49 protein-coding genes, 1 pseudogene and 1 riboswitch (1 of these 51 only partly in view) are annotated in these 57,671 nt (G+C 71.7%); of the genes and pseudogenes, 23 read left to right on the top strand and 27 right to left on the bottom strand.

The window, feature by feature from the left end; all coding sequences use genetic code 11:
* Positions 1-521: 521 nt before the first annotated feature.
* Positions 522-1,676, bottom strand: a complete 1,155-nt coding sequence (locus OG349_RS26545) for a glycosyltransferase family 4 protein (protein WP_327236979.1) — start codon at positions 1,674-1,676, stop codon at positions 522-524.
* Between the two features lie 75 nt (positions 1,677-1,751).
* Between OG349_RS26545 and OG349_RS26540 the strand changes: the two genes are divergently transcribed.
* The gene (locus OG349_RS26540) at positions 1,752-3,050 is read left to right on the top strand and encodes a glycosyltransferase 87 family protein (protein WP_442806317.1); all 1,299 of its coding nucleotides are present in this window, start codon (positions 1,752-1,754) and stop codon (positions 3,048-3,050) included.
* Here OG349_RS26540 and OG349_RS26535 read toward each other — a convergent pair.
* The 5 genes from OG349_RS26535 to OG349_RS26515 all read right to left on the bottom strand — a co-directional run bounded on the left by OG349_RS26535 (position 3,007) and on the right by OG349_RS26515 (position 8,619).
* Complete coding sequence (locus tag OG349_RS26535) at positions 3,007-4,257, bottom strand: hypothetical protein (RefSeq protein ID WP_442806316.1); 1,251 nt, start codon at positions 4,255-4,257, stop codon at positions 3,007-3,009. The genes OG349_RS26540 and OG349_RS26535 overlap by 44 nt on opposite strands.
* A 60-nt stretch (positions 4,258-4,317) precedes the next feature.
* Positions 4,318-5,358, bottom strand: coding sequence for a C40 family peptidase (locus OG349_RS26530; protein ID WP_327236977.1), 1,041 nt, complete (start codon positions 5,356-5,358; stop codon positions 4,318-4,320).
* A gap of 274 nt (positions 5,359-5,632) precedes the next feature.
* Positions 5,633-6,661, bottom strand: coding sequence for a C40 family peptidase (locus tag OG349_RS26525; RefSeq protein ID WP_327236976.1), 1,029 nt, complete (start codon positions 6,659-6,661; stop codon positions 5,633-5,635).
* A gap of 317 nt (positions 6,662-6,978) precedes the next feature.
* On the bottom strand, positions 6,979-8,343 hold the full coding sequence (locus tag OG349_RS26520; protein ID WP_327236975.1) for an NYN domain-containing protein: 1,365 nt from the start codon (positions 8,341-8,343) through the stop codon (positions 6,979-6,981).
* Positions 8,344-8,376: 33 nt separating this feature from the next.
* On the bottom strand, positions 8,377-8,619 hold the full coding sequence (locus OG349_RS26515) for a hypothetical protein (RefSeq protein ID WP_161307677.1): 243 nt from the start codon (positions 8,617-8,619) through the stop codon (positions 8,377-8,379).
* 181 nt (positions 8,620-8,800) lie between these two features.
* Between OG349_RS26515 and OG349_RS26510 the strand changes: the two genes are divergently transcribed.
* Both OG349_RS26510 and OG349_RS26505 read left to right on the top strand, forming a co-directional pair.
* A complete protein-coding gene (locus tag OG349_RS26510) occupies positions 8,801-9,478 on the top strand; it encodes a rhomboid family intramembrane serine protease (RefSeq protein ID WP_327238734.1) in 678 nt (225 codons plus the stop codon).
* On the top strand, positions 9,475-9,756 hold the full coding sequence (locus OG349_RS26505; protein WP_161307678.1) for an Lrp/AsnC family transcriptional regulator: 282 nt from the start codon (positions 9,475-9,477) through the stop codon (positions 9,754-9,756). The genes OG349_RS26510 and OG349_RS26505 overlap by 4 nt, the downstream gene beginning before the upstream one ends.
* A 42-nt stretch (positions 9,757-9,798) precedes the next feature.
* Here OG349_RS26505 and OG349_RS26500 read toward each other — a convergent pair whose 3' ends face one another.
* From OG349_RS26500 to ctaE, 6 genes are all read right to left on the bottom strand, one after another.
* Complete coding sequence (locus tag OG349_RS26500; RefSeq protein ID WP_327238733.1) at positions 9,799-11,127, bottom strand: aminotransferase class V-fold PLP-dependent enzyme; 1,329 nt, start codon at positions 11,125-11,127, stop codon at positions 9,799-9,801.
* 134 nt (positions 11,128-11,261) lie between these two features.
* Positions 11,262-11,379: riboswitch (SAM riboswitch) on the bottom strand.
* Between the two features lie 129 nt (positions 11,380-11,508).
* Positions 11,509-12,573 (bottom strand): anthranilate phosphoribosyltransferase, encoded by a 1,065-nt coding sequence (gene trpD / locus OG349_RS26495; protein WP_327236974.1) that lies wholly within the window; start codon positions 12,571-12,573, stop codon positions 11,509-11,511.
* A 230-nt stretch (positions 12,574-12,803) separates the two neighbouring features.
* The gene (gene qcrB / locus OG349_RS26490; RefSeq protein ID WP_327236973.1) at positions 12,804-14,435 is read right to left on the bottom strand and encodes a cytochrome bc1 complex cytochrome b subunit; all 1,632 of its coding nucleotides are present in this window, start codon (positions 14,433-14,435) and stop codon (positions 12,804-12,806) included.
* Positions 14,432-15,490, bottom strand: a complete 1,059-nt coding sequence (qcrA, locus tag OG349_RS26485; protein ID WP_327236972.1) for a cytochrome bc1 complex Rieske iron-sulfur subunit — start codon at positions 15,488-15,490, stop codon at positions 14,432-14,434. The genes qcrB and qcrA overlap by 4 nt, the downstream gene beginning before the upstream one ends.
* The gene (gene qcrC / locus OG349_RS26480) at positions 15,487-16,296 is read right to left on the bottom strand and encodes a cytochrome bc1 complex diheme cytochrome c subunit (RefSeq protein WP_327236971.1); all 810 of its coding nucleotides are present in this window, start codon (positions 16,294-16,296) and stop codon (positions 15,487-15,489) included. Before qcrC ends, qcrA begins: the two co-directional genes overlap by 4 nt.
* A gap of 76 nt (positions 16,297-16,372) precedes the next feature.
* Positions 16,373-16,993: an aa3-type cytochrome oxidase subunit III gene (gene ctaE / locus OG349_RS26475; protein ID WP_327236970.1), complete on the bottom strand. Its 621-nt coding sequence runs from the start codon at positions 16,991-16,993 to the stop codon at positions 16,373-16,375.
* 193 nt (positions 16,994-17,186) lie between these two features.
* On the opposite strand from ctaE, the gene OG349_RS26470 reads away from it, so the two are divergent.
* Positions 17,187-17,588: a hypothetical protein gene (locus OG349_RS26470; protein WP_161307684.1), complete on the top strand. Its 402-nt coding sequence runs from the start codon at positions 17,187-17,189 to the stop codon at positions 17,586-17,588.
* Between the two features lie 88 nt (positions 17,589-17,676).
* Here the strand turns inward: OG349_RS26470 and OG349_RS26465 are convergent, their stop codons facing one another.
* The 4 genes from OG349_RS26465 to ctaC all read right to left on the bottom strand — a co-directional run bounded on the left by OG349_RS26465 (position 17,677) and on the right by ctaC (position 22,140).
* Positions 17,677-18,933, bottom strand: coding sequence for a L,D-transpeptidase (locus OG349_RS26465; RefSeq protein WP_327236969.1), 1,257 nt, complete (start codon positions 18,931-18,933; stop codon positions 17,677-17,679).
* Positions 18,934-19,043: 110 nt separating this feature from the next.
* Complete coding sequence (locus OG349_RS26460; RefSeq protein ID WP_161307686.1) at positions 19,044-19,442, bottom strand: cytochrome c oxidase subunit 4; 399 nt, start codon at positions 19,440-19,442, stop codon at positions 19,044-19,046.
* Positions 19,439-21,181 (bottom strand): aa3-type cytochrome oxidase subunit I, encoded by a 1,743-nt coding sequence (gene ctaD, locus OG349_RS26455; protein WP_327236968.1) that lies wholly within the window; start codon positions 21,179-21,181, stop codon positions 19,439-19,441. Before ctaD ends, OG349_RS26460 begins: the two co-directional genes overlap by 4 nt.
* On the bottom strand, positions 21,178-22,140 hold the full coding sequence (ctaC, locus tag OG349_RS26450) for an aa3-type cytochrome oxidase subunit II (RefSeq protein ID WP_161307688.1): 963 nt from the start codon (positions 22,138-22,140) through the stop codon (positions 21,178-21,180). The genes ctaD and ctaC overlap by 4 nt, the downstream gene beginning before the upstream one ends.
* 259 nt (positions 22,141-22,399) lie before the next feature.
* Here ctaC and OG349_RS26445 point away from each other — a divergent pair, with 259 nt between their 5' ends.
* Positions 22,400-23,782 carry a cysteine desulfurase/sulfurtransferase TusA family protein gene (locus OG349_RS26445; RefSeq protein WP_327236967.1) on the top strand — a complete coding sequence of 461 codons (1,383 nt, stop codon included), beginning with the start codon at positions 22,400-22,402 and terminating at the stop codon, positions 23,780-23,782.
* A 59-nt stretch (positions 23,783-23,841) separates the two neighbouring features.
* Here the strand turns inward: OG349_RS26445 and OG349_RS26440 are convergent, their stop codons facing one another.
* The gene (locus OG349_RS26440) at positions 23,842-24,816 is read right to left on the bottom strand and encodes a carbohydrate kinase family protein (protein ID WP_327236966.1); all 975 of its coding nucleotides are present in this window, start codon (positions 24,814-24,816) and stop codon (positions 23,842-23,844) included.
* A 155-nt stretch (positions 24,817-24,971) separates the two neighbouring features.
* On the opposite strand from OG349_RS26440, the gene OG349_RS26435 reads away from it, so the two are divergent.
* Together OG349_RS26435 and OG349_RS26430 are read left to right on the top strand one after the other, a co-directional pair.
* A complete protein-coding gene (locus OG349_RS26435; RefSeq protein ID WP_327238732.1) occupies positions 24,972-25,202 on the top strand; it encodes a hypothetical protein in 231 nt (76 codons plus the stop codon).
* Between the two features lie 139 nt (positions 25,203-25,341).
* Complete coding sequence (locus tag OG349_RS26430) at positions 25,342-26,802, top strand: hypothetical protein (protein WP_327236965.1); 1,461 nt, start codon at positions 25,342-25,344, stop codon at positions 26,800-26,802.
* 111 nt (positions 26,803-26,913) lie between these two features.
* Here OG349_RS26430 and OG349_RS26425 read toward each other — a convergent pair whose 3' ends face one another.
* A complete protein-coding gene (locus tag OG349_RS26425; protein ID WP_161310179.1) occupies positions 26,914-27,270 on the bottom strand; it encodes a HesB/IscA family protein in 357 nt (118 codons plus the stop codon).
* Between the two features lie 270 nt (positions 27,271-27,540).
* Here OG349_RS26425 and nadA point away from each other — a divergent pair, with 270 nt between their 5' ends.
* Complete coding sequence (gene nadA, locus OG349_RS26420; protein WP_327236964.1) at positions 27,541-28,737, top strand: quinolinate synthase NadA; 1,197 nt, start codon at positions 27,541-27,543, stop codon at positions 28,735-28,737.
* Positions 28,738-28,811: 74 nt separating this feature from the next.
* Here nadA and OG349_RS26415 read toward each other — a convergent pair whose 3' ends face one another.
* From OG349_RS26415 to OG349_RS26395, 5 genes are all read right to left on the bottom strand, one after another.
* A complete protein-coding gene (locus OG349_RS26415) occupies positions 28,812-31,964 on the bottom strand; it encodes an efflux RND transporter permease subunit (RefSeq protein WP_327236963.1) in 3,153 nt (1,050 codons plus the stop codon).
* 199 nt (positions 31,965-32,163) lie between these two features.
* Positions 32,164-32,850 carry a response regulator transcription factor gene (locus OG349_RS26410; RefSeq protein WP_327236962.1) on the bottom strand — a complete coding sequence of 229 codons (687 nt, stop codon included), beginning with the start codon at positions 32,848-32,850 and terminating at the stop codon, positions 32,164-32,166.
* Positions 32,847-34,229, bottom strand: coding sequence for a sensor histidine kinase (locus tag OG349_RS26405; protein WP_442806315.1), 1,383 nt, complete (start codon positions 34,227-34,229; stop codon positions 32,847-32,849). The genes OG349_RS26410 and OG349_RS26405 overlap by 4 nt, the downstream gene beginning before the upstream one ends.
* A gap of 61 nt (positions 34,230-34,290) precedes the next feature.
* Positions 34,291-34,572: a PspA-associated protein PspAA gene (pspAA, locus tag OG349_RS26400; RefSeq protein WP_327236960.1), complete on the bottom strand. Its 282-nt coding sequence runs from the start codon at positions 34,570-34,572 to the stop codon at positions 34,291-34,293.
* A 9-nt stretch (positions 34,573-34,581) separates the two neighbouring features.
* On the bottom strand, positions 34,582-35,367 hold the full coding sequence (locus OG349_RS26395) for a PspA/IM30 family protein (RefSeq protein WP_327236959.1): 786 nt from the start codon (positions 35,365-35,367) through the stop codon (positions 34,582-34,584).
* Positions 35,368-35,669: 302 nt separating this feature from the next.
* Here OG349_RS26395 and OG349_RS26390 point away from each other — a divergent pair, with 302 nt between their 5' ends.
* From OG349_RS26390 to OG349_RS26375, 4 genes are all read left to right on the top strand, one after another.
* Positions 35,670-36,260, top strand: a complete 591-nt coding sequence (locus OG349_RS26390; protein ID WP_161310187.1) for a DUF3043 domain-containing protein — start codon at positions 35,670-35,672, stop codon at positions 36,258-36,260.
* A gap of 86 nt (positions 36,261-36,346) precedes the next feature.
* Positions 36,347-37,054 (top strand): class I SAM-dependent methyltransferase, encoded by a 708-nt coding sequence (locus OG349_RS26385; protein WP_327236958.1) that lies wholly within the window; start codon positions 36,347-36,349, stop codon positions 37,052-37,054.
* A 53-nt stretch (positions 37,055-37,107) separates the two neighbouring features.
* Positions 37,108-38,892 (top strand): ABC transporter ATP-binding protein, encoded by a 1,785-nt coding sequence (locus OG349_RS26380; protein WP_327236957.1) that lies wholly within the window; start codon positions 37,108-37,110, stop codon positions 38,890-38,892.
* A 102-nt stretch (positions 38,893-38,994) separates the two neighbouring features.
* The gene (locus OG349_RS26375; protein ID WP_327236956.1) at positions 38,995-40,098 is read left to right on the top strand and encodes a S1C family serine protease; all 1,104 of its coding nucleotides are present in this window, start codon (positions 38,995-38,997) and stop codon (positions 40,096-40,098) included.
* A gap of 212 nt (positions 40,099-40,310) precedes the next feature.
* On the opposite strand, the pseudogene OG349_RS26370 reads toward OG349_RS26375, so the two are convergent.
* A pseudogene (locus tag OG349_RS26370) lies at positions 40,311-40,517 on the bottom strand (hypothetical protein); the annotation flags it as partial.
* Between the two features lie 93 nt (positions 40,518-40,610).
* Here OG349_RS26370 and OG349_RS26365 point away from each other — a divergent pair.
* Both OG349_RS26365 and cobT read left to right on the top strand, forming a co-directional pair.
* On the top strand, positions 40,611-41,825 hold the full coding sequence (locus OG349_RS26365) for a bifunctional adenosylcobinamide kinase/adenosylcobinamide-phosphate guanylyltransferase (RefSeq protein WP_327236955.1): 1,215 nt from the start codon (positions 40,611-40,613) through the stop codon (positions 41,823-41,825).
* An 87-nt stretch (positions 41,826-41,912) separates the two neighbouring features.
* The gene (cobT, locus tag OG349_RS26360) at positions 41,913-43,025 is read left to right on the top strand and encodes a nicotinate-nucleotide--dimethylbenzimidazole phosphoribosyltransferase (protein WP_327236954.1); all 1,113 of its coding nucleotides are present in this window, start codon (positions 41,913-41,915) and stop codon (positions 43,023-43,025) included.
* A 48-nt stretch (positions 43,026-43,073) separates the two neighbouring features.
* Here cobT and OG349_RS26355 read toward each other — a convergent pair whose 3' ends face one another.
* Positions 43,074-43,832 carry a hypothetical protein gene (locus tag OG349_RS26355; protein WP_327236953.1) on the bottom strand — a complete coding sequence of 253 codons (759 nt, stop codon included), beginning with the start codon at positions 43,830-43,832 and terminating at the stop codon, positions 43,074-43,076.
* 130 nt (positions 43,833-43,962) lie between these two features.
* Between OG349_RS26355 and OG349_RS26350 the strand changes: the two genes are divergently transcribed.
* The 7 genes from OG349_RS26350 to OG349_RS26320 all read left to right on the top strand — a co-directional run bounded on the left by OG349_RS26350 (position 43,963) and on the right by OG349_RS26320 (position 54,881).
* Positions 43,963-44,799 (top strand): adenosylcobinamide-GDP ribazoletransferase, encoded by an 837-nt coding sequence (locus tag OG349_RS26350; RefSeq protein ID WP_327236952.1) that lies wholly within the window; start codon positions 43,963-43,965, stop codon positions 44,797-44,799.
* A gap of 191 nt (positions 44,800-44,990) precedes the next feature.
* Entirely contained in the window at positions 44,991-46,523 is a 1,533-nt protein-coding gene (locus OG349_RS26345; protein WP_327236951.1) for a leucyl aminopeptidase, read from the top strand.
* Positions 46,524-46,820: 297 nt separating this feature from the next.
* A complete protein-coding gene (gene lpdA, locus OG349_RS26340) occupies positions 46,821-48,209 on the top strand; it encodes a dihydrolipoyl dehydrogenase (RefSeq protein WP_327236950.1) in 1,389 nt (462 codons plus the stop codon).
* 53 nt (positions 48,210-48,262) lie between these two features.
* A complete protein-coding gene (gene sucB, locus OG349_RS26335; protein WP_327236949.1) occupies positions 48,263-50,152 on the top strand; it encodes a 2-oxoglutarate dehydrogenase, E2 component, dihydrolipoamide succinyltransferase in 1,890 nt (629 codons plus the stop codon).
* A 109-nt stretch (positions 50,153-50,261) separates the two neighbouring features.
* Entirely contained in the window at positions 50,262-50,885 is a 624-nt protein-coding gene (locus tag OG349_RS26330) for a GntR family transcriptional regulator (RefSeq protein ID WP_327236948.1), read from the top strand.
* 217 nt (positions 50,886-51,102) lie between these two features.
* The gene (aceE, locus tag OG349_RS26325; RefSeq protein WP_327236947.1) at positions 51,103-53,787 is read left to right on the top strand and encodes a pyruvate dehydrogenase (acetyl-transferring), homodimeric type; all 2,685 of its coding nucleotides are present in this window, start codon (positions 51,103-51,105) and stop codon (positions 53,785-53,787) included.
* Positions 53,788-53,915: 128 nt separating this feature from the next.
* Entirely contained in the window at positions 53,916-54,881 is a 966-nt protein-coding gene (locus tag OG349_RS26320; RefSeq protein ID WP_327236946.1) for a helix-turn-helix transcriptional regulator, read from the top strand.
* A gap of 55 nt (positions 54,882-54,936) precedes the next feature.
* Here the strand turns inward: OG349_RS26320 and OG349_RS26315 are convergent, their stop codons facing one another.
* On the bottom strand, positions 54,937-55,854 hold the full coding sequence (locus OG349_RS26315) for an SDR family oxidoreductase (RefSeq protein ID WP_327236945.1): 918 nt from the start codon (positions 55,852-55,854) through the stop codon (positions 54,937-54,939).
* A 172-nt stretch (positions 55,855-56,026) separates the two neighbouring features.
* On the opposite strand from OG349_RS26315, the gene OG349_RS26310 reads away from it, so the two are divergent.
* Positions 56,027-56,548 (top strand): DUF4240 domain-containing protein, encoded by a 522-nt coding sequence (locus OG349_RS26310; RefSeq protein WP_161308383.1) that lies wholly within the window; start codon positions 56,027-56,029, stop codon positions 56,546-56,548.
* 50 nt (positions 56,549-56,598) lie between these two features.
* Here OG349_RS26310 and OG349_RS26305 read toward each other — a convergent pair whose 3' ends face one another.
* Complete coding sequence (locus OG349_RS26305; protein ID WP_327236944.1) at positions 56,599-57,093, bottom strand: GNAT family N-acetyltransferase; 495 nt, start codon at positions 57,091-57,093, stop codon at positions 56,599-56,601.
* A 43-nt stretch (positions 57,094-57,136) separates the two neighbouring features.
* On the opposite strand from OG349_RS26305, the gene OG349_RS26300 reads away from it, so the two are divergent.
* On the top strand, positions 57,137-57,671 hold the 5' portion of the coding sequence (locus OG349_RS26300; protein WP_327236943.1) for a TIGR01777 family oxidoreductase. It continues 356 nt past the right edge of the window; the window shows 535 of its 891 coding nt (coding positions 1-535); the start codon lies at positions 57,137-57,139; its stop codon lies off the right edge, out of view.

Genomic DNA, 57,671 nt, shown 5'->3' with positions numbered 1-57,671 from the left:
CACGCCGAGGGTGAGCCGAACGACCCCGCCGGCCCGGGGAGCCTCGCCTCTGCCCGGTGGACAGTGCCGCTTACCAACGTCCTCAATCGCCGGACGGGCTTGATTTTGGCCTCTGCCCGGTGCTCGGGCGCGGCTTACTGATGTCCTCAATCGCCGGACGGGCTGGAAGTGGCCCCGGTGGTCTCCAAGGCCGGACGGGCCGGGGGTTGTCTTGAACGCGGGCGTGGAAGGGGGACGGGCAGGGGTCGTGTCCGGAACGTAGAGCGTGTTTTGTGTCGCGTGGCGAACCCGAACCAAACAAGGTCCCGAACGCGACGTAAAACATGCAGTGCAGGACACGACCCCTGCCCGGCCCCCGGCAACAACCCGCGGACAAAGCCCCGGCCCGCAGCGGGCACAACCAAGCCCGTCCGGCGATTGAGGACAACACGAACCGCAACCCGGTCACCCAGACCCGCGGCCCACCGGCCCCAAAACGCCCGTCCGGCGACTGAGGACATCAGTAAGCGCAACGGACACCGCTACAGCAGCGCCTCCAGGCGGGACGCCAAAAGATCCCAGCGCCAGCGGTCGTTGACCCAGGCCCGGCCCCGCTCGCCCAGAGCGTGCCGCAGGGACGGATCCAGGAGCAGCGTCACAACCCGGTCCGCCGTCGCCGTCGACGCGAGAGACGCCGGAGCGCCCGGGACCACCCACCCCGTCTCGCCCGACAGCACCGCATCCGGCGCCCCGCCCGAATCCCCTGCGATCACCGGCAGCCCCGTCGCCGACGCCTCCAGGTACACGATGCCTAGGCCCTCCACGTCCAGGCCGCCCCGCCGCGTGCGGCACGGCATCGCGAAGACGTCGCCCGCGCCGAAGTGGGCCGGCAGCTCCGACCACGGCACCGCGCCGGTGAAGCGTACGGACTCCGAGACCCCCGACGACCGCGCCAGCCGCCGCAGCGCGGACTCGTAGGGGCCGCCCCCCACGATGAGCAGCACCGCGTCCGGCACGGCGGAAAGAATCTCGGGCATCGCCCGGATCAGCGTGTCCTGCCCCTTGCGCGGCACCAGGCGCGAGACGCAGACCACGACCGGACGGTCCGTCAGGCCCAGACGGGAGCGGACCTCGGCGCCCCCCGACCCCGGGTGGAACGTCTTCTCGTCGACGCCCGGCGGCAGTTGGACCATCCGCCCGGCCGCCGCGGGCGACAACGCGGGGGCGATCCGCGAGCGCGTGTACTCGCCGAGGTACGTGATCGTGTCCGTACCCTCCCCGATCCGCCGCAACAGCTGCCGGGACGCAGGCAACTGCGCCCAGCCCGCCTCGTGCCCGTGCGTCGTCGCGACCAGGCGCCGCGCGCCCGCCCGCCGCAGCGCGGGCCCCATCAGCCCGAGCGGGGCCGCCGCGCCGAACCACACGGACTCGCAGCCGTGCGCGCGCAGCAGCTCCGACGCCCGCCGGGTGACGCGGGGGGTCGGCAGGAGCATCGTCGTGGCGTCGCGTACGACCGTGAAGGGCTGCTCCGCGTCGAACGCGGCGGTCGCCTCCGCGCCTTCGCGGCCGCGCTTCCAGGTGGAGGCGTAGACGACGACCTTCCCGGGGTCCAGCCGCAGCGCGATGTTGTGCAGGAACGCCTGGATCCCGCCGGGCCTGGGCGGGAAGTCATTGGTCACGATCAGGGTCTTGTGCATCGCCCCGAACAGTATCGCCGCGGACCGTGCCCGACGGCCCTGCCTCCCCGCTCCCGCCCTCTCCCGCCCGGCATCATGACAACCATGACCAGGTGGGTGGGCCGGGCGGCAACCAACAGACGGGCGGCGGTGCCGGCGGGCGCGGTGGGGACGGGCGCGGTGTGGGCCGTCACCAGGGCCGCCCTGCTGCTCTGCGTCTTCAAGGTCGTCACCCTGCCGGGCCCCGACGTCACCGGCGACGTCTCGGTGATCTACCGGGGCTGGTTCGAGGTGCTCAGGACCGGCACCTATCCGCTGGACGACGTGACGTGGCAGTACCCGCCCGCCGCCGCGCTCGCGATCGCCTCCCCGGCGGCGCTGCCCTTCCTCGGGTACGCCACCGCGTTCTTCGTCCTGGCGTGCGCCTGCGACGCGGTGGTGTTCGCCCTGCTGCTGCGGGCGAGCCGCCGCCCCGGCGGGTCGGCGCGCGGGGTCCGGGTGTGGGTGGCGGGGGTGCCGCTGCTGGGGCCGACGTCGTACGCGCGGTACGACCTGATGGTGACGGCCGTCGCCGTGGCGGCGCTGGTCACCGGGGCGCGCCGCCCGGCGGTGAAGGGCGCGCTCGCCGGGTTCGGCGCGCTGTTGAAGATGTGGCCGGCGCTGCTGCTGGTGGGCACCCCGCGCGGGCGGCCCACCCGCCGGACGTGGGCTGCGGCGGCCGGCACCGCGCTCGCGCTGACCGTGGTGTGCTGGGCGGCGATGCCCGGCGCGCTCGCGTTCCTGGCGTTCCAGCGCGACCGGGGTACGGAGATCGAGTCGCTGGGCGCGCTCGTCCTCCACGGCGCGCGGCACTTCGGCTGGGAGGGGGAGGTGCTGCTGAACTACGGCTCGGTGGAATTCCTCGGCCCGTACGTCCCGCTGGTGAGCGGCGCCGCGCTGGCCCTGTCCGTGGTGGCGCTCGGCTGGCTGGTGGTGTGGCGGCTGCGGGCGCGCGAGTTCGCCGCGAGCACGCCGTACGACGCGGCCTTCGTGGCGGTGCTGCTGTTCACCACGACGAGCCGGGTGATCAGCCCGCAGTACCTGCTGTGGCTGGTCGGCCTGGCCGCCGCGTGCCTCGTGGTGCGCACGAGCGGGATGGTGCTGCCCGCGCGCCTGGTGCTGGTGGCCACGGGGGTGACGCTGCTGGAGTTCCCGCTGCTGTTCTCGCACGTCGTCGCGAGCGACCCGCTGGGCGTGCTGCTGCTGACCGTACGGAACGGTCTGCTGGTCGCGGCGGCCCTGATCGCCTGCCGGCGGCTGTGGGTACGGACGGTGGCGGCGCCCCGGCGGCGGGCGGCGCGGCTCGACCTGGTCAGCCCAGGCGTTTCCGTACGTACGCGCGCCACCGCACGGTGAAGTCCTCCGGCGTGGTCGACAGGACGTCGTTCATGGCCTTCTCGACGGCCCCGTCGGGCTGCCGGCCGGCGCCGACCGCCCGGTAGAAGGCGAGCAGCCGCTTCTCGCCCCAGTGTCCGGCGATCAGTTCGCAGGCGAGCCAGCCGCTCTCGTAGGCGCGGGCGAGGGCGTCGGCGTCCCCGCCGAAGGAGAACGCGTCGTTGTCGGGGAGCGCGGCGGGCACCTCGCCGCGCTCGACGGCTCGCTGGAGTTCGGGGGCGATCTGCGCGGCGGTCCGGCCGGTCGAGCGGTACGCGACCCAGTCCGCGAAGCCCTCGGAGAGCCAGGTGGGGGTGGCGGAGGAGGTGGCCGTGCGGGTGGCGACGTGGGTGGTCTCGTGGGTGAGGACGACCCGCTGCCCGAAGTCGCCGAGGGCGCCGTACGCGGCGGGGTTCACGATGACCCGGTCGGCGGGTGAGGCGCCGGAGCCGCCGGTCTCCCCCGTGGTGACGGCCGCGATGCCCCGGTAACCGTCCTCGGGTGCCCCCAGGAGGGCCGCCATGGCGGAGAGGGAGGCCGGAACCAGCAGGACGACGCGGTGGGCCCAGGCGCCCGTCCAGGCGTCGTCCACGGCGGGTACGGCGAGGTCGGCGGTGGCCGCGACCGCGCGCAGCCGGGTGGTGGTCTGCCCGACGCCGAGGACGAGGCTGTGCGTGCCGCGTACGACTCGTACCCTGCCCTGCTGCCAGAGCTGCTGGGCGCCGCCCTCCGCGGGGCGGTCGCCGGTCACGTACCAGCGGCCGGTGTGCTCGGTCAGGCTCAGTTCGCGGGGGGTCGACACGGGGGCGCTGTCGTAGCCGGCGATCCGGTAGCGCAGCTCTACCTGCGCGGTGGCGCGGCTGCCGGACCGTTCCACCCCGGTGACCCGGTACGCCCAGGAGCTGAGCGGTACGTCGGCGAGGTTCGCGAACTCCGCGCGGGCGGAGGCGCGCAGACTCGTTGCCGCAGGATCGAGGGCGGCGAGGTAGGCGCTCTCGTCCCGGTCCAGGACACCGGCGGCCCGGCCGTCCAGCGTCCGCCGGATCGCCGCCGTGGCGGGGTCGGGCGCGGGCGGCGCCCCGGAGCACCCGGACACGAGCAGCAGCCCGGAGAGCCCCAGCCCGAGGACCCTCCGCCGGGTCGGGTGTCCTCTCTCATGCTCCGCGGCGATACGCCGCTGACCTGCCACGTCACGATCGTACGGGGGCCACCCCCGCCCCCGGCACAGGCCCGCCACGCCCCGTGGAGCTCAGATGCGGGTCACCGAGGAGACCGGCATCATCCCCACCGGGTCGTACCGCACCGCCGCGCCCGGGTACGGGGCGTGGATCACCTGGCCGTTGCCCACGTACATCCCGATGTGGCTCGCGTCGTCGCGGTACGCCACCAGGTCGCCGGGGAGCGCCTGGGACAGCGGGACCTGCCGGCCCGCGTACCGCTGGGCCTGCGAGGTGCGGGGCAGGCCCACCCCCGCCTGGGCGTACGACCACTGCGTCAGCCCCGAACAGTCGAAGCCGGTGGGCCCGTTGGCGCCCCACACGTACGGGCGGCCCACCGCGCGCTCCGCGGCCTGGACCGCCGCCCCCGCGCGGCCGGAGGCCGGTGCCGCGCCGGAGGGGCCGAACATGCCGTCCCGGTCCGAGGAGCGCGACGCGCGGTCGAAGGACGCGCGGTCGGCGTCCGGCAGGGCGTTCACGAGCCGTCGCGCCTCGACGAGTTTGCGCTCGACGGTCCGCTTGTGGCGGGCGACGGCCGCCCGGCTGCGTTCCAGCTCGGCCAGGTCACGGGCGGATTCGAGCCGCTCCTGCGCCAGTCCGCGCTGTGCCTGCCGGAGTTCCAGCAGCGTGCCGGACTGGTGCTCGGCGACCCGGTCCAGGACGGACGCCTTCTCCAGGTACTCGTCCGGGTGCGAGGAGAGCAGCAGCGCCAGCCCCGGGTCGATGCCGCCCGAGCGGTACTGGGCGCCCGCGAGTGAACCGAGCGCGCCGCGCATGCGGTTGATACGTTCCTGGCCGCGCGCGGCCCGGTCCTGTGCCTGGTCCACCAGCGCCCGCAGCTCGTCGGCGCGTTCGCCGGCCTTGTTGTACAGCTCGGTGGCCTTCTCGGCCTGTTCGAACAGCCGGTCCACCCGGGCGCGGGTCGCGTCCGGCGTCAGATGGGGGTCCGCGCTCGCCGGGACGGCGCCGAGGGCGGCCGCCGCCGTGGCCGCCGCGACGGACACGGCCGTCACGGCGCCGCCGCGGACACCGAATCCCTGACCGGGCTGTGAGGGGCGACGATGGGACACCACAGAGCCGCGCTCCCTTCCGCTGTACGCACACGCGCAGCCCCTGCCGCCCGACGGGCGGACCGATGGCCGGGGTTGCGCGTGGCAGACAGTAGCCGGGCGGACACGGAGCGGCCAACGACCGGCTCGCGCACACACAGTGACGCCCCGCCGTCGACCACAGGTCACCGGCGGGGCGTGGTGCCGACACGGGAGCGGGGAAGTTCGCCCGAATGGGCGGTCCCCGTCGTGTCGTGCCGTGCTGGAGGGGTGTTGCTCGGATCTGGAGGGGTGCCGCTCAGATGCGGACGCCGAACTGGTAGCTGCCGGCCCACTCCATGGCCTCGTACCGCACCACGGCGCCGGGCTTGGGGGCGTGGATGACCTGGCCGTTGCCGACGTACAGGGCCACGTGGCTCAGACCGCTGAAGAACACCAGGTCGCCGGGGGCCAGTTCGCTGCGGGCGATGCGGGTGCCCTCGTTGGCCTGGGTGTAGGTGGTACGGGTGAGCTGGACGCCGGCCTGGGCGTACGACCACTGGACCAGTCCCGAGCAGTCGTAGGCGTTGGGGCCCTCGGCGCCGGATATGTAGGGCTTGCCGAGCTGGGTCTTGGCGGCGGCCAGGGCGGCGGCGGCGCGGCCCGAGGCGGGCGCCGGGGTGTCGCCGAGGTCCACGCGGTCGTTGCCGCGGCTGGCGCGCTCCGCGTCGGCGGCCACGAGGGCGGCGCGCTCCTTCGCGGTCAGGGTGTTGAGCACCTGCTGCGCGGCGGCGAGCTTCTTCTGGACTTCCTTCTTGTTGTCCGCGAGCTGCTTGCGGGCGTCGGCGAGGTCCTTGACCTTGTCCTGCGCCTCGGTGCGCTGCTGGGCGAGGGACCGCTGCTTCGCCTGGATCTGCTGGAGCGTCTCGGCCTGCTTGGCACTGACCTGGTCCAGCGTGGAGGCCTTCTCCAGGTAGGTGTCGGGGTCCGAGGAGAGGAAGAGCTGGATGGACGGGTCGATGCCACCGGTGCGGTACTGGGCGCTGGCGATCGAACCGAGCTCGTCCCGGAGGTCGTTGAGGTCGTCCTGGCCGTTGGCGACCTTGTCCTGGAGGGTGCCGACCTGCTTCTCCAGCTTGTCCTGCGCGTCTTCGGCGGCGTGCAGCTTCTCGTTGGCCACCTCGGCCTCGTGGTAGAGCTTGTCGACCTGCTCCTTGACCTCGGCCTTGGAGGGCTTGGGGGCCGCGTTGGCGGCCTGGGAGGTCAGCGCCACGGCAGCGGCCGCGGTCACGGTGAGAACGGTCACCCGGGCGCGGTTGGGCTGCTTGGGACGACGGTGGGACGCCACGAAGGCGAGCTCCTTCTTCCTCAGCCGCCTACCGGGCAGGGGACGAATGTCCCGGCTCCGCGCCTTCAGCTCCCCCGGGAACCGGGCTGAACGGCGTGGACTCGGCGGTTCCTTCGCTGCCACCCCGAATGGGTGATCGACCGCGCGAAGGTTCGAGGCCTGACCCTAGTGACCTTCTTGTGATCAGTTCAAATCCTCACGGGAAAAATCTCGGCCGCGAGGGGCATAATTTACCGACACCACACAGGCAGTAATGGGCATTTGACGCTGCGGTGGCCACAAGAGACGCTAATTCGGTCATTGGCCGCACGAGTTGACTAGCTACGCGAAAGCCGCTTCAGCAACAAGGCGGACGCGACGGGCCGGGCGCCGGCCTTCGCCACTCCGTCCGCGACCTCACGGTCGGTGGAGACCACCACGACGGGCCGCCCGGGCGGCTCCGCGCGGACGAGCTGGCGGATCAGTTCGTCCGCCGTGATCCCGGGCTTCGAGAACAGCACCCGTACCCCGCGCGGCGGGGCGAGCAGCACCGGGGCCGCCAGCTCGGCGCCGTCGAAGACACACGTCATCTCGGCGCCCGACTGGGCCGCCAGCATGGCGAGCCCGCCCAGCAGCCGCAGCCGCTGCTTCTCCAGCGGCATCGTCGGATAGCCGGTCTTGGTGACGTTGTAGCCGTCCACGATCAGATGCGACTGGGGCAGCGCCAGCAACTGGTCGAGCAGCGCCGGGTCCAGGTCGGACAGCGCCCGCGCCGCCACGTCCTTCGGCGACATCCGGCCCGGCTCGACGGCGTCGACCGTGTCGGCGGGCCGGGTGTTGGCCGGCGGCAGGGCCAGCTCGCGGCGCAGCCCCTGCGCCGACTCCAGGACCGTGTCCAGCAGCAGCCGCAGCCGCATGTCCTCTATCGACCGGCCCTCGCGCGCGGCCCTGCGGCTCGCCTCGACCGTGGACTCGGCCTCGGTCAGCCGCGCCCTGATCCGCCGCGTCTCGCTCTCGGCGGCCGACACCTGCGCGGCGGCCTCGGCCTTGAGCGCCTCGGACTCGGCGGTCGTACGGCGCAGGGCGGCCTCGCCCCGCTTGACGTCGCTCTGGGCGCTGCGCAGCTTGCGGTGGAGCGACTCGGCCTCCTTGCGGGCCGCCTCCAGCTCCGTACGCAACCGCTCGTTCTCGGTCTTCGTCAGCGCCCTGGCGACGGCCAGCTCCTCGCGCAGCCGCTCCAGTTCGCGCCGGGCCTCCTCGCCCGCGCGCTCGGCGTCGGCCCGCTGGGCCTCCTCGCCGGCGGCCGCCACCAACTTCACCCATCCGGGGGGCCGCAGCACGTACGCGGCGGCGGCCACATCGACGGGATCGGCCGCGGCGGGCGGCGATCCGGACTCCAGGGCGGCGGACAGCTCGGGCTGCGACTGGGTGATCCGCTCCCCGATCCGCTGGCGGAAGAGGGGGTCGCTCTCCAGTGCGGCGGCCATCGCGTTGCCCGCGAACTTGGCACGCCTGTTCGGGGTGAAGCGGGCGTACTGGCGCAGCTGCGCCGGGAGTTCGGTGACGGTCAGCCCGCCGAAGGCGTCGGAGACCAGCGCGACGACCCGGCGTCTCACCCCGTCCGGGAGCGGACGGTCGAGCGCCTCGGCGGCGTCACCGCCGGCCGCACCGGCCGGCTCGGCACCGCTGTCCGGCTGCTCCACGCTCCGTCACCCCACTACCCTCGGGCGGTTCCCTCAGGAACCGGCGCCCGGCCTGTCGACCAGCTCGATCTGGTCCACCGCGTTGCACCAACGGCAGCGCACGGACTCGATGGTCTCACTGACCACCTCACGCTCCTCCACCTTCGGCTCCCCCGCCAGGTCCAGATGGACGTACTCGACGACCCTCGACGACCGGGTCACGTCGAAGCGCGTGAGATTGCCGCAGAGCGTGCAGCGCCACCGGGTGGCGGCCGTCGGCCGGGGAACCGTCGTCATCGTGCCGTCCTTGAGTGTCGGGGTGGGGCCGGCGGTGCGCCGTCGAACGTGTGGATGTCCGCCCGTAACCCTACGGCCTCGCGGGTACCCCATTGTCCGGCGAGGCATTCCCGCCCGATGACTCCCGGTACGCCATGCTCTGTCCGTGATCAATTGGCGCACGGCGAACGACGGCCCCGTGGTGACGTACGGACTGATCGCGCTCTGCGTGCTGACGTTCCTGGTCAGCCCCCTGTCGGGCTTCACCATGGCGTACGGGAGGGGCGAGGCGCTCCTCGGGGCGCAGAGCGCGTACTTCGAACGCTGGGGCGTCATCCCCGACCAGCTGACGCACGACCCCACCCCGCGCGCCCTGCTGACCCCTCTCACCGCGCTCTTCGTCCACGGCAGCTGGCTGCACCTGCTGGGGAACATGCTCTTCCTCTACGTCTTCGGGGCGATGACGGAGGAGCGGATGGGGCGACTGCACTTCGCCCTGTTCTACCTGGCGGCCGGCTACGCCGCCCTGTTCGTGTACGCGATGGCCAACGCGGGCTCGGAGCAGACCCTGGTGGGGGCGTCGGGCGCGATCTCGGCGGTGCTGGGCGCGTTCCTGCGGCTCTTCCCCCGGGCGCGGGTCACCAGCCTCTTCCCGTTCCTCCTCTTCCTGCCGCTGCGCTTCCCCGCCTGGATCGTGCTGATCTTCTGGTTCGTCCTCCAGTGGGTGGCGGCCCGGAACGCCGGATCGGGGCCCGGGGTCGCCTACCTCGCCCATCTGGTGGGCTTCGCCGTGGGCTTCTGCTACGCCTGGGGGCGTTACCGGCGGAGCGATAGGGTGGAAGCCAAAGCCGTGACCACCGAGGGAGAACGTCAACCGTGATCACCGCGATCGTGCTCATCAAGACCAGCGTCGGCCGGATCCCCGAGATCGCCGAGTCGATCGCCGCGCTGGACAGCGTCAGCGAGGTCTTCTCGGTCACCGGCACGTACGACCTGATCGCCATGGTGCGCGTGGCCAGGCACGACGACCTGGCGGACATCATCCCCGGGTCGATCAGCAAGATCGAAGGCGTCGAGGCGACGGACACGCACGTCGCGTTCCGTACGTACTCCCAGCACGACCTGGAGGCGGCCTTCGCGATCGGACTCGACGCGTAGACCGCCTCCTGAGGTGCCGGGGCGTATCCGGACGGGCGTACGTCAGACGGTCTCGCCGTCCCGGTCCGGGACGCAGCGGCCTTCCTCGGTGCGGTAGCTCCAGCGGGCGCCCTCGCGCACCAGTTCCTTCACCGCGCCGACGAACCGGTCCACGTGCTCGTCGGGCGTTCCCGCGCCGAAGCTCACCCGGATGGCGTTGAGCGAGCGCTCGCCCGGCTCCGCCTCCGGGGCACCGCACTCCCCCGGGTCCTGCGGGTCGCTGCCCAGCAGCGTCCGTACCAGCGGGTGGGCGCAGAACAGGCCGTCCCGCACCCCGATGCCGTACTCGGCGGAAAGCGCCGCGGCGAAGTGTGAGCTGTTCCAGCCCTCCACCACGAACGAGAGCACGCCGACACGCGGGGCGTCGTCCCCGAACAGCGACAGCACCCGGACCTCGGGCACCGCGGCCAGTCCGTCCCGCACCCGGCGGACGAGCCGCTGCTCCCGGGCGACGAGCGTGTCGAACCCGGCCTCTTCGAGCGCCTTGCACGCCGAGGCGATGGCGTACACGCCGATGACGTTGGGCGAGCCGGCCTCGTGCCGGGCGGCCGTGGTGTGCCAGTCGACGTCCACCCCGCCGTCCGCGCGCCGGGCGACCTTGCGGCTGGCGCCGCCGCCCGCGAGGTACGGCTCCGCCTCCCGCAGCCAGTCGGCGCGGCCCGCGAGGACACCGGAGCCGAAGGGCGCGTAGAGCTTGTGCCCGGAGAAGGCGACCCAGTCGACGTCCAGTCCGGCGATGTCGACGGGGTGGTGCGGGGCGAGCTGCGCCGCGTCGAGGACGATCCGGGCGCCGTGCCGGTGGGCGGCGGCGGCCAGCTCCCGTACGGGCCAGATCTCCCCGGTCACGTTGGACGCGCCGGTGACACAGACCAGGGCGGGGCCCTCCTCCCGCCCGGCGAGCGCGCGGTCGAGCGTGGCGACGGCCTCGTCGGGGGTACGGGGCGCGTTCAGGTACGTCACCCGGGCGTCGCGCCAGGGCAGGAGCGAGGCGTGGTGCTCCGTCTCGAACACGAAGACCTGGGTGCCGGCGGGGACCACGGCGGCCAGCAGGTTGAGCGAGTCGGTCGTCGAACGGGTGAAGACGACCTGGTCGCCGGGGCGGCAGCCGAGGAACTCCGCGACGGTGCGGCGGCTGTTCTCGAACAGGTCCGTCGACAGCTGGGAGAGGTAGCCGGCGCCCCGGTGCACGCTGCCGTAGTACGGCGCGTAGGCGGCGACGTCGTCCCAGACCCGCTGGAGCGCGGGGGCGCTCGCGGCGTAGTCGAGAGCCGCGTAGGTGACCTCGCCCCCGGTGACGAGCGGGACCGTCACGTCACGCCCGAGCACGGGCAGCGGCGCCGCACAGGCGGGGTCCTCGGTGGTGGTGGTGCTGGCGCCGGAGGTGGCCGACGACCTGGCGGCGGCGTTCGGGTATGCGGACGTCACGAGACTGCTCCCTCGAGGACCTGGACCCCAAGAAAGCCAGGGGTCCGCGCTTGCCGTAGACCTCGCTGCCTACGGCCTGGTCTTCACCCGGGGCACCCCGCCACGGACGGAGGGTTGCCGGACAGCGAGCCGGGGCCTAAATCGCTGTCACTCATGACCTTGTGCACGAGCTTGACACAGACGGGCAGCGGCCTCAAGTCCGCGTCCGGGATGTGGAACAGAGCAGGTGGGGGGGGAACGGAAGAGGCGGGGCGCGGCCGGTGGCCGTGCCCCGCCCGCCCGCTCCCGCTACCGGTGCGACGCCTCGACCCAGCGCGCGAGGGCCCGCCCCGCCGCGCCCGAGTCCACCGACTCCGCCGCGCGCGCGATGCCCGCCGCCAGCTGGAGTTCCAGCGCGTCGTCCGTCGGGTCCAGCGCCACCAGCGCCGCCGCCGCGTTCAGGAGCACCGCGTCCCGTACGGGGCCGGTCTCACCCGCCAGCAACCGCCGGGCCACGTCCGCGTTGTACGACGCGTCCGCGCCCCGCAGCGCCTCGACCGGCACCAGCGGCAGACCCACCTCACGCGGGTCGAACGGCACCTCGCCGACCTTCCCGTCCCGCACGACCCACACCCGCGAGGTCGCGGTCGTCGTCAGCTCGTCCAGCCCGTCGTCGCCCCGGAAGACCAGCGCCGAACTGCCGCGCTCGGCCAGCACCCCCGCGACGATGGGCGCCATCCGCAGGTCCGCCACACCCACGGCCTGGGACCGTACCCGGGCCGGGTTGGTCAGCGGCCCGAGGATGTTGAACGTGGTCTGCGCGCCCAACTCCCGGCGCGCCTTGGCCGCGTACCGCAGCGCGGGGTGGAACTTCACCGCGAAGCAGAAGGTGATCCCCGCCTCCTCCGCGACCTCCGCGACCCGCTGCGGGGTCAGTTCCAGGTTGACGCCGAGCTTCTCCAGGACGTCGGAGGCGCCGCTCGCGGACGACGCGGCGCGGTTGCCGTGCTTGACGACCTTCGCGCCGGTGCCCGCGACCACGATCGCCGCCATCGTGGAGATGTTGACCGTCTTCGCGAGGTCGCCGCCGGTCCCCACGATGTCGACCGTACGGCCGGGCACCTCGATGGTGTTGGCGTGGGCGTACATCGCGCGGACGAGGCCGGAGACCTCCTCGACGGTCTCGCCCTTCGCCCGCAGCGCCACGGCGAAGCCCGCGATCTGCGCGTCGGTGGCCTCGCCGTCCATGATCTGGTTCATCGCCCAGGCGGTGTCGTCCGTGGACAGGTTCTCGCCGCGCAGCAGGGGGTTGAGGACGCCCGGCCAGGTCCGGGCCGCCACGGTGTCGCCTCCGACGGGGGTAACAGCGCTCATGCTCGCTCCTGGGTGTCAGCAGAACGGGCCCCGGCCTGCCGCCGGACCCGCCGCCCAGCCTATCGGCGGACACCGCCCCGGCGGGCCGCGTGCCCGTACTGCGGACCGGCCGGTGTCGAGGGCGACACAACCGCAGCGGCCTCCGGACCGACGCCGAGGGCCCCGGCCCGGTCTCCGAGAAGGAGACCGGGCCGGGGCCCTCGGTGGTGGCGACCCTGGGGCCGGTGGGATCAGTGGTGGCCGTGGCCGCTCGTGATCTCCCTGTACTCCTCGGCGGTGGGCTTGGGGATCTGGGTGTTCTCCCCGTAGAAGCCCTTGCTGAGCTTCACCCGTGCCTTCTCGACCGGCGAGACCTTCCGCTCGACACCGTTCTCGTCGACCGCCGGGCCGAGTTCGGCCGGCTTCTGCTGGTCGTGCGCGGTGAGCTTGTAGAGGTCGCCCTGCTCCAGCGGCGTGTGGACCTCGACGAACTCGCCGTGCGGCAGCCGCTTGATGAGCCCGGACTCGCGTCCGTGCAGCACCTTCTCGGCGTCCCGGCGCTGGAGGCCGAGGCAGAACCGCTTGGTGACGATGAAGGTGAGGACCGGGACGACGAAGAACCCGACCCGGACGAACCAGGTGATGGTGTTGATCGACAGGTGGAAGTGGGTGGCCCAGATGTCGTTCCCACCGCCGACCAGGAGCACGAAGTACCACGACAGCCAGGCGACACCGAAGGCCGTACGGGTCGGCGCGTTGCGCGGCCGGTCCGCGATGTGGTGCTCGCGGTCGTCCTTGGTGACCCACGCCTCGATGAACGGGTAGACCGCGATCGCGACGAGCACCAGCGGGAAGATGATCAGCGGGATGAACACACCCAGGACCAGCGTGTGGCCCCAGAAGTTGATCTCCCAGCCGGGCATGAACCGGATGAGCCCCTCGGAGAAGCCCATGTACCAGTCGGGCTGCGCGCCGGTGGAGACCTGGTCGGGCCGGTAGGGGCCGATGGCCCAGATCGGGTTGATCGTGGCGATCGCCGAGACGATCGAGATCACACCGAAGACCAGGAAGAAGAACCCGCCGGCCTTCGCCATGTAGATCGGCAGCAGGGGCATGCCGACGACGTTCTTCTCCGTACGCCCGGGGCCCGCGAACTGCGTGTGCTTGTGCACGAACACCAGGATCAGGTGCCCCGCCACCAGGCCCAGCATCAGTCCGGGCAGCAGCAGGATGTGGACCGAGTAGAACCGGCTCACGAAGTCGCCGCCGGGGAACTCCCCGCCGAACAGGAACATCGAGATGTACGTACCGACGATCGGCACGGACAGGATCGCGCCCTGCACGAAGCGGACACCGGTGCCGGACAGCAGGTCGTCGGGGAGCGAGTAACCGGTGAACCCGGTGAACATGCCGAGGACGAACAGCAGGAAGCCGAACAGCCAGTTGACCTCACGGGGCTTGCGGAACGCGCCCGTGAAGAACACGCGCATCATGTGCACGAGCATCGCCGCGAGGAAGATCAGCGCGGCCCAGTGGTGGATCTGGCGGATCAGCAGACCACCGCGGACGTCGAAGCTGATGTCCAGCGTCGAGGAGAACGCCTCCGACATCCGTACGCCCTGGAGCGGGACGTAACTGCCGTGGTAGACGACCTCGTTCATCGACGGGTGGAAGAACAGCGTCAGATAGACACCCGTGAGGATGATGATGATGAAGCTGTAGAGGCTGACCTCGCCCAGCATGAAGGACCAGTGGTCCGGGAAGATCTTCCGCATGTTGGCCTTGGCCAGGCCGTAGATGCCCAGCCGGCCGTCCGCCCAGTCGGCGACCCGTTCTCCGGCGGGCGCCTTGCGGTTCGTCGTCTCGTCCGTGCTGTTACTCATCCGCGCTCCCAGAAGGCAGGGCCGACGGGCTCTTCGAAGTCGCCGAGCGCCTCGAGATTGCCCTCACCGTTCACTCCGATCCGCAGCTGCGGAAGGGCGTGACCGGCCGGGCCGAAGAGGACGCGGGCGCCGTCGGCGAGGTCGAAGGTGGACTGGTGGCACGGGCAGAGCACGTGATGCGTCTGCTGCTCGTACAGGCTGATCGGGCAGCCGACGTGGGTGCAGATCTTCGAGTAGGCCACGATCCCCTCGTGGGACCACTCGAGTTCGCGCTTGTCCTTGATGTCGTCCGGCTGGATACGGACGATCATCAGGGCGGCCTTGGCGATCTCCTGCTGGAACTCCTCGCTGTCCTCCTCCAGCCCCTCGGGCATGGCGAAGGTCAGCGAGCCCACCACGACGTCCTCGGGACGCAGCGGCTCCAGGGTGTTCATGTTGATGAGCTGCTTGCCCTTGGCCCACAGGGTGCTGCGGAGCTTCTTCTCCGGCAGCGGGCCGAGGTCGCGCAGCAGCACCACACCGGAGAGCGGTACGAACGCCAGCGCCCCGAACATCGTGTTGCGGATCAGCTTGCGCCGGCCGAAGCCGGACTCCGACGCACCTGCCGCGAAGTCCGCCAGGACCTTCGCCTTGACCTCGGGCGTCGCCGCGATGGGGTGGCGCTCGTCGGTCATCTCGACGTCCGACATCAGCGTGCGGGCCCAGTGGACCGCGCCGGCGCCGATGCAGAACAGGGCGATGCCGAGCGTCACTCCCAGCGAGAAGTTCAGGATGCTGATGTGCCCGATCGGCCAGATGTAGACGATCTTGTCCACCGGGAACGCGACGAAGGACGCGATGAACGCGACCGTCGCCAGCATCGAGAGCAGGAACAGGAAGGCGACCACCCGCTCGGACCGCTTGGCGGCGCGCTCGTCGATGTCCTGGATCCGCGGCTGATGCGCCGGCAGTCCCGGGTCGGCGAACGGATCGTCCGCCCGCTCGACCGCGCCGCCGTGCCCTGGCTCCTGCGCGCTCGGCAGGTTCTCTTCTTCTGGAATCTCTTGGCTACTCATGACTTCTTGGCCTTAGCGGTGTGGGCCGCGACCCAGATGGCGACTGCGATACATGCGCCGAGCCCGAAGATCCAGCCGAACAGGCCCTCACTGACGGGGCCGAGGCCGCCCAGGTTGAGACCGCCGGGGCTCGGGGCGTCGGAGCCGTTCACCGCCTGGATGTACGCGATGAGGTCCTTCTTCTGCTGTTCCGGCATCGTCGTGTCCGGGAAGGACGGCATGTTCTGCGGGCCGGTCTGCATGGCCTCGTAGATGTGCTTCGGATTGACGCCGTTCAGGTTCGGTGCGGTCTTGCCGTGTGTCAGCGCGCCGCCCTCACCCGTGAAGTTGTGGCACTGGGTGCAGTTGGTACGGAACAGGTCGCCGCCCTTGGCGATGTCCGCGCCGTCGGGGCTGTACTGCTCCGAGGTCGGCTGGGCGGGTCCCGCGCCGAGGGACGCGACGTACGCGGCGAGCTGGTCGATCTCCTTCTGCGAGTAGATGACCTTCTTCTTCGGCACCTGCGCGCCGGGCTGCTGGGCCGGCATGCGGCCGGTGCCGACCTGGAAGTCCACGGCGGCCGCGCCGACGCCCACCAGGGAGGGACCGTCGCTGCTGCCCTGGCCGCCCACTCCGTGGCAGCTCGCACAGCCCACGGAGTAGAGCTTCTTGCCCTCCTCGATGGCGAGTGACTGGGAGGTGGTGTCGGCCTGCGCCTTGTCCGCGGGCGCGAACGCCGCGTACAGCCCCCCGGTGGCCGCCAGCGCGAGGAGTAGGACGACGACCGCAGCCAGCGGATGGCGTCGTCGTGCGGAGAGCTTTTTCACGGATTACCCCGGTGTCAGGATCTTCTGCGTCGGTGCTTGCTGGACAGTGTGCGGACGCGCTCAGGCGCGCGGTCCGTTACTTGATCAAGTAGATCGTGGCGAAAAGGCCGATCCAGACGACATCGACGAAGTGCCAGTAATAGGACACAACGATGGCGGCGGTTGCTTGTTCGTGGGTGAACCTCTTGGCCGCGTACGTCCTGCCGAGGACGAACAGGAAGGCGATCAGGCCACCTGTCACATGCGCACCGTGGAAGCCGGTGGTCAGGTAGAACACCGAGCCGTACGGGTCGGAGGACAGCGAGATGCCGTCGTTCCTGACCAGTTCGGTGTACTCGAAGATCTGACCGCCGATGAAGATCGCACCCATCACGAACGTGATCACGAACCAGGTGCGGAGCTTCTTCACGTCACCGCGCTCCGCGGCGAAGACGCCGAGCTGGCAGGTGAGGGAGGAGAGCACCAGGATCGTGGTGTTCGTCGCCGAGAACGGAACGTTCAGGGACGACGCCACTTCCTTCCAGTGCTCCTCCCCCGTCACGGATCGCAGGGTGAAGTACATCGCGAAGAGGGCCGCGAAGAACATCAGCTCGGAACTCAGCCAGATGATCGTTCCGACGCTGGTGAGGTTCGGCCGATTGACCGACGGGTGCGCGTGCCCGGTTTCTACTGTCGTTGCTGTCGCCACGACCGACATTATGTCGGTCCCTTATCCCGCCCTCACTCCGGGGGGTGCAGTTCGGTGTGTCCATGCGCCTGTCCAGCCCGAACGGCCCAGCGAAGACCTGTCATTACCCGTGCTGACATGCTGTCCGACGGAGTAGCATCCGCGCATCGGTTCATGGCACGTGCCCTGAAGCCCTCGCAGACACGGATGTCACGGAGGAACAATGCAGCCGACCGCCACGGTGCTGGTCTACAGCGACGACGCGAACACCCGCGAGCAGGTACGGCTGGCGGCGGGACGCAGGCCGGCCGCCGACGTGCCGCCGATCCGGTTCCTGGAGTGCGCCACCCTGCCCGCCGTGATCAAGGCCCTCGACCAGGGCGGCATCGACGTCTGCGTGCTGGACGGAGAGGCCGCGCCCTCGGGCGGTATGGGCGTCTGCCGGCAGATCAAGGACGAGATCTTCAACTGCCCGCCCGTGCTGCTCCTGATCGGGCGCCCGCAGGACGCCTGGCTGGCCACCTGGAGCCGCGCGGACGCCGCGGTGACCCTTCCGGTCGAACCGGTCGGTTTCGCGGACACCCTGGCCGCCCTGCTGCGTACGAGGCAGGCCGTGGGGGCGTAGTCCCCGCCGGGCTCACACGGAGGAATGAACGGGCGGGTGCCGTACGGGAGTGACCCCGTACGGCACCCGCCCGTTCGCCCGTCGCCCGTCAGACCTCAGGACGCAGCCGTCCCGCCGCGGCGGGTCCCGTGCCTTCCGGGACGCCGGCGGTCAGGACGCTGCCGCCGCGCCACTTGTCCCAGCTCAGGTTCCAGTCGCCGAACCCGTTGCCGAAGTTCTCCATCGTGTGACCCTCGCTGTTGACGACCCGCACGATGTCGCCCTGGCGGACGACCCCGAAGAACCACTTCGCGTTGTCGGTGGACATCCCGACGCAGCCGTGGCTGACGTTGGCGGAGCCCTGCGAACCGACGGACCAGGGCGCGGCGTGCACGTACTCACCGCTCCAGGTGACGCGGGTCGCCCAGTAGACGGGCAGGTCGTACGACTCACCGCTGCCGGCCGCGATGCCGACGCTCGTCCCGCGCATCCGGACGAACTGCTCCTTGCCCAGGATCACTTTGATCCCGTTACGCGTGGAGAAGCCCGGTTTGCCGGTGGTCACGGGAATGCTTTTTATCTCTTTGCCGTTGCGGTAGACCGTCATGTAGTGCGATCCGGCGTCGGCCACGGCCTCGACGCGGTCGCCGGTGGACAGCTTCAGCGGCTTGACGGGCCCGCCGTACAACCTCCCGACCCTCACTCCTTGGAGCGTACTGGTGGCGGTGACGGTGCCGTTCGCGGGCCAGAATTCCTTCGGCCTGAAGTGCAGGGTCTTGCTGTCGACCCAGTGCCAGGCGCCCTGGGCGCCGGGGCTGGAGCGCACCTTGAGGGAGCGTTCGACGACGGCGCGGTCCGCCTTCGCCTTGACCGGGGCGCTGAGTGTCGCGGTGACGGGCTGCCCGACGCCGTACTTGCCCGCCTCGGGGCCGAACTTGACCGTGAGGAGCTTCTTGCCCTTGGGGGCCTGGGTGTCGAAGGAGAGCGTCCGGGAGCCGGGGGCGCCGCCGTCGTCCTCGGTGGCGACGTGGACGGTGTAGCGGGTGCCCGCGGCGAGCGGGGCCGTGGAGCGCCAGCGTGAGCCGTCGGCGGTGAGTTCACCGGCGAGGTAGCGGCCCGAGGTGTCGGTGGCCGTGACGTCCGTGATGCGGCCGCCGCCGCCCTTGGAGGTGACTTCCAGGGGCTTGTCGGGGTTGGCCTTCTTGCTGCCGGAGGGGGCGCTGAACGCGATCTGTCCCGCCGCGTCGTAGGGCTCGGCCGAGAGGGGGTTGTCACCGCTGTCCCCGCACGCGGTCGCGCCCGCCCCGAGGGACACGACCAGCAGGGTGCAGCTGAGAACGGTGCGGAAGCGTGGGGTGTGGTTCATGCCCCTCACGCTATGAAGCTTCGCCGTCCACAGCGCGACGGAGTAGGCCGAACGGGGGGAGGCCGGGCACTCCTCTCGGAGTGTCCGGCCTCTTTTCGCCTCAGGTCGTGCTACTGGGTGCGGCTCTCACCGCGGTAGTACTCGAAGACCCAGCCCCACAGGCCCACCAGGATCAGCGGCGCCGAGAAGTACAGCAGCCACCAGCCGATCGCGATGCCCAGGAAGCCGAGCGCGCCGCCGACGGCGAGCGAGAAGGGCTGCCAGCTGTGCGGGGAGAAGAAGCCCACCTCGCCGGCCTCGTCCGCGACGTCGGCGTCCTTGTTGTCCTGGGCCATGGCGTCGACACGCCGGGCCGTGAAGGACAGGTAGAAACCGATCATGATCGTCAGGCCGAAGGCCAGGAAGAGCGCCGTCGTGCCGGCGGCCTCCTTGGACCACACGCCGTACAGCACGGCGATGCCCAGGATGAAGACGCTCAGCCAGAGGAAGAGCGTGCCTTGGATCTTCACTTCCCGGCCTCCTTGCCACCGGCGAGGGCGCCGGTCCCGGCTCCGTGACCGGAGGTCTCCAGCTGTTCGAGCGCGGCGATCTCCGGGTGGTGGAGATCGAACGCCGGGGATTCGGAACGGATGCGCGGCAGGGTGAGGAAGTTGTGCCGCGGGGGCGGGCACGAAGTCGCCCATTCGAGGGAACGGCCGTAGCCCCACGGGTCGTCGACCTCGACCTTCTTGCCGTACTTGGCGGTCTTCCACACGTTGTAGAAGAACGGCAGGATCGACAGGCCGAGCAGGAACGAGCTGATCGTGGAGATGGTGTTCAGCGCGGTGAATCCGTCGGCGGCGAGATAGTCCGCGTACCGGCGTGGCATGCCTTCCGCGCCCAGCCAGTGCTGCACGAGGAAGGTGCCGTGGAAGCCGATGAACAGCGTCCAGAAGGTGATCTTGCCGAGCCGTTCGTCCAGCATCTTCCCGGTGAACTTCGGCCACCAGAAGTGGAATCCGGCGAACATCGCGAACACCACGGTGCCGAAGACGACGTAGTGGAAGTGCGCGACCACGAAGTACGAGTCGGAGACGTGGAAGTCCAGCGGCGGCGAGGCCAGGATGACGCCGGTCAGACCACCGAAGGCGAAGGTGATCAGGAAGCCGATCGTCCAGAGCATCGGTGTCTCGAAGGACAGGGAGCCCTTCCACATCGTGCCGATCCAGTTGAAGAACTTCACCCCGGTCGGGACCGCGATGAGGAACGTCATGAACGAGAAGAACGGCAGCAGCACTCCGCCGGTGACGTACATGTGGTGGGCCCACACGGTCACGGACAGGCCGGCGATGGAGATCGTCGCCGCGATCAGGCCGATGTAACCGAACATCGGCTTCCGGCTGAACACCGGAATGATCTCGGAGATGATCCCGAAGAAGGGCAAGGCGATGATGTACACCTCCGGATGCCCGAAGAACCAGAAGAGGTGTTGCCACAACAGGGCTCCGCCGTTGGCGGCATCAAAGACATGTGCTCCGAACTTGCGGTCCGCCTCCAGTGCGAAGAGGGCGGCGGCGAGCACCGGGAAGGCGAGCAGGACCAGCACACCGGTCAGCAGCACGTTCCAGGTGAAGATCGGCATGCGGAACATCGTCATGCCGGGGGCGCGCATGCAGATGATCGTGGTGATGAAGTTGACCGAACCGAGGATCGTGCCGAAGCCGGAGAAGGCCAGGCCCATGATCCACAGGTCGGCGCCGACACCCGGCGAGCGGACCGCGTCCGACAGCGGGGAGTAGGCGAACCATCCGAAGTCGGCGGCACCCTGGGGGGTGATGAAGCCGCTGACGGCGATGATCGAGCCGAAGAGGTAGAGCCAGTAGGCGAACATGTTCAGCCGCGGGAACGCCACGTCGGGCGCACCGATCTGGAGCGGCATGATCCAGTTCGCGAATCCGGCGAACAGCGGCGTCGCGAACATCAGCAGCATGATCGTGCCGTGCATCGTGAACGCCTGGTTGAACTGCTCGTTCGACATGATCTGCGTGCCGGGACGGGCCAGCTCGGCGCGCATGAAGAGCGCCATCACCCCGCCGATGCAGAAGAACGCGAACGACGTGATCAGGTACATCGTGCCGATCGTCTTGTGATCGGTGGTGGTCAGCCACTTCACGACGACACTGCCGGGCTGCTTGGGCCGTACCGGAATCTCGTTCTGGTACGCGTCCTCAGCCGCGGCGGCACCCTGGGGTTCGTCGAGGATGCTCACAGGTTCTTGTCCTCCGCGTTCCTGGCGGGGTCCGTCTGCGCGATGCCCGCCGGGATGTAGCCGTTCTGGCCTTCCTTCGCCAGGTCCTTGAGGTGCTGCTGGTAACGCTCCGGGGAGACCACCTTGACGTTGAAGAGCATCCGGGAGTGGTCGACGCCGCAGAGTTCGGCGCACTTGCCCTTGAAGGTGCCCTCCTGATTGGGGGTCACCTCGAAGGCGTTGGTGTGGCCCGGGACGACGTCCATCTTCATCAGGAAGGGCACCACCCAGAAGTCGTGGATGACATCGCGGGAGGTCAGGATGAAGCGGACCTTCTCGCCCTTGGGGAGCCAGAGGGTCGGGCCGGGGTTGCCCGTCTGCGGATTCCGCTCGCCCGGGACACCGGCGTCGTAGACGCCTTCGGCGCCCTTCGGGAAGTCCTTGAGGAACCGGTTCGGGATGGAGCTGATCTCACTGGGGATCTTCGTCCCGGTGGTCGCGTCGCCGTCCACGTTCTCGATGTAGTTGAAGCCCCAGCTCCACTGGTAGCCGACCACGTTCACGGTGTGGGCCGGCTTGTCGGAGAGGTTGAGGAGCTTCGTCTCGTCACGCGCGGTGAAGTAGAAGAGCACCGAGACGATGATGAGGGGGACCACGGTGTACAGCGCCTCGATGGGCATGTTGTACCGGGTCTGCGGAGGTACCTCCACCTTGGTGCGGCTGCGCCGGTGGAAGATGACGCTCCACAGGATCAGACCCCATACCAGTACGCCCGTGATGAGCGCTGCCGCCCACGAGCCCTGCCAGAGGGAGAGGATCCGAGGGGCCTCTTCCGTCACCGGGGTGGGCATACCCAGGCGGGGGAAGTCCTTGTACGTGCAACCGGTGGCGGTCGCAAGGATCAGGCCCGCAGTCAGCACCTGCGGCAGCGTCCGCCGCATCGGGCGCCGCGACGAGCGGTCGGAGCCGTTGGGACTCACGTAGCGCCTTCCCGAGAGTCTCGCCCGCACGGCCGGCTGCGGCCGTGTCGGTCGGTCGCCGGCCCTGACGCGGGCAGGGGTTTGGATGTTTATGCGGACCAAACCCTACTGGACGCAATTCGGGGCCTCGCAGCGAGGGTGCCCAACGCGCCGCCGCGCACCTCGAAGGGGTGGAATACCCCCCTCCGGGACGCTTCTGACGCCCCCTCCGGGTGCCTCGGCCGACTCGCCGCGCGGGCACCGGGGTTAGCGTGGCGGCGTGCCCTACTTCGACGCCGCCTCGTCCGCCCCGCTCCACCCCGTCGCCCGCCAGGCGCTCCAGGCCTCGCTGGACGAGGGGTGGGCCGACCCCGCCCGGCTGTACCGGGAGGGGCGGCGGGCGGCGCTGCTCCTGGACGCGGCGCGGGAGGCCGCGGCGGAGGCGGTCGGCTGCCGTCCCGACGAGCTGGTGTTCACTCCTTCGGGGACGCACGCGGTGCACGCGGGAGTGGCCGGGGTCCTCGCGGGCCGCCGGCGTGTCGGCCGGCATGTGGCCGTCTCCTCCGTGGAGCACTCCTCGGTGCTGCACGCGGCGGCGGCGGGCGGCGACGTGACCGAGGTGCCGGTGGACCGGTTCGGGGCGGTTTCGCCCGAGTCGTACGGTGAAGTCCTGCGTACGGACACGGCGCTGGCCTGTCTCCAGTCCGCCAACCACGAGGTGGGGACGGAGCAGCCGGTGGCCGGGGTCGCCGAGGTGTGCCGCGGCCGGGAGGTCCCGCTGCTGGTCGACGCGGCGCAGTCGCTGGGGTGGGGGCCGGTGGAGGGCGGCTGGTCGGTGCTGACCGCCAGCGCGCACAAATGGGGCGGTCCCGCGGGGGTGGGGCTGCTGGCCGTCCGCAAGGGGGTGCGGTTCGCCCCTCAAGGCCCCGCCGACGAGCGGGAGTCGGGGCGGGCCCCCGGCTTCCAGAACATTCCGGCGGTGGTGGCGGCGGCGGCGTCGCTGCGCGCGGTACGGGCGGAGGCGGAGGCGGAGGGCCTTCGCCTGCGGACGCTGGTGGACCTGGTCCGCGCCCGGGTGCCGGAACTGGTCCCCGATGTCGAGGTGGTGGGCGATCCGGTGCGCCGGCTCCCCCACCTGGTCACCTTCTCGTGTCTCTATGCCGACGGCGAGGCGCTGCTGCACGCGCTGGACCTGGCGGACTTCTCCGTCAACTCCGGCTCGTCCTGCACGAGCGGCACGCTGACCCCGAGCCATGTGCTGCGGGCGATGGGCGTGCTGTCGGAGGGGAACGTACGGGTCTCGCTGCCGCCGGGCACCCCGGCGGCGGAGGTGGAGCGGTTCCTGGAGGTGCTGCCCGGGGCGGTGGCGGGGGTACGGGACCGGCTGGGCGCGCCGGTCACGGTCACCGGCCCCGGCGCGACGCCCCCGCTCGTGGTGGACACGCTGGTGGTGGACGCGCTCGGGCGGCGGTGTCCGATCCCGGTGATCGAGCTGGCGAAGGTGATCGGTGACGTGCCGGTCGGCGGGACGGTGACGGTCCTCGCGGACGACGAGGCGGCGCGGCTGGACATCCCGGCGTGGTGCGCGATGCGGGGCCAGGCGTACGTGGGCGAGGAGCCGGCGGACCACGGTGCCGCGTATGTGGTCCGCCGGGTGTCGTGACCAGAGGGGCGGCCGGGCGTCGCCTCGCGGCTGCTGCCCGGCGGCGTCCCTCCCCCGGCTCAGACCAGGTAGGTCCTGACCTCGGTGGCCGCGTCGTGGCCGTACGCCTTGGTGAAGCGCTCCATGAAGTGCGTGCGGGCGAGCGTGTACTCCTGGGTGCCGACCGTCTCGATGACGAGCGTCGCCAGCATGCAGCCCACCTGGGCCGCGCGCTCCAGGCCGACGCCCCAGGACAGGCCGGAGAGGAAGCCCGCGCGGAAGGCGTCGCCGACTCCGGTGGGGTCGGCCTTGGTGTCCTCCTCCGGGCAGCCGACCTCGATCGGGTCCGCGCCGACGGATTCGATGCGCACGCCCCGCTTGCCGAGGGTGGTGACGCGGTGGCCGACCTTGCCGAGGATCTCCTCGTCGGTCCAGCCGGTCTTGGACTCGATGAGCCCCTTCTCGTACTCGTTGGAGAAGAGGTACGTGGCGCCTTCGAGCAGGGTGCGGATGTCGTCGCCGGTCATCCGGGCGATCTGCTGCGAGAAGTCCGCGGCGAAGGGGATCTTGCGGGAGCGGCACTCCTCGGTGTGGCGGAGCATCGCCTCGGGGTCGTCCGCGCCGATCAGGACGAGGTCGAGGCCGCCGACGCGGTCGGCGACCTTCTTGAGCTCGATCTGGCGGGCCTCGCTCATCGCGCCCGTGTAGAAGGAGCCGATCTGGTTGTGGTCGGCGTCCGTGGTGCAGACGAACCGGGCCGTGTGGAGGACCTCGGAGATCCGGACGGAGGCGGTGTCGACGCCGTGCCGGTCGAGCCAGGCGCGGTATTCGTCGAAGTCCGCGCCGGCGGCGCCGACCAGGATGGGTCCGGTGCCGAGCTGGCCCATGCCGAAGCAGATGTTCGCGCCGACACCGCCCCTGCGCACGTCGAGGTTGTCGACCAGGAAGGAGAGGGAGACCGTGTGGAGCTGCTCGGCGACCAACTGGTCGGAGAAGCGGCCGGGAAAGGTCATCAGGTGGTCGGTGGCGATGGAGCCGGTGACTGCGATTCGCACGGCGTGAACGCTCCTGGGGAGGAGAACGGTTGACAGTTCACGCTACCGGTTGCCCGGCCGCCTTCCTAAGACGCCCCAACCCGGAAAACTACCCGATAGTAGAACTTTCTCCGCGAGCCGGTCCGTGCGACTCTTCGACCATGGCCAAGGACAGCATGCCGTTCGAGAACCCCTTGAGTACCGCTCCGGTCGGGGGCGAGGCCGGGAGCGAGGACGAGGTGACCCTGGCCGGACTCCGCGAGGACTGCGCGCGGATGGCCTCGCACTGGGCGGCGGGGTCCGCCGGGACGCGGGCGCCCGTGCCGCCGTCCCTGATCCGCGGCGTGACCGTACCGCCGGGGTCGGCGCGGCTGCTCGACAAGATGGCGGAGTACGGCGACTGCTGATCCGGGGCGGCGCTCGCGTGATCCGGGCGGCGCTCCCTGCCTGTCCCCCGTTCGGGGGAACCGCCCGGCGCTCCCTTCCGTCCCACCGGTGTCCCCGTCCGGGGGACACCACGTGGTCGACGGCCGAAGGAGCGAAACGGTGACGAGTACGGAGCCCGAGCAGAGCACCGGCCCCGGCGGTCCGCGCCGGCGGCGTTCCCCGCTGGCCGTCGCGACGGTGGTGGCGGCGGTCCTGATCGCCGGAGGCGGCGGCCTGTACTTCGCGGGCGCCACCCCGGGCGGCAACGACAGGGGCGGCGGCCCGGGGGCGAAGAGTGATCCCCCGCCCCTCGCCCTGGACAGCGCGGCACAGGCCACGGAGCCGTCCGCGCCGCCCCCCGGGATCGCGCCGGGCGAGCCGGACCCGAACGGGGTGACGTACCGCGCCGGTGTCGAGCTGCCCGACGGCCCGGACGCGGCGCCCGTCTACCGTACGGACGGTACGGTCGCCGCGGCCGACGTGGCGGAGCTGGCGGCGGCGCTCGGCGTGGCGGGGACCCCGCGCACGGACGGGACGGCGTGGAAGGTGGGCACGGACCAGGACGGTTCCGGGCCGCTGCTGCGGGTGGAGAAGCAGGCTCCGGGGACATGGACGTTCGCGCGCTTCGGTCCTTCGCCGGGCGGCGACAACTGCCTCAAGGGCAAGAGCTGCCCGGGCGGGGACATCGCGGCCGGCGAGGGGCCCGCGGTGAGCGAGGCGGCGGCGGAGAAGGCGGCGGCCCCGGTGCTCAAGGCGCTGGGCCAGGACGACGCGAAGCTGGACGCGCGGCAGCTGATGGGCGCGGTCCGGGTGGTGAACGCCGATCCGGTGGTCGGCGGGCTGCCCACGTACGGCTGGTCGACGGGGATCCAGGTCGGCGCGGACGGCACGGTGACGGGCGGCAGCGGGCAGCTCAAGGCCCCGGAGCGGGACCAGGAGTACCCGGTGGTGGGCGCGGACGCGGCGCTGGCGGAGCTGAACCGTACGGCCGGCGGCCCGCCCGGGTCCGGGATCGGCGGCTGTGCGACGGCGGAGCCGCTGGAGGGCGGGACGGAGCCCGCCGCGCCGTGCGAGCCGGGCACGGGTCCGGCCGTCCCGGAGCCGCTGGTGATCGACCGGGCGGTCTTCGGGCTCGCCCTGGAGGCCGAGGGCGGCAGGCCGGCGCTGGTGCCCGCGTGGCTGTTCCGGGTGGCGCCCGGCGGGGGCGCGGAGCCGTACACGGTGACCCGGACGGCGGTGGCGCCGGAGTTCGTGACGGCGCCGTCCGCACCCTCCGTACCGCCGCACAAGGAGGCACCCGGCGGGGGCGCGGGCGAGGGCGTTCGCCCCGTGATCTCGTACGACTCCGAGGGGACGTCCCTGACCGTGCGCTTCTGGGCCGGTGTGTGCGGCTCGTACGCGGCCCGGGCCGACGAGAAGGGCGCGGACGTGAAGGTGACCGTGTTCCAGGCGGATCCCGACCCGGACCGGGTGTGTGTGGCGATGGCGAAGGAACAGACGGCGACGGTGGCGCTCAAGGCGCCGCTCCGCGCGCGGGGTGTGGTCAACGCGGCCACGGGTGAGCCGGTGCCGCGAGGCTGAGGGGGGGACGCGGGGGCCGTACGGTCCCGTGGTCACGCGCAGGCGAAAGGCGGCGGTCCCGTTCGGGGCCGCCGCCTTTTGTGCTGGTCCGGCCGGGCCGGACCGGCCGTTCTAGCTGAAGGAGTCTCCGCAGGCGCAGGAGCCCGACGCGTTCGGGTTGTCGATCGTGAAGCCCTGCTTCTCGATGGTGTCGACGAAGTCGATGGAGGCGCCGCCCAGGTAGGGGGCGCTCATCCGGTCGGTGACGACCTTGACGCCGCCGAAGTCCTTGACGACATCGCCGTCGAGCGAGCGCTCGTCGAAGAAGAGCTGGTAGCGGAGGCCCGAGCAGCCGCCGGGCTGGACAGCCACGCGCAGCGCGAGGTCGTCCCGCCCTTCCTGGTCCAGCAGGGCCTTGACCTTGCCCGCGGCTGCATCCGACAGGAGGATGCCGTCGCTCACGGTTTTGGTGTCGTCCGATACGGACATCTGCTTCTCTCCCGGGTTGGTACGGACTGCTTGCCGACACTGCAACCGGCGCGGCCGCGGATTCATTCCGGACCCTGGCGTGTGTCATTCCCTTCTTCATGCTCGCACACGGGGTCGCCGAACGGGAGCGGGAGCCTTCGCGGGATTCCCGAACGGGAATGCGTCACATCGACGCTATCGCCATCGTCAAAGTGACGTGAACCAGTTATGATAGATAACGTCAAATAGACGAGAAGGCTCGTTCGCAGAGAAGTTCGTAGACAAGAGAGGGTGCGTGACGTGACCACCGCCCAACCCCAGCAGGACCTCGCCGTCCAGCCGACTCCCCTCGCCCTGCTGCTGCTCGGCCGCCAGGCCGACCCGCGCAGCGAGCGGGGCGTGGAGTGTCCCGGCGATCTGCCCTCCCCGTCCGACCCGGATCTGGTGGAGCGCGCCCGCGCGGCGAAGGAGAAGCTCGGGGACAAGGTGTTCGTCCTCGGCCACCATTACCAGCGCGACGAGGTCATCCAGTTCGCCGACGTCACCGGTGACTCGTTCAAACTCGCCAGGGACGCCGCCGCCCGCCCCGAGGCGGAGTACATCGTCTTCTGCGGGGTGCACTTCATGGCCGAGTCGGCGGACATCCTCACCGGTGCGGGCCAGAAGGTCGTGCTGCCCGACCTGGCGGCGGGCTGCTCCATGGCCGACATGGCGACGGCCGAGCAGGTCGCGGAGTGCTGGGACGTCCTGACGGAGGCCGGGGTCGCCGAGCAGGTCGTGCCGGTCTCGTACATGAACTCGTCGGCGGACATCAAGGCGTTCACCGGCAAGCACGGCGGCACGATCTGCACGTCCTCGAACGCCGAGCGCGCGCTGAACTGGGCCTTCGAGCAGGGCGAGAAGGTCCTCTTCCTGCCGGACCAGCACCTGGGGCGCAACACCGCCGTACGGGAGCTGGGGCTGTCCCTGGAGGACTGCGTCCTCTACAACCCGCACAAGCCGAACGGCGGCCTGACCACCCAGGAGCTGCGGGACGCCAAGATGATCCTGTGGCGTGGTCACTGCTCGGTGCACGGCCGGTTCTCGGTCGAGTCCGTCCGTGACGTACGGGAGCGGATCCCGGGCGTGAACGTCCTGGTGCACCCGGAGTGCAAGCACGAGGTCGTCTCCGCCGCCGATTACGTGGGCTCGACCGAGTACATCATCAAGGCGCTGGAGGACGCCCCGGCCGGCTCGAAATGGGCGATCGGTACGGAGCTGAACCTGGTCCAGCGGCTGGCGAACCGTTTCGCCGCCGAGGACAAGGAGATCGTCTTCCTCGACCGTACGGTCTGCTTCTGCTCCACCATGAACCGCATCGACCTGCCCCACCTGGTGTGGACCCTGGAGTCGCTGGCGGAGGGCAACGAGGTCAACCGGATCCAGGTCGACAAGGAGACGGCGGACCTCTCCCGGCTGGCGCTGGAGCGGATGCTGTCGCTGCCGTAGGCACGTACGACCGCGTGACACCGCCCCCGGAGCAGCTGCTCCGGGGGCGGTGTCGTGGGTGCCGGACCGGCCGGTCAGACCTTCGCGGGCTCCGGAGCCGAGGGCTCCGACGGGGCGGACCCCGCCTCCGGGCCGCGCTTGGCCGCCTTCTTGGCCGCCCGGCGCTCCTTGCGCAGCTCCACCATCGCGTACAGCGTCGGTACGAGCAGCAGCGTCAGGATCGTCGACGAGATCAGACCGCCGATCACCACGACCGCCAGCGGCTGGGCGATGAAGCCGCCCTCGCCGGTGATGCCCAGGGCCATCGGCAGCAGCGCGAAGATCGTCGCCAGGGCCGTCATCAGGATCGGGCGGAGCCGGTGACGGCCGCCCTCGACCACGGCCTCGACCACGCCGAGCCCCTGCTTGCGGTACTGGTTGATCAGGTCGATCAGCACGATCGCGTTGGTGACCACGATGCCGATCAGCATCAGCATGCCGATCATCGCCGGGACGCCCAGCGGGGTCCCGGTCACGATCAGCAGGCCGAGTGCGCCGGTCGCCGCGAACGGGATGGAGACCAGCAGGATCAGCGGCTGGATCAGCGACCGGAAGGTGCCGACCAGCAGCATGAAGACGATCGCGACGGCCGCCAGCATGGCGAGCCCCAGGTTGACGAAGGCGTCGTCCTGGTCCTGCGAGACACCGCCGATGGAGGCGGTCGCCCCGGCCGGCAGCTTCAGCGCGTCGATCTTCGACTGGAGCGTGGCGCTGACCGCGCCGGTGTTGTCACCGGTCGGCCTGGCCGTGATCGTCGCCGCGCGGGCGCCGTCGATCCGGGTCATCGAGACCGGCCCGGGGACGAGCGCCACATCGGCGATCTCGCCGAGCTTGACGCCGTTCAGCGGCAGGTTCTTGAGCTGGGCGATCGTCACGGCCGGGGTGGCCGAGGTGACGACGACATCGCGTTCGGTGTCGTCCAGGATCGCCGTACCGGCCTGGGTGCCGCGGACGGCCTGGCCGACCGCCGCGCCGAGCGTCGCGTCGTTGTAGCCGGCGTCCGCCGCCTTGGGCGTCGCCTTGACCGAGATGCGCGGCACGCTCTGCGCCAGGTCGCTCTGGACGTCGGTGACGTCGTCCAGCTTCGCGACGGCGTCCCGTACCTGCGCGGCGGCCTTGTCGAGCACGGCCCCGTCGGAGGCCTTCACCACGACGCTGAGGTCCTGGCTGCCGAAGCCGCCGCCCGCGGAGACCGTGGTGTCGCCGATGCCGTCGACCCCGGCCAGCTCCTTCTCGATCCGGTCCGTGGTCTCCTCGTACGTCGAGGCGTCCTTGAGCGTGATGTTGTACGACGCCTGGTTGGCGCCCGTACCGCCGCCGAAGGCCGCCAGGAAGCCGGACGAGCCGACCGTGACCTGGTAGTCCTTGATCGTGTCGATGCCCGCGAGGACCTTCTCGACCTTCTTCGCGGCGGCGTCGGCCGTGGTGAGCCCGGTGCCGGCCGGCAGCTCCTGGCTGAGGGAGATGACTTCCTGGTCGCCCTGGTCGAAGAAGTTGGTCTTGAGCAGCGGCGCCATGCCGAACGTCGCGATCAGCACAATGGCCGCGATGCCCACGCTGGTGAGGCGCTTGCGGGTGGCGAAGCGCAGCACCGGCACGTAGAAGCGCTGGAGCCTGCTCTTGTTCTCCTTCTCCTCCGCCAGGCGGCGCGCCTCGGCGGGTTCGACGCCGACGGACTCCTTCGGCGGGCGCAGGAACCAGTACGAGAACACCGGTACGACGGTCAGCGAGACGAGCAGCGAGGCGAGCAGCGCCGCCGTCACGGTGAGCGAGAACGAGCCGAACAGCTCGCCGACGATGCCGCCGACCAGTCCGATCGGCAGGAACACGGCGACGGTGGTGAGGGTGGACGAGGTGACCGCGCCCGCGACCTCCTTGACCGCGACGGTGATGGCGCTGTAGCGCTCCTCGCCGTAGCCCAGGTGCCGCTTGATGTTCTCCAGCACCACGATCGAGTCGTCGACGACCCGGCCGATCGCGATGGTCAGCGCGCCGAGGGTGAGCACGTTGAGCGAGAGGTCGCGCGTCCACAGGACGATCAGCGCCAGGACGACGGAGAGCGGGATGGAGATCGCGGTGACCAGGGTGGAGCGCAGCGAGCCCAGGAAGACCAGGATCACGATGACCGCGAAGAGCAGGCCGAGCGCGCCCTCGGTGGTCAGTCCGGAGATCGACTTGGAGACGGCCGGGCCCTGGTCGCTGGCGACGGTGAGCGTGGCGCCGGAGCCGAGGTCCTCGCGCAGGTCCGACAGCTTGTCCTGGACGGCGTCGGAGATGGCGACGGCGCTGCCGTCCTTGTCCATCGTGATCGCGATCGCGAGGCTGGGCTTGCCGTTCGTACGGGCCAGGGAGACCGCGGTGGACGGCTTCTGCTCGACGGTGGCGAGGTCACCGAGCCGTACGGGCTTCGCCGGCTTGGCCGGGCCCGCGCCGCCGGGGGCGGGCTGGGGGGTGATCCGCAGGTCCTCGATCTGCCGGAGCGAGGTGTAGCCGCCGCCGACCTGCACGGTACGGCTCTTGCCGTCCTCCTCGAAGGAACCGGCGGGGACGGTCGCGCCGCCGGTCCTGAGCGCGTCGGCGAGTGCCTGGTTGCTCAGACCCGCCGCGGCGAGCTTCCCGGGGTCGGGGGTGACGGAGACCTGGAGGTCCCGCACGCCGTCGACGGTGACCTGGCCGACGCCGTCGATGTCCTCCAGCGCGGGGACGACCGAGCGGTCCAGCTGGTCGGCGAGCGCCTGCTGGTCCTTGTCGGAGGTGACGGCGAGGACGACGGTCGGGATGTCGTCCGTCGAGCCGGCCACGACCTGCGGGTCGACCGTGTCGGGGAGCTGGCTGCGGGCCCGGTTCACGGCCTGCTGGACGTCCGCGACGAGCTGCTTGGTGTTCTCGCTGCCGAAGTCGAAGCTGGCCATGACGACGGCGTTGCCCTCGCTGGCCGTGGAGGTGACACCGCTGATGCCGTCGACGGCCTTGAGCGAGTTCTCCAGCGGCTCGACGACCTGCTTCTCGACCACGTCGGGCGAGGCGCCCTGGTAGGGGGCGAGCACGGAGACGATCGGCAGTTCGATGGACGGCAGCAGCTGTTGCTTGAGCTGAGGGATCGCGATCGCGCCGAAGACGATCGCGATGATCGACATCAGCCCTATCAGGGCCCGTTGCGCGAGGCTGAATCTGGACAGCCAGGACATGGGGTCTCTCTTCTGTGGTGTACGCGGCAGGGTGGGCGCGGGAGCCCGACCGGGGAAGTCTGCGGGGACGGTCCCACCGTGCGGGCACAGTGGCGGCCGTCCTCCTCTACGATCTGCCATCCCCGGGGCGGATGCGTAGGCCGTAGGTCCATTTCCTTACGCGCCGCATACCGCGTCTGGAGTACGCGGCGGCGTAGCGTCACTCCACCCTTGGACGGACCAGGCCCGATTCGTACGCGATTACCACCAATTGGGCGCGGTCGCGGGCGCCGAGTTTGGCCATCGCCCGGTTCACATGGGTCTTGACGGTCAGCGGGCTCACCGCGAGGCGCTCGGCGATCTCGTCGTTGGAGTGGCCGCCCGCGACCAGGACCAGGACCTCGCGCTCGCGCACGGTGAGCGCGGTGAGGCGTTCGGAGTAGGCCGCCGCGTCCCGGTCGTCCACCGAACTCCCGCCCTGGGCGAGGAAGGTGGCGATCAGGCCCTTGGTCGCGAGGGGCGAGAGCAGCGCCTCGCCCGCGGCGGCGATCCGGATCGCGTTGAGCAGTTCCTCGGGCTCCGCGCCCTTGCCGAGGAAGCCGGAGGCGCCCGCGCGCAGCGACTGGACCACGTACTCGTCCACCTCGAACGTCGTCAGCATCACGACGTGCACCCCGGCGAGTTCGGGGTCGGCGCTGATCATGCGGGTGGCGGCGAGGCCGTCCGTACCGGGCATCCGGATGTCCATCAGGACGACGTCGGCGCGCAGTTCGCGCGCGAGGGTGACGGCCTGGGCGCCGTCGGCGGCCTCGCCGACGACCTCCATGTCCGGCTCGGAGTCGACCAGGACGCGGAAGGCGCTGCGCAGCAGCGTCTGGTCGTCGGCGAGCAGCACCCTGATGGTCATGCGGTCTCCCCGGTGGGCGCGGTGGGCGCGGTCCGTGCCGGTGGCACGGGTGGCGCGGTGGGTGGGGGCGGTACGGAGGCGGTCCGCGCGGGCGGCGTCGCGGGGGGCGCCTGGAGGTGCCCCTTCACCGGGAGTATGGCCTGGGTGCGGAAGCCGCCCCCGTAGCGGGGTCCCGCGGTGAGGGCGCCGCCGAGCGCGGTGACGCGTTCGCGCATGCCGAGGAGGCCGTGGCCGCTGCCGTCGGCCGGTTCGCCGGTGCCTTCGCCGTTGTCGAGCACGGTGACCTCGATCGTGGGGCCGACCCGTACGACACTCACCTCTGCCCTGGCGCCGGGGCCCGCGTGCTTCCGCGTGTTGGTCAGGGCCTCCTGGATGATCCGGTACGCGGCGAGGTCGACGGCGGCGGGCAGGCGCGGGACGCCCTCGCCGGCCGCGAAGGTGACGGGCAGGCCCGCGTTGCGGAAGGTCTCCAGGAGCCCGTCGACGTGCGCGAGTCCGGGGGCCGGCTCGGTGGGCGCCTCCGGGTCGCCGGACTGGCGCAGCAGCCCGACGGTGGCGCGCAGCTCGTTGAGCGCGGAGCGGCTGGCCTCCCGTACGTGGGCGAGGGCTTCCTTGGCCTGGTCGGGGCGCTTGTCCATGACGTGGGAGGCGACGCCCGCCTGGACGTTGACCAGGGCGATGTGGTGCGCGACGACGTCGTGGAGGTCGCGGGCGATACGGAGGCGTTCCTCGGCGACGCGGCGGCGGGCCTCCTCCTCGCGGGTCCGTTCCGCGCGTTCGGCCCGCTCGCGTATCGCGTCGATGAAGGCGCGCCGGCTCCGTACGGCGTCCCCAGCCGCGCACGCCATGCCGCTCCAGGCGAAGATCGCGAGGTTCGCCTGGGCATACCAGGGTCCTGAGCCGAAGCACATCGCGGCGGCGGTGAGGACGGTCATGGTGGCGAGGCCGACCCGCCAGGTGGTGGGGCGGTCGGTGTGGGCGGCGACGGTGTAGAGCGCGACGACGGCGCTGACGACGACGGGGGCCGGGGGGTCGCCGGTGACCAGTTCCACAGCGGTGACCGCGCCGGCGCACAGCAGGACGGGCATGGGGGCGCGGCGGCGCAGGACGATCAGGCAGGCGCCGAGGAGCATCAGGCAGACGCTGAGGACGGTGGGGCTGCGGGTGCCGAAGGTGGGGGTGTTGTGGCCGGTGCTCGGATCGGCGAAGGAACCGACCAGCATGGCGACGAAGACGGCGGCGGCGAGGACACCGTCGGGCGCGAGGGGATGCGCGCGGGCCCAGGTCCGGGAGCGCGTGAACGCGGTGCCGAGGGAGGTCGTCGTCACCTGGGCCACGGTACGGGGTGCGGGAAGCGCGGGAGCCGCCGCGGAAAGCATGGCGCCCCACACCTGGAGGCGTGGGGCGGCCGAGGTGCGGGACGCCTCGGACAGGATCTGTTCAGACCGACGGGATCAGGCCGTCGTCGTTGAGCAGCGCGCGGACCTCGTCCAGCGTCGCGCCCGGCGCCGGCAGGATCAGCCCCGACGGCTCCAGAGTGTCGTCCGCCAGTGGCTCGCCCAGCTCTCGGACCTTGCCCAGGAGGGCGTGGAAGGTACGGCGGAAGCCGTCCTCGTCGCCGCCCCTGACCTCGGCCAGCAGTTCGTCGTCCAGTGTGTTCAGTTCGGCCAGGTGGCTGTCCGCCAGCTTCACCTGACCCTCCCCCATGATCCGTACGATCATGACGAGCCCCTACTGTTTGTTGAATTTGTCCGGGTTCTGGGGGGCGTCCTGCTTGTCGCCCTGGCCGCCCTCGATCGCCTGCTGAGGCGAACCGCCGGCGAGCTCCGCCTTCATGCGCTGGAGCTCCAGCTCCACATCCGTACCACCGGAGATCCGGTCCAGCTCGGCGGCGATGTCGTCCCGCGCCACGCCCGACTGGTCCTCCAGCGCGCCCGACGCGAGCAGCTCGTCGATCGCGCCCGCCCTGGCCTGGAGCTGGGCCGTCTTGTCCTCGGCCCGCTGGATCGCCATGCCGACGTCGCCCATCTCCTCGGAGATGCCCGAGAAGGCCTCCCCGATCCGGGTCTGCGCCTGCGCGGCCGTGTACGTGGCCTTGATCGTCTCCTTCTTCGTACGGAAGGCGTCGACCTTGGTCTGGAGGCGCTGCGCGGCGAGCGTGAGCTTCTCCTCCTCGCCCTGGAGCGTGGTGTGCTGCGTCTCCAGGTCGGTGACCTGCTGCTGGAGCGCGGCGCGGCGGGACAGCGCCTCACGCGCCAGGTCCTCGCGGCCGAGCGCCAGCGCCTTGCGGCCCTGGTCCTCCAGCTTGGTCGACTGCCCCTGGAGCTGGTTCAGCTGAAGCTCCAGGCGCTTGCGCGAGGTAGCCACGTCGGCCACACCACGCCGCACCTTCTGGAGCAGTTCGAGCTGCTTCTGGTACGAGTAATCGAGGGTCTCGCGCGGATCCTCGGCCCGGTCAAGGGCCTTGTTTGCCTTCGCGCGGAAGATCATCCCCATACGCTTCATGACACCGCTCATGGGCTTCGCGCGCCCCCTTCTGACGGACGTGAGATCCAGCACTTCAACAGAACCCACAGTACGGGCCCTGTCTCTATTACCGCACTGTTCGGAGGCGAATGCGCTCCTCCCCAAGGACGACTGTTCCCCGATCCGGTCAGGCGCGAGGAGTAGGTGACCCTGAGGAAACTCAGGTACAACATGCGCACAACAGGCCCGGAACGGACAAAGTCCGCGTCTGTACCGGTAGAGACGTCCGCTGTTGCGGGATCGTTCCCCGCGGGGGTGGGGCCCAACCGCGACACCCCGTACCCTTGGGCTTTGTGTTCCGTAGCCGCGCCAATACAGAGAAGGCCGCCACTCAGGTGACGTCGGACCTCTCCACGCAGACCCGCGACCCGCAGGCCCCCAAGGGCCGCCCGACCCCGAAGCGCAGTGAGGCACAGTCGCAGCGGCGGCGTGCCTCGACGCCGACCGACCGCAAGTCGGCCATGAAGCAGCAGCGCGAGGCGCGCCGCACCGACATGGCCCGCCAGCGCGCCGCGCTGGCCAGTGGCGACGAGCGGTTCCTGCCGGCCCGCGACAAGGGCCCGGTGCGCCGCTATGTCCGCGACTACGTGGACTCACGCTTCTGCATGGCGGAGTTCTTCCTGCCGCTCGCGGTGGTGATCCTGGTCCTGAGCATGGTCCGGGTGGGTTCGCTCCAGAACATCGCGCTGCTGCTCTGGCTCGGCGTGATCGTGCTGATCGTCGTCGACTCGATCGGCCTGTGGCTGCGGCTGAAGAAGCAGCTGGCGGAGCGCTTCCCCGACACCCCCAAGCGGGGCGCGGTGGCCTACGGGCTGATGCGTACGCTCCAGATGCGCCGCCTGCGTCTGCCGAAGCCGCAGGTCAAGCGCGGACAGCGGCCCTGAGCAGCGGAGTCTCCGGTTTCGCGGGAGCCTCGAAAGGCTGGCTCGCCGGGCTCGGAGGGGTACGCAACGTCGTCCGCCAGGAACTGGTGGCACGGCAGCTGGACGAGCAGATCGCGGCCCGCTACCCGGTGGGGCAGCGGCTGAGGATCCTCGACGTCGGCATGGGCCAGGGCACGCAGGCCCTGCGGCTGGCGCGCGCCGGGCACACGGTGACCGGCCTGGAGTCCGACGGGGACATGCTGGCGACGGCCCGCGAGGCGCTCGCGGGCGAGCCCGCGGGGATACGTGAGCGCGTCACGCTGATCGAGGGCGACGGCCTGGAGACCGGGGTCCACTTCCTGCCCGGCAGCTTCGACGTGGTGCTCTGCCACGGCGTGCTGATGTACGTCCGGGAGCCCGACGCGATGCTCGCGGGGCTGGCCAGGATGCTGGCGTCCGGCGGTCTGCTCTCGTTACTGGTGAGGAACGCGGACGCGCTCGCGCTGCGCCCCGGCCTCGCCGGGGACTGGCCGGGGGCGCTGAACGCCTTCGAAACGGACACGTACACCAACCGCCTGGGTGTCCAGGTCCGCGCGGACCGGCTCGACGCCCTGACGGCGACGCTCGCGGGGATCGCCGCGCCGCTGCACGCCTGGTACGGGGTACGGGTCTTCACGGACCTCGCCCCGAACGGCACCCCGCCCCCGGACGACGGCGACCTGGAGCGGCTGCTGGCCGCGGAGGACCGCGCGGGGCGGACGGAGCCGTACCGGAGGGTCGCCGCGCTGCTCCATCTGTGTGGCGTACGGGGCTGAAACCGGCCGGGACGTGAGTCAGGTACGGACCCCCGTGCCGCGTCCTCACCGGCGTGAGTGGAATCGAGAGCGGCGTGGACACCCCGCCCGAGCTGTCCGGCCGTGAGACCTGGCGCGCCCTCCACCGCCATTTCCGCCCGCACCGCCGCGTCGTGGCCCTGGGCGCGTTCCTCGCGCTCGTCGGCGCCGCCACCGGCCTGGCCCAGCCGCTCGCGGCGAAGGCTCTGGTCGACCGGCTCGGCGAGGACGGGTCGATCACGGGGATCCTGCTGCTGCTCACCGGGCTGGTGCTGTTCGGCACGGCCGTCGAGTCGGTGGGCTCGTACCTGCTGGAGCGGACCGCCGAGTCCGTCGTCCTCGCCGCGCGGCGGACCCTGATCGGACGGCTGCTGCGGCTGCGGCTCCCGGAGGTGGAGCGCACCCAGCCGGGCGACCTGATGTCACGCGTCACGTCGGACACCACCCTGCTGCGCGCGGTGACGACCCAGTCGATCGTCATGGCGGCCACCGGCGGTCTCGCGTTCGTGGCGACGATCGTCCTGATGGGCGTGATGGACGTGGTGCTGCTCGGGGTGACCCTCGGTGTGATCGTGCTGATCGGCGGGGCCGTCGCGCTGGTGATGCCGAGGATCGCGGAGGCGACCCGGCGGTCCCAGGAGGCGGTCGGGGAGATATCGACCGTGCTGGAGCGGGCGTTCGGCGCGTTCCGTACGGTCAAGGCGTCCGGCGCGGAGGAACGGGAGAGCGCCGTGGTGGAGGCGGCGGCCCAGGAGGCGTGGCGGCACGGCGTCCGGTCCGCGAAGTGGCAGTCCGTGGCGTCCACCTCGGTCGGGCTCGCCGTGCAGGTGTCGTTCCTGGCGGTGCTGGGCATCGGCGGGGCGCGGGTGGCGTCGGGGGCGATCTCCGTGTCGACGCTCATCGCCTTCCTGCTGTTCCTGTTCTATCTGATCGATCCGGTGTCGAAGCTGGTCAACGCCGTGACGCAGTACCAGGTCGGCTCGGCCGCCGTCGCCCGGATCACGCAGGCGGAGCGGCTGGAGACGGAGGAGGAGTCCCTGGTGGACCCGGCCGGGGTGATACCGGCAGGCGCGGGGGGCGCCGCCTCGGTCACCTTCGAGGACGTCACCTTCCGGTACCGCGAGGATCTGCCGTACGTCCATCACGGCGTCTCCTTCGAGGTGCCGGGCCCCGGCATGACCGCCTTCGTCGGCCCGTCGGGCGCGGGCAAGACCACGGTGTTCGGCCTGATCGAGCGGTTCTACGAGGCGACCGGCGGCCGGGTCCTGGTCGACGGGAAGGACGTCCGTGACTGGCCGCTCGCCACGTTGCGGGCCGCCATCGGCTACGTCGAGCAGGACGCCCCCGTACTCGCCGGGACGCTGCGGGAGAATCTGGTCTTCGCCGCGCCGGACGCCTCCGAGGAGGCGATACGGAACGTGCTCCTGCGGTCCCGGCTCGACGGGCTCGTGGCGCGGCTGCCGGACGGCCTGGAGACGCTGGTCGGCCACCGGGGGTCGAAGCTGTCGGGCGGGGAGCGCCAGCGGGTGGCGATCGCGCGGGCGCTGCTGCGGGGGCCGCGGCTGCTGCTCCTGGACGAGGCGACCTCGCAGCTGGACGCGGTCAACGAGATGGCGCTGCGGGACGTCGTGGCGGAGGCGGCCCGTGAGGTGACGGTGCTGGTGGTGGCGCACCGGCTGTCCACGGTCACGCTCGCGGACCGGATCGTGGTGATGGACGCGGGGAAGGTACGGGCGGTGGGCACGCACGAGCAGCTGGTGGCGGAGGATCCGCTGTACGGGGAGCTGGCGGCCACTCAGTTCCTCGCGTCGGCGCGGTAGGGCGGCGGCGGCCGGGTGAGCCGGACCCGGCGGGTGGACGGCACCCCCTGATCGGCCGCGTACCGCAGGCGCCACCCTGCGGACAAAAGGGATACTCCGGGCATGAATGCTTCCCTTCTCCGGGGCCGTGCGCGCCGGCTGCTGCTGCCCCTGACCGCCGGGATCTGCGCGGTCGCCCTCGCCGCCGGCTGCTCGGGCACCGACTCGGGCCGCGACGACACGGGGGCCGCCGACGTGGCCGGGGCCGACCTTCCGGCCCGGGCCGCGTCCGTGGAGCGCGCCCAGAACGACCTCCAGAGCGCCTACGAGAGCGTCATCAAGAACGTGCTGCCGTCGGTCGTCGAGATCGACGCGGGGAACGCGCTCGGTTCCGGCGTCATCTTCGACACCCAGGGCCACATCGTCACCAACGCCCATGTCGTCGGCTCGCAGAAGACCTTCGCGGTCACCGTCGCCACCCGGGAGCAGCCGCTGGAGGCGCGCCTGGTCGCCAGCTTCCCGCAGGGGGACCTCGCCGTCATCAAGTTGACGAACGTCCCCTCCGGGCTCAAGGCGGCCAAGTTCGGCGACTCCTCCCAGGTGGCGGTCGGTCAGATCGTGCTGGCCATGGGGTCGCCGCTGGGCCTGTCGAGCAGCGTCACCCAGGGCATCGTCTCGGCGGTCGGCAGGACCGTGACCGAGAGCGACTCGGGCGGCGGGACGGGCGCGACGATCGCCAACCTGGTGCAGACGTCGGCGGCGATCAACCCGGGCAACAGCGGCGGGGCGCTGGTCAACCTGGACAGCGAGGTCATCGGCATCCCGACCCTGGCCGCGACCGACCCCCAGGAGGGCGACAGCGCCGCGCCGGGCATCGGGTTCGCGATCCCCGGGTCGACGGTGCAGAACGTCGCCGGGCAGATCATCAAGAGCGGGCGCGTCACCAACTCGGGCCGGGCGGCCCTCGGGATCACCGGCCGTACGTTCCTCGGCACCGACTTCCAGCCCGCCGGGGTGGCGGTCGTCTCGGCCACCAAGGGCGGGCCCGCGGCCGGCGCGGGGATCAAGGCCGGGGACATCATCACCAAGGTGGGCGCCGACCAGGTCACCACGATCCAGTCGCTGTCCGAGACGCTCGCGTCCGACAGCCCCGGGGAGAAGGTCCAGGTGACGTACATCCGCCAGGGCGCGACCCGGACGGCGAACGTCACCCTCGGCGAGATGTAGGCGTACGGCATGCGGGCGTACGGCATGCGGGGGCAAGGCGTTCAGGGGCAGGGGAAAGGGCGCCCGTGGACCTTCCGGTCCTCAGGCGCCCCGCGCTCCGGACCCGGTCAGGCCTGGTCGGTGGCCTGGTCGGTGGCCTCGTCCGCGGCCTTCGCGTCGGACGCGGTGCCGGCCTCCGCGTCGGCCTCGGGCTCCGCCTCGCCGGGCGCGTCGGCCTGGTCCGCGTGCAGGCTCATCGGGCCGTAGATCTTGGTGCTGTCCTCGAAGAGGTGCACCTGGTCGGCGCCGCCCGCGAGCAGCTCCTTCCACGCCTCACCGATCCAGGACTCGGCGTCCCCCTGCGTGGTGAACTCCTCGGGCTCCACCGCCGGCGGGACCTCTGTCCCGTCGGACTTCTCGAACCGCCACGTCCACGCCATGTGCGCCTCCCGGATCCTGCCCAACTGATCAGCTTCCTGCCCGCAGCGTAGCCGGGCGCGCACCGTACGAGGCGACACGGGAGGATCATCTCCGTGGAACTGACTCTGCTCGGCACCGGAGCCCCCGCCGGGCTCCCCCGCCCCGACTGCCCCTGCGCCGCCTGCGCCACCGCCCGCGGCGCCCTGGCCCGCGCCGCGACGGCGCTGCTGGTGGACGGGGTCCTGCTGCTCGACCTCACTCCCGGGGCCGCGCTGGCCGCCGCGCGCGCGGGGCACTCCCTGGCGGGCGTACAGCAGGTCCTGCTCACCCATCCGCACGACGGGCCCGCCGTGGAGCTGCCGGTGGGGCTGCCCGCGGCGGGGCGGGTCGCGGACGGGCGGGTGCTGACGCTCCTCAGCGGGCACCGGGTCAGGGCGCTGGCGATGGACGCGCCCGGCACCGGGTACGAGGTGACGGCGCCCGGCGGCGAGCGCCTGCTGTACCTGCCGCCGGGCGGCGCGCCCGCCGGGCTCCCGGACGGTCCCGGCCGGGGGGCGACGGCTCCGTACGACCTGGTGGCGGCCGATGTGACCGGCCGTCCCGACGCGGTGGCGCGGCTGCGGGCGAACGGGGCGATCGGGGCGTCCACGGACCTCGTCGCGGTCCACCTCGACCACGACGTACCGCCCGGCGCCGAGCTGGACCGGCGGCTCGCGGCGGCGGGCGCGCGGGCGGTGCCGGACGGGACGACGGTGTCGGTCGGCGCGTACCGCGCGGTGCCGCGGGTGCCGCGCCGCACGCTGGTGACGGGCGGGGCCCGGTCCGGCAAGTCGTGGGAGGCGGAACGGCGGCTGGCCACGTTCCCCGGGGTGGTGTACGTGGCGACCGGCGGCGGCCGGGACGGTGACGCGGAGTGGGACGCGCGGGTACGGACGCACCGCGAGCGCAGGCCGGGCAGCTGGCAGACGGTCGAGACCCGCGACCTGGTGCCGCTGCTCGCGCGGGAGGGGCCGCCGCTGCTGGTCGACTGTCTGTCGCTGTGGCTGACGGACGCGATGGACCGGGTGGACGCGTGGAACGAGGAGGCGTGGGAGCCGGGCGGCCGCAGGGCGCTGCGGGAGCGGACGGCGGAGCTGGTCGCGGCGGTCCGCGCGACCCCGCGCACGGTGGTCCTGGTGACGAACGAGGTCGGCTCGGGCATCGTCCCGGCGCACGTCTCGGGCCGCCTGTTCCGCGACGAACTGGGCCGCCTGAACGCGGCGGTCGCCGAGCAGTGCGAACACGTCCTGCTGGTGGTGGCGGGGCAGTCCTTGACGCTGCGGGGGTGAGGCGGGGGCGACACCGCGGGTCGAGGCTCGCGACGCCCCCGATCCCACCGCCGTTCAACCACGGCCGGGTTCGCTAGTGTTCGGCGAATGAGCTCGCTTAATCTCGACGACTTCTCCGATCTGATCGAGCGCCCCGACGGCGGTACGCGGCGTGACGCCGAGGAACGCCGCGAGCGGCTGGTCGTGCCGCCCGGGTTTCTCGGGCGCCTCGACGAGCTGGGCGAGTGGCTCTCCGCCGCGCAGGGGTCCGTCCCGGTCAGGGCGATCCGGCAGCCGCGTGCGGTGGTGTTCGCCGGTGACCACGGGGTGGCCTCGCTGAACGTGTCGGGACGCCCCGCGGGCAGTACGCACGAACTGGTGCGGGCCGTGCTGGAGGGCGCGAGCCCCGCCGCCGTGCTGGCCCGCAGGGCGGGCGTGCCGGTGCGGATCATCGACGCCGGACTGGACTGCGATCCCGGGCTGCTGCCCGACGAGGTCGTACGGCACCGGGTGCGGCGCGGCAGCGGCCGTATCGACATCGAGAACGCGCTGACGTTCGAGGAGGCCGAGCAGGCCGTACGCCTCGGCATGCGCGTCGCCGACGAGGAGGCGGACTCCGGTACGGATCTGCTCGTCCTGGGCGATCTGAGCGTCGGCGGTACGACTCCGGCCTCCACCCTGATCGCCGCCCTGTGCGGCACGGACGCCTCGGTGGTCACCGGGCGCGGCAGCGCGGGCATCGACGACCTGGCGTGGATGCGCAAGTGCGCGGCCGTCCGGGACGCGCTGCGCCGGGCGCGGCCGGTCCTCGGCGACCAGTTGGAGCTGCTGGCGACGGTGGGCGGCGCGGATCTGGCGGCGATGACGGGCTTCCTGCTCCAGAGCGCGGTGCGCCGGGTGCCGGTGGTCCTGGACGGTGTGGTGTCGGCGGCCTGCGCGCTGGTCGGCCAGCGGGCGGCGTTCCGCGCGCCCGACTGGTGGCTGGCGGGCCACATGAGCGGCGAGCCCGCCCAGGCGAAGGCGCTGGACCGGATGGCGCTGGTGCCGCTGCTCGACCAGGGCGTCACGGTCGGCGAGGGTACGGGGGCGCTGCTCGCCCTGCCCCTGGTCCAGGCGGCGGCCGCCCTGGCGGCGGAACTGCCGGAGGCGCCCCTCTCCCCCGCTCCCGAGAAGGACACGGAGGACGAGGCGGAGGACGAGGCGGAGGACGAGACGGACTGACCTCATCTGACCTCGCGCCCGCCTTCGTACCGGCGCACGCGGGCCCCCTCAGTGCGGGGTCCGCGCCGGGTCCGGGCTCGGGGCGCCGCCGATCAGGTCCTGGAAGCGGCGTCGCGGCCCCACCCAGCGTTTGTCGTGGTGGTAGGCGCGCAACGTGCTTCTCGCCCGCTTCTTGTGGCGCCCCCGGTAGAAGCGTTTGGCCCAGGGCGAGCCCGGCCGCGCCAGCCGGATCGCGCCGGTGAGCGCCACGAACGGCACCAGCGTGCCGACCAGCGCCATGCGCAGCTTGCCCTTGAACGCCGCGATCAGCACGAAGGCGAAGTTGACGAGGAGCGTGGCGATCACCGACGTCCGGTTCTCCTGCTGCTGGGTCGTCAGGGAGTTGACCTCCACCGGCGAGAACCCGCTGAGCACCAGCAGCGCCAGCGCCGCCGCCGTGACCACCACCTCCACGCTCTGGCGCCCCTGCTCGGACCAGTAGACGTCCTGGAGGTGGAGGATCAGCGCGAACTCGTCCAGCACGAGCCCCGCGCCGAGGCCGAAGATCACCGCGCACACGCAGGCCGTGACCCCCTGCGTCCCGCTGCCGACCGCGCCGAAGCCGCCGATGACGGTGAGGATCACCCCCGGGACCACATGGTGGATATGCATCCCACCCGGTGAGATGTTCCGGAACGGCCCCTTCCCGGCCCGGATGAGCCGGGTCACCGTACGGGTCACCGCGAAGGTCAGCACGAAGGACGCGAGCGCGAGCAGGGCGGGCAGCTTGCCCGGCTCGACGATGTTCTGGTGAAACCAGTTACCCATGCCACCTGCTTCCGGAGTGCCGGACGGGACGGTACGACGTGACGGTATGGGAAGTTTGCGGGATTCAGCGCCTTTTGAGGGGGCGTTGGGTGTCAGCGTCCGGTGGCGCCCCCCGGCTACCCTTCGCGCGATGACTTCCACCGACGGCTCCACGGACGGCTCCCCGGGCGGCATACCGGCGGACACCTCACGCGCCTCGCTCGCCGACGGCGTGCGCTTCGCCTTCGGCACCCTCACCGTGCTGCCGGTCCGGGTGACCCGCTGGGACCGGCCGGCCGCCGGCGCCGGGATGCGGGCCGCGCCGCTCGTGGGCCTGGTGGTCGGCCTGGCCGCGGCGGCCGTCGGCGCCGTCCTGCTGCGAGCGGGTACCGGCCCCCTCCTCGCGGCCGTCGCCGCCGTCGCCGTACCGGCCGTACTGACGCGGGGACTTCACCTGGACGGTCTCGCGGACACCGCGGACGGTCTGGGCAGCGGGAAGCCGGCCGAGGACGCCCTGCGGATCATGAAACGGTCGGACATCGGCCCGTTCGGCGTGATCACGCTGCTGCTCGTCCTGCTCGGGCAGGTCGCGGCGGTGTCCGAGCTGTACGGGCAGGGCGGGGCGCGCGGCGCGGTGGCCCTGGCCGTGTCCGGGGTGTCCGCCCGGCTCGTACTCACCCTCGCCTGCCGTGCGGGCGTGCCCCCGGCCCGCCCCGACGGCCTGGGCGCGGCCGTCGCCGGAGCCGTACCGGTACGCGCCGCGGTGCTCACGGCGCTGGCGGCCACGGCGGTCTGCGCGGTGGCGGGCGGGGCGTTCGGGTTCACCGGGTCCGTCCACCACGTCCTGGCGGTGCTGGCCGCGCTGGGCGCCGCGCACCTGCTGCTCGGGCACTGCGTCCGGCGCTTCGGCGGGATGACGGGGGACGTCCTGGGCGCCCTGGCCGAAACCGCCGCCACCACCGCACTCGTCGTGCTGACCCTCGGCTGACCCCCGGCCGCCGCCGGCGGGGGGACGCGGGCCCGGGTCCGCTCGGCCAACGCCCCCGTGAACGCCGGATCTCACCGAGCGTAGGCTCCTTCCCGGCGGGCACCAGGCCGAATCGGTCTTACTATGCGGCGGGCACGGTCGGCCCATCCCTCGACCGCCGAAAAACTCAACGGAAGCGAGATTTCACCACCGTGACTGCTCTCACTCTCAGCACTGCCGGGGCGGCGACGCTGCGCGCCGACGTGATCGTCGTCGGCGTCGCGAAGGGCGCCGGGGGGCCGGTTGTCGCGCCCGGCGCCGAAGCCGTGGACCAGGCGTTCGACGGCAAGCTCGCCGCCGTCCTGGAGACCCTGGGCGCGTCGGGCGCCGAGGGCGAGGTGACCAAGCTCCCCGCCCCCTCCGGCCTGAAGTCGCCGGTCGTCCTCGCGGTCGGCCTGGGCTCCGCGCCGGACAAGGACGGGGCGTACGGCTCCGAGGCGCTGCGCCGCGCCGCCGGCGCCGCCGCCCGCGCCCTGTCGGGCACGAAGAAGGCCGCGTTCGCGCTGCCCGTCGAGGCCGCCGAGGACGTCGAGGCCATCGCCGAGGGCGCCCTTCTGGGCGCGTACGCCTTCACCGTCTACCTGGGCGGCGAGAAGTCGGCCAAGAAGAACGGCAACGGCCCGAAGCTGCCGCTCGGCGAGGTCGCCCTGCTGGGCGCCAAGCCCCGCGACAAGGCCCACAAGGCCGCGGCGGACCGCGCGATCGCGCTGACCGAGGAGGTCAACCGCGCCCGCGACCTGATCAACACCCCGCCGAACGACCTCACCCCCGAGGGCTTCGCCGCCGTGGCCACCGCCGCCGGCAAGGACCACGGCGTCAAGGTGCAGGTCCTCGATGAGAAGGCGCTCGCCAAGGGCGGCTTCGGCGGCATCCTCGGCGTGGGCCAGGGCTCGGTGAACCCGCCGCGCCTGGTGAGGCTCGCGTACACCCACCCCGAGGCGGAGAAGACGCTCGCCCTGGTCGGCAAGGGCATCACGTACGACTCGGGCGGCATCTCGCTCAAGCCCCCGGGGCACAACGAGACGATGAAGTGCGACATGAGCGGCGCCGCCGCCGTGTTCGCCGCCGTCGTCACGGCCGCCCGGCTCGGCCTGCGCGTCAACGTCACGGGCTGGCTCGCCCTGGCCGAGAACATGCCCTCGGGCTCCGCCACCCGCCCGGGTGACGTCCTGCGCATGTACAGCGGCAAGACCGTCGAGGTCCTCAACACCGACGCGGAGGGGCGGCTGGTCCTCGCGGACGCGCTGACCCGCGCCTCGGAGGAGAGCCCCGACGCGATCGTCGACGTGGCGACGCTGACGGGCGCGATGGTCCTGGCGCTGGGCAACCGCACCTTCGGGATCATGTCGAACGACGACGCGTTCCGTACGTCCATCCACGAGATCGCCGAGGAGGTCGGCGAGGCCTCGTGGCCGATGCCGCTCCCCGCCGACCTGCGCAAGGGCATGGACTCCCCCACCGCCGACATCGCCAACATGGGTGAGCGGATGGGCGGCGGCCTGGTCGCCGGGCTCTTCCTGAAGGAGTTCGTCGGCGAGGGCATCACGTGGGCGCACCTCGACATCGCGGGCCCCGCCTTCCACGAGGGGGCGCCGTTCGGCTACACCCCCAAGGGCGGTACGGGCTCCGCGATCCGCACCCTGGTCAAGCTCGCCGAGCGCACCGCCTCCGGCGACCTGGGCTGAGCCTTCCGCCCGGTCCGGTCCCGCCCCGGCGCGGGCCGGACCGGGCGGGCCCCGGTGGCGGGCGGCTCCGGGGAGCCAAAGAAATACGGACGTTCGTGCGGGCGTTACGGCGTCGGGGGTGCTCCATCACACGTCCCGGACCCCGGCCCCGCGTCCCGCGTGCCGTGAACAAGTGCGAAGATGGGTTCTCGGCAGGACAGGGCCCCCACCACAGGGCCGAAGAATCAGCGGCCGAAGACCAGCCGCCGCGACGGTCATCGATGACCGCGCCCGGCGCACATGCATGGAGGACGTGACGTGGCGAACGACGCCAGCACCGTTTTCGACCTAGTGATCCTCGGCGGCGGGAGCGGCGGTTACGCCGCGGCGCTGCGCGGAGCGCAGCTGGGCCTGGACGTCGCACTGATCGAGAAGAACAAGCTGGGCGGCACCTGCCTGCACAACGGCTGCATTCCCACGAAGGCCCTGCTGCACGCGGGCGAGATCGCCGACCAGGCGCGCGAGAGCGAGCAGTTCGGGGTCAAGGCCACCTTCGAGGGCATCGACATCGCGGGCGTCCACAAGTACAAGGACGACGTGATCGCCGGCCTGTACAAGGGGCTCCAGGGCCTGGTCGCCTCGCGCAAGGTGACGTACATCGAGGGTGAGGGCCGGCTGTCCTCCCCCACCTCCGTGGACGTGGACGGGCAGCGGATCCAGGGCCGTCACGTCCTGCTCGCGACCGGTTCCGTACCGAAGTCGCTGCCGGGTCTGGTCATCGACGGCGAGCGGATCATCTCCTCGGACCACGCGCTGACGCTGAACCGCGTCCCGGAGTCCGCGATCATCCTGGGCGGCGGCGTCATCGGCGTCGAGTTCGCCTCGGCGTGGAAGTCCTTCGGCACCGAGGTCACGATCATCGAGGGCCTCAAGAACCTCGTCCCGGTCGAGGACGAGAACAGCTCCAAGCTGCTGGAGCGGGCCTTCCGCAAGCGTGGCATCAAGTTCAACCTCGGCACGTTCTTCGACAAGGCCGAGTACACGCAGGACGGCGTCCGCGTGACGCTGGCCGACGGCAAGACCTTCGAGGCGGAGGTGCTGCTGGTCGCGATCGGCCGCGGCCCGGTCTCGCAGGGACTCGGGTACGAGGAGCAGGGCGTCGCGATCGACCGCGGCTACGTCGTCGTCGACGAGTACATGCGCACGAACGTGGAGACGATCTCCGCGGTCGGCGACCTCGTCCCGACCCTCCAGCTCGCCCACGTCGGCTTCGCCGAGGGCATCCTCGTCGCGGAGCGGCTGGCCGGGCTCAAGACCGTCCCGATCGACTACGACGGCGTGCCCCGGGTGACGTACTGCCACCCCGAGGTCGCCTCCGTGGGCATCACCGAGGCCAAGGCCAAGGAGATCTACGGCGCGGACAAGGTCGTCGCCCTCAAGTACAACCTCGCGGGCAACGGCAAGAGCAAGATCCTCAAGACCGCGGGCGAGATCAAGCTCGTCCAGGTCAAGGACGGCGCCGTCGTCGGCGTCCACATGGTCGGTGACCGTATGGGCGAGCAGGTCGGCGAAGCTCAGCTGATCTACAACTGGGAGGCTCTGCCGGCCGAGGTCGCGCAGCTCATCCACGCGCACCCGACGCAGAACGAGGCGCTCGGCGAGGCCCACCTGGCGCTCGCGGGCAAGCCCCTCCACTCCCACGACTGACTCAGTCCGGGCGACGACCACCTACCGCACATTCGTTAGGAGCAACTGAAACCATGGCGGTTTCCGTAACCCTGCCGGCGCTCGGCGAGAGCGTCACCGAGGGCACTGTCACCCGCTGGCTGAAGGCCGAGGGTGAGCGCGTCGAGGCCGACGAGCCGCTGCTCGAGGTCTCCACCGACAAGGTCGACACCGAGATTCCCGCGCCCGTCGCCGGTGTGCTCGCGTCCATCAAGGTCGCCGAGGACGAGACCGTCGAGGTCGGCGCCGAACTGGCCGTCATCGACGACGGCTCCGGCGCGCCCGCGGCCGACGCGGCCCCGGCCGCCGAGGCCGCACCGGCCCCCGCCCAGGAGGCCCCCGCCCCGGAGCAGGCTCCGGCCCAGGCGGCCCCGCAGCAGCCGGCCCCGGCTCCCGCGGCGGTCCCCTCGACCGAGACCCAGGCCCCGGCTCCCGCCCCCACCGCGCAGGCAGCGGCGGGCGGCGGCGGCGCCGAGGGCACCGATGTCGTCCTTCCCGCGCTCGGCGAGAGCGTCACCGAGGGCACCGTCACCCGCTGGCTCAAGGAGGTCGGTGAGTCGGTCGAGGCCGACGAGCCGCTCCTGGAGGTGTCCACCGACAAGGTGGACACCGAGATCCCCGCCCCGGTCGCCGGCGTCCTGCTGGAGATCGTGGTCGCCGAGGACGAGACCGCCGAGGTCGGCGGCCGGCTCGCCGTCATCGGCGCTCCGGGTGCCGCACCGGCCCCGGCAGCGGCTCCGGCCGCTCCCGCCCCGGCGGCGGCTCCGGCTCCCGCCCCGGCCGCCCAGGCACCGGCACCGGCTCCGGCGGCTCCCGCGCCGGCTCCGGCTCCGGCTCCGCAGCCCGCCGCGCCCGCGCCCGCCCCGGCGGCTCAGGCACCGGCGGCTCCGGCCCCCGCCCCCGCCCCGCAGAAGGCCGCTCCGGCCCCCGCCCCGGCCAAGCCCGCCACCCCGGCCCCGGCTCCCGCCGCGACCGCCGGTGACGACGGCGCGTACGTGACCCCGCTGGTCCGCAAGCTCGCCTCCGAGAACGGTGTCGAGCTGGGCTCGGTCAAGGGCACCGGCGTCGGCGGCCGCATCCGCAAGCAGGACGTCCTCGCCGCCGCGGAGGCCGCCAAGGCAGCCGCGCAGGCAGCCGCTTCCGCCCCCGCCGCGCCGGCCCCGGCCGCCGCGTCGAAGGCGCCGAAGCTGGAGACGTCCCCGCTGCGCGGGCAGACCGTCAAGATGACCCGGATGCGCAAGGTCATCGGCGACAACATGATGAAGGCCCTGCACGAGCAGGCGCAGCTGACCTCCGTGGTCGAGGTGGACATCACCAAGCTGATGCGTCTGCGCAACCAGGCGAAGGAGTCGTTCGCGGCCCGGGAGGGCGTCAAGCTCTCGCCGATGCCGTTCTTCGTCAAGGCCGCGGCCCAGGCGCTGAAGGCCCACCCGGTCATCAACGCCCGGATCAACGAGGGCGAAGGCACGATCACCTACTTCGACACCGAGAACATCGGTATCGCGGTGGACTCCGAGCGCGGTCTGATGACCCCGGTCATCAAGGGCGCCGGCGACCTGAACATCGCCGGTATCTCCAAGAAGACCGCGGAGCTGGCGGCGGCGGTCCGCGCCAGCAAGATCACGCCGGACGACCTGGCCGGCGGCACCTTCACCATCAGCAACACCGGTTCGCGCGGTGCGCTGTTCGACACGATCATCGTTCCCCCGAACCAGGCCGCGATCCTCGGCATCGGTGCCACCGTCCGGCGCCCGGTGGTCATCAACCACCCGGACCTCGGCGAGACCATCGCGGTGCGCGACATGACGTACGTCGCGCTCTCCTACGACCACCGGCTGGTGGACGGCGCCGACGCGGCCCGTTACCTGACGGCGGTCAAGGCGATCCTGGAAGCCGGCGAGTTCGAGGTCGAACTCGGCCTGTAGGGCTCTCGGAGACACCCAGTACGGCGACGGCGCCCCTGTCCGGATCACTCCGGGCGGGGGCGCCGCCGTATCGTCTACCCATCGACCCTGTCCCCGAGGAGCGCCTCCCATGACTCCGCCCGTCGTCCACTCGCTGCGCGAGCAGATCCGCGAGCACATCGTGGAGGGGATCGTCAGTGGCCGCTGGAAGCCGGGCGAGCGGATCGTCGAGCGGCGGATCGCCACCGAGCTCCAGGTCAGCCAGACGCCGGTGCGGGAGGCGCTGCGGGAGCTGGAGAGCCTGCGGCTGATCGAGTCGGCGCCGAACAAGGGCGTACGGGTACGGAACCTGACGGCGGCCGACCTGGAAGAGAGCTATCCGGTACGGGCCGGCCTGGAGCAGATCGCGGCGGAGCTGGCGGCGGAGAAGCTGGCACGGGACTGCTCGGCGCTGGAACCGCACGTGGCGGCGCTCTACGACGCGGACCGCACGGCCGACGGGACGGCGCAGGTGCGGCACACGGTGGGCTTCCACCGGGAGCTGGTGCGGGCCGCCGGGAACGCGGTGCTGCTGCACACCTGGGAGGGGCTGGGCATCGAGGTGTTCACCGCGCTGTCGATCCGCTGGCTCGGCACCGTACAGAAGTCGTACGCGGAGGAGCACCAGGATCTCGTCGAGGCGTTCCGGCGGCGGGATCCGACCATCGGCGCTCTGGTGAAGGTGCATGTGCTCGGATGTGCGCCGCGCGCCTGATTCATGCCCTTTTGACATGACTTATCGAGCGTCACTGGGTGCCCTGGTCCACGGCACGGAATGCCACTTTCTTCAGAACGTGAAGTTTTACCCAGCACCCCTTTGATCGATCATCGATCAGCGACTTACAGTCGAACGCGGACTGCACCCAGTCCTTCGCCCTGTCCTGCCAGACAAGGCCCTTCTCCACCCCCCTCCTGTCCGGAAGGCGGCGACCATGCCCGACCCCGTAGGCAAGCTTCCGAGCGAGCTCGACCAGCTCCCGGACCGTGACACCGAGGAGACCGCCGAATGGGCGGCCTCCCTGGACGCCGTCACCGAGCATGCCGGCCCCCACCGCGCCGCGTACCTGCTGCGCCGCACCCTCCAGCACGCCGGGACCGCCGGGGTCCAGGTGCCGGCCCTGCTGGAGTCCGACTACGTCAACACCATCCCCACCGCCGCCGAGCCCGCCTTCGGCGGCGACGAGGCGATGGAGTCCCGGATCACCGCCTGGAACCGCTGGAACGCGGCCGCGATGGTCACCCGCGGAGCCCGCTACGGCGTCGGCGGCCACATCGCCACCTTCGCCTCGGCCGCCTGGCTCTACGAGACGGGCTTCAACCACTTCTTCCAGGGCAAGGAGGGGGACGGCAGCGGCGACCAGCTCTACATCCAGGGCCACGCCTCCCCCGGCATCTACGCCCGCGCGTTCCTCGACGGACGCCTCAGCGAGCAGGACCTGGACCACTTCCGCCAGGAGGCGGGCGGCCAGGGGCTCCCCTCGTACCCGCACCCGCGCCGATTGCCCTGGCTGTGGGAGTTCCCCACCGTCTCCATGGGCCTCGGCCCGCTCTCCGCGATCTACCAGGCGCGCTTCAACCGCTACCTGGCCAACCGCGGCATCAAGGACACCTCCGCCTCGCACGTGTGGGCGTTCCTGGGTGACGGCGAGATGGACGAGCCCGAGTCGACGGCGTCCCTCGCCCTCGCCTCCCGCGAGAAGCTCGACAACCTGACCTTCGTCATCAACTGCAACCTCCAGCGCCTCGACGGCCCGGTCCGCGCGAACTTCAAGATCGTGCAGGAGCTGGAGGCGCAGTTCCGCGGCGCCGGCTGGAACGTCATCAAGTCGCTGTGGGGCTCCGCCTGGGACGAGCTGTTCGCCCTGGACACCACGGGCGCGCTCGTACGGCGCCTGCGCGAGGTGCCCGACGCGCAGTTCCAGACGTACGCGACCCGTGACGTGGCGTACATCCGCGAGCACTTCTTCGGCGCCGAGCCGGCCCTCGTGGAACTGGCCAGACTGCTGACGGACACGAAGATCGCGGAGTGTTTCTTCACCTCGCGCGGCGGCCACGAGGCCCGCAAGGTGTACGCGGCCTACCGCGCCGCCCTCGCCCACAAGGGCGCGCCGACCGTGATCCTCGCCCAGACGGTGAAGGGCTACACGCTCGGCGCCGGCTTCGAGTCGCGCAACGCCAACCACCAGATGAAGAAGCTCTCCGGCGACCAGTTCCGCACCATGCGCGACCTGCTCGACCTGCCCATCCCGGACTCGAAGCTGGACGACGGTCTGGTGCCGTACGGCCACCCCGGTGCCGACTCCCCCGAGGTCCGCTACCTCCAGGAGCGGCGCGCGGAGCTGGGCGGTCCCGCCCCGGCCCGCCGGACGCACGCGGTCGCGCTGCCCGCGCCCGCCGAGAAGCCCTTCCAGACGGTCCACAAGGGCTCGGGCTCCCAGCCGGTCGCCACGACCATGGCGTTCGTCCGCCTGATGAAGGACCTCATGCGGGACAAGGAGACCGGCAAGCGCTGGGTCCCCATCGTCCCCGACGAGGCGCGCACCTTCGGCATGGAGGCGCTCTTCCCCGCGTACGGCATCTACTCGCCGCTCGGCCAGACCTACGACCCGGTCGACCGCGACCAGTTGCTCTACTACAAGGAAGCCAAGGACGGGCAGATCCTCAACGAGGGGATCACCGAGGCCGGTTCGATGGCCGACTTCATCGCCGCCGCGACGTCGTACGCGACGCACGGCGAAACGATGATCCCGTTCTACATCTTCTATTCGATGTTCGGCTGGCAGCGCACGGGCGACCAGATGTGGCAGCTCGCCGACCAGCTCGGCAAGGGCTTCATCGTCGGCGCCACCGCGGGCCGCACGACCCTGACGGGCGAGGGCCTCCAGCACGCCGACGGCCACTCCCACCTCATCGCGTCCACGAACCCGGCCGCGCTGAACTACGACCCGGCGTTCGCGTACGAGATCGCCGTGATCGTCAAGGACGGCCTGCGGCGGATGTACACGCCCACCCCCGAATTCCCCTCGGGCGAGGACGTCTTCTACTACCTCACGGTCTACAACGAGCCGATGCCGCAGCCCGCGCTGCCCGAGGGCGTCGAGGAGGGCATCCTCAAGGGCCTGTACCGCTTCAAGGAGGGTGTGCCCGCCACGGCCGACTCGCCGCGCATACAGCTGCTCGCGTCGGGCACGGCGATCCACTGGATCCTGGAGGCCCAGGACCTGCTGGCCGCCGACTGGGGCGTCACCGCCGACGTGTGGTCCGCCACCTCCTGGGGCGAGCTGCGCCGCGACGGCCTCGCGGCCGACGAGGCGCTGCTGCGCGGCGAGGAGCGGGTGCCGTACGTGACCCGCGCGCTGGCCGGCGCGCCGGGCCCGGTGCTGGCGGTCAGCGACTGGATGCGCCAGGTCCCCGACCAGATCAGCCAATGGGTCGAGCAGGACTACACCTCGCTCGGGACGGACGGCTTCGGCCTCTCCGACACCCGCGAGGCGGCCCGCAGGCACTTCGGCGTGGACGCCAGGTCGGTTGTCGTCGCGGCGCTCGCGCAGCTGGCGCGGCGCGGCGAGGTGAAGCCGGAGAAGGTCCTGGAGGCACGGGAGCGCTACGGCCTCTGAGCCCCCCGCGCCGCACCCTCCGCCCTCTCCCCTGTACGGATCCTGCCTCCCCGCACGGATTCCGCCCCGAAACCCCTGTCGCCGCGCGGCAGGGGTTTCCCGGCGTTTTCCCGGGCATCATGGGGGCCATGCGCGCAGCCAGGCTGATCAAGATGGTGCTCCTCCTCCAGTCCAGACCGTCCATGACGGCCGCCGAACTGGCCGGTGCGCTGGAGGTCTCGGAGCGCACCATCACGCGGGACGCCCAGGCGCTCTCCGAGGCCGGGGTGCCGGTGTACGCGGACCGGGGCAGGACTGGCGGGTACCGGCTGGTCGGCGGGTACCGCACCCGGCTGACGGGGCTGGCGCGCGGGGAGGCGGAGGCGCTGTTCCTGTCCGGGGTGCCCGGGGCGCTGCGGGAGATGGGGCTGGACGACGTGTCCTCCGCGGCGCGGCTCAAGGTGTCGGCGGCGCTGCTGCCGTCGCTGCGGGACGCCTCGGAGTCGGCGGCGCGGCGCTTCCATCTGGACGCGCCCGCCTGGTACCAGGAGCCGGAGACCCCCGAGTCGCTGCCCGCGATCGCGGAGGCCGTGTGGGGCGACCGGCTGCTGTCGGCCCGCTACCGGCGCGCGGACGGGGAGGTGGAGCGGGAGCTGGCGCCGTACGGGCTCGTGCTGAAAGCGGGCGTCTGGTACCTGTGCGCGTGCGCCGGGGGCAGCTTCCGGGTGTACCGGCTCGACCGCTTCACGGCGGTGGAGCCGCTGGCGGAACGTTTCGTACGGGACGAGTCCTTCGACCTCCCTGCCTTCTGGGAGGAGCGCGCGGCGCAGTTCGCGCGCTCCCTGCTCCGTACGGAGATCGAGATCCGCCTCTCCCCGGAGGGCGTCCGCGCCCTGCCGTACGCCGTGGACCGCGCGTCGGCGCGCGAGGCGATCGAGGCGGCGCCCGCCCCGGACGACCAGGGCCGCGTCACGCTGACGCTGCCGGTGGAGTCCGAGGAGGTGGCGCACAGCCAACTGCTGGTCCTGGGGGCGGAGGTGGAGGTGCTGGCGCCCCTCACCCTGCGCAAGCGCTTCGCCGAGTCGGCGGAGCGGGTACGGGCGCTGTACGGGTGAGGGGCGTGCGGCTGTCGCCGGCTCGGCGGGTGAGGGGCGGCCGGCTCCTCCCCGCTCAGCGGTAGTCGCTCGCCGGGGCGTCCTTCCCGCCGTTCACGACGTCCGTGATGTACCCCCACGCGTTCGGGGTGCTGCCGTCCGCGTCGGTGAACCCGTACGCCTGGGCCAGCGAGAAGCTGGACAGCGACTGCCCGGTCCACCGGTGCCGGTCCGGGTCCGAGGCCAGCGCGGCGACCGCCCGGCCGACGAAGGCCGGGGACTCGGAGATCGCGAACGCCGCGTCCTTGCGTACCCCGTCGCGCCAGTTCTCCTCCCGTACGCCGAAGAAGTCGAGCATCTGCTCCGAGCGGAGGAAGCCCGGGGTGACGGAGACGGCCGTACCGCCGACGCTCCTGAGATCCTCGGCGAGGTTGAACGCCATCCTGATGGGGCCGTTCTTGGCGAGGTCGTAGTAGAAGTTCTCGCGGAACGCCTTGTTCGTCTCGGCGGTGCCGTCCGTGACCTCGACCACCAGCCCGCCGGGCCTGCGGACCAGCAGCGGGAGCGCGCAGCTGCTGGTGATGGCGTGGGTCTTCACGCTCAGCTCCAGCATCCGCAGCCCCCGTTCCAGCTCCGTCTCCCACATCTTCTTGCCGAACTCGACCAGGTGCTCACCGCCCCAGACGTCGTTCACCAGCACGTCCAGCCGGCCCTGCTCCCGGTCGATCCTGGCCACCAGCGCGCGGACCTGCTCGGGCTCCAGATGGTCGGTCGGTACGGCGATCCCCTCGCCGCCCGCGGCGGTCACCAGCTCGGCCGTCCCCTCGATGGTCTCCGTGGTCCGCCCGACCTCGCTGGCCTTCTCCCGGGTCGTACGCCCCGTCACGTACACGGTCGCGCCGGCCGCGCCGAGCCCCACCGCGATCGCCCGACCCGCGCCCCGGGTCGCCCCCGCCACGAGCGCGGTCCTCCCCGTCAACGGCTGTTCCGTCATCCGCCACCTCCATCGGTTCCGGCCGCTTCCCGACCGTTCCACCGACCGTCACACAAAAAGGCGACATCTTCTGTCCGACTTCTTCCGACTCACGATTCACTCCCCATTTCACCCCCTCATTTCGGCGCCTCCGCGTGCGCGGGCCCCCGCCAACCACGATGCTGGACCCGTGATGGACGAGACGGAGTTCTGGGAGATCATCGACAGCACCCGCGAGGCCGCCGACGGCGACCCCGAGGACCACGCCGAGCTGCTGGTGGAGCGGCTGCTCCAGCTCGACCCCGACTCCGTCCTGGACTTCGCGCGGCACTTCGAGGCCCGGTACAACCGCGCGTACCACTGGGACCTGTGGGGCGCGGCGGCCGTCCTCCTCGGCGGGGCGAGCGACGACGCGTTCGACTACTTCCGCTGCTGGCTCATCGGCCAGGGACGCGAGATCTTCGAGGGCGGACTCCACGACCCGGACAGCCTCGCGGAGCTGCTGGACGAGTTCGACGAGGATCTCGACGGGGACGGCGAGGAGCTGGGGTACGCGGCGGACGAGGCGTACGAACAGCTGACGGGTGTGGTGGCGCCGGACCTCGGCGTGGCGGCGCAGCCGGCGGAGCCGGAGGGCACGCCGGTCGACTTCGAGGACACGACGGCGCTCGCGGACCGGTTCCCCCGGCTGTCGGAGCGCTTCGGTACGCCCTGAGGTTCAGGTCTCTCACCCCAGGGCCAGGGGTCCCTCACCCCAGGGGCCTCTCACCCCAGGAGCGAACGGCCCATCAGCACGTCGTCCACGTACTCCCCGTCCAGCAGGAACTCCCCGGGCAGCACGCCCTCCACGGCGAAGCCCTCGGCCTCGTACAGCCGCCGCGCCGGCAGGTTGTGCCCCAGCACCCGCAGGGTCAGCCGGCGCGCGCCCTGGTTGCGCGCGTGCAGCGCCGCCGCGCGCAGCAGCGCCCGGCCCACGCCGTGGCCGCGCGCCGACTCCCGTACCGCGAGACCCTGGATCTGCCGTACGTGCGCGTTGCACGCGAGCGGGGTGGGGCGGCCGATCCTGACGTACCCGACCAGGCGGTCGCCGATCTCCGCGACGAGGTGTTCCTCGGGGCGGTGCCGGTCGTCGTAGAACGGCTCGTAGGGCGGGCGCGGTCGTGGGTGCACGGCGTGGAGCGGCGACCAGGTCTCCCGGTCGAGCCGCCCCAGCGCCTCGTCGTCGTCCTGAACGGCGGGACGTATCTGCGATTCCGACATGGCGCAACTGTGCCATGGGGCGTCCCGGGGGCAGGATGGGCGCATGAAGATCGCGGTCACCGGCTCCACCGGGCTCATCGGCACGGCTCTTGTCAGCTCCCTGCGCGCGGACGGGCACGAGGTGGTGCGCCTGGTGAGACGCCCCTCGCGGACCGGCGACGAGGTGGAGTGGGACCCGGTACGGCAGTACGTCGACACGGCGGGGCTGCACGGGTGCGAGGCGGTCGTCCACCTGGCGGGGGCGGGCATCGGCGACCACCGGTGGACCGACGCGTACAAGAAGGAACTCCGCGACAGCCGTGTCCTCGGCACGGCGGCGATCGCGGAGGCCGTGGCGTCGCTGGAGGTACGGCCCCGCGTGCTGGTCTCCGGCTCCGCCGTGGGGTTCTACGGCGACACGGGCGACCGGGCGGTCGACGAGTCGGCGCCGCCGGGTGAGGGCTTCCTGCCGTCGCTGTGCGTGGAGTGGGAGGAGGCGGCCTCGGCGGCGGAAGAGGCGGGCATCCGCACGGTGTTCACCCGCTCGGGGCTCGTGGTGTCGCCCAAGGGCGGTGCGTGGGGACGGCTGTTCCCGCTGT

Source organism: Streptomyces sp. NBC_01317 (assembly GCF_035961655.1).
GTDB lineage: Bacteria > Actinomycetota > Actinomycetes > Streptomycetales > Streptomycetaceae > Streptomyces.
This window is presented reverse-complemented; position numbering and strand designations above follow the sequence as displayed.

Bases quoted from the DNA above. Each gene is read 5' to 3' on its own strand.
- trpD (WP_327236974.1), bottom strand. From the start codon at position 12,573: ATGAGCGCTGTTACCCCCGTCGGAGGCGACACCGTGGCGGCCCGGACC.
- OG349_RS26415 (WP_327236963.1), bottom strand. From the start codon at position 31,964: ATGTCCTGGCTGTCCAGATTCAGCCTCGCGCAACGGGCCCTGATAGGG.
- OG349_RS26405 (WP_442806315.1), bottom strand. From the start codon at position 34,229: ATGCTTTCCGCGGCGGCTCCCGCGCTTCCCGCACCCCGTACCGTGGCC.
- OG349_RS26375 (WP_327236956.1), top strand. From the start codon at position 38,995: ATGAATGCTTCCCTTCTCCGGGGCCGTGCGCGCCGGCTGCTGCTGCCC.
- OG349_RS26470 (WP_161307684.1), top strand. From the start codon at position 17,187: ATGCAGCCGACCGCCACGGTGCTGGTCTACAGCGACGACGCGAACACC.
- OG349_RS26425 (WP_161310179.1), bottom strand. From the start codon at position 27,270: ATGTCCGTATCGGACGACACCAAAACCGTGAGCGACGGCATCCTCCTG.
- OG349_RS26310 (WP_161308383.1), top strand. From the start codon at position 56,027: ATGGACGAGACGGAGTTCTGGGAGATCATCGACAGCACCCGCGAGGCC.
- OG349_RS26410 (WP_327236962.1), bottom strand. From the start codon at position 32,850: ATGACCATCAGGGTGCTGCTCGCCGACGACCAGACGCTGCTGCGCAGC.
- cobT (WP_327236954.1), top strand. From the start codon at position 41,913: ATGAGCTCGCTTAATCTCGACGACTTCTCCGATCTGATCGAGCGCCCC.
- pspAA (WP_327236960.1), bottom strand. From the start codon at position 34,572: ATGATCGTACGGATCATGGGGGAGGGTCAGGTGAAGCTGGCGGACAGC.
- OG349_RS26315 (WP_327236945.1), bottom strand. From the start codon at position 55,854: ATGACGGAACAGCCGTTGACGGGGAGGACCGCGCTCGTGGCGGGGGCG.
- qcrA (WP_327236972.1), bottom strand. From the start codon at position 15,490: ATGAGTAGCCAAGAGATTCCAGAAGAAGAGAACCTGCCGAGCGCGCAG.
- OG349_RS26540 (WP_442806317.1), top strand. From the start codon at position 1,752: ATGACAACCATGACCAGGTGGGTGGGCCGGGCGGCAACCAACAGACGG.
- sucB (WP_327236949.1), top strand. From the start codon at position 48,263: ATGGCGGTTTCCGTAACCCTGCCGGCGCTCGGCGAGAGCGTCACCGAG.
- OG349_RS26435 (WP_327238732.1), top strand. From the start codon at position 24,972: ATGCCGTTCGAGAACCCCTTGAGTACCGCTCCGGTCGGGGGCGAGGCC.
- OG349_RS26320 (WP_327236946.1), top strand. From the start codon at position 53,916: ATGCGCGCAGCCAGGCTGATCAAGATGGTGCTCCTCCTCCAGTCCAGA.
- OG349_RS26515 (WP_161307677.1), bottom strand. From the start codon at position 8,619: ATGACGACGGTTCCCCGGCCGACGGCCGCCACCCGGTGGCGCTGCACG.
- OG349_RS26395 (WP_327236959.1), bottom strand. From the start codon at position 35,367: ATGAGCGGTGTCATGAAGCGTATGGGGATGATCTTCCGCGCGAAGGCA.
- OG349_RS26545 (WP_327236979.1), bottom strand. From the start codon at position 1,676: ATGCACAAGACCCTGATCGTGACCAATGACTTCCCGCCCAGGCCCGGC.
- qcrB (WP_327236973.1), bottom strand. From the start codon at position 14,435: ATGAGTAACAGCACGGACGAGACGACGAACCGCAAGGCGCCCGCCGGA.
- OG349_RS26465 (WP_327236969.1), bottom strand. From the start codon at position 18,933: ATGAACCACACCCCACGCTTCCGCACCGTTCTCAGCTGCACCCTGCTG.
- OG349_RS26350 (WP_327236952.1), top strand. From the start codon at position 43,963: ATGACTTCCACCGACGGCTCCACGGACGGCTCCCCGGGCGGCATACCG.
- OG349_RS26305 (WP_327236944.1), bottom strand. From the start codon at position 57,093: ATGTCGGAATCGCAGATACGTCCCGCCGTTCAGGACGACGACGAGGCG.
- aceE (WP_327236947.1), top strand. From the start codon at position 51,103: ATGCCCGACCCCGTAGGCAAGCTTCCGAGCGAGCTCGACCAGCTCCCG.
- OG349_RS26330 (WP_327236948.1), top strand. From the start codon at position 50,262: ATGACTCCGCCCGTCGTCCACTCGCTGCGCGAGCAGATCCGCGAGCAC.
- OG349_RS26355 (WP_327236953.1), bottom strand. From the start codon at position 43,832: ATGGGTAACTGGTTTCACCAGAACATCGTCGAGCCGGGCAAGCTGCCC.
- ctaE (WP_327236970.1), bottom strand. From the start codon at position 16,993: ATGTCGGTCGTGGCGACAGCAACGACAGTAGAAACCGGGCACGCGCAC.